General features: G+C 42.2%; 38 protein-coding genes and 16 pseudogenes (2 of these 54 cut by a window edge). 12 read left to right on the top strand and 42 right to left on the bottom strand.

Annotation, left to right across the window (positions count from 1 at the left end; translation table 11 throughout):
- Both AEX56_RS07935 and AEX56_RS07930 read left to right on the top strand, forming a co-directional pair.
- A protein-coding gene (locus AEX56_RS07935) for an ABC transporter substrate-binding protein/permease (RefSeq protein WP_049618632.1) crosses the window boundary here: on the top strand, positions 1–590 show its 3' end. The gene continues 979 nt to the left of window position 1, outside the view; the window shows 590 of its 1,569 coding nt (coding positions 980–1,569); the start codon falls outside the window, past its left edge; its stop codon occupies positions 588–590.
- The gene (locus tag AEX56_RS07930; RefSeq protein ID WP_049618631.1) at positions 583–1,323 is read left to right on the top strand and encodes an amino acid ABC transporter ATP-binding protein; all 741 of its coding nucleotides are present in this window, start codon (positions 583–585) and stop codon (positions 1,321–1,323) included. Before AEX56_RS07935 ends, AEX56_RS07930 begins: the two co-directional genes overlap by 8 nt.
- Positions 1,324–1,443: 120 nt before the next feature.
- On the opposite strand, the gene AEX56_RS07925 is transcribed toward AEX56_RS07930, so the two are convergent.
- From AEX56_RS07925 to AEX56_RS07900, 7 genes and pseudogenes are all read right to left on the bottom strand, one after another.
- Complete coding sequence (locus AEX56_RS07925) at positions 1,444–1,653, bottom strand: capsule biosynthesis transcriptional regulator (protein ID WP_049618630.1); 210 nt, start codon at positions 1,651–1,653, stop codon at positions 1,444–1,446.
- 180 nt (positions 1,654–1,833) lie between these two features.
- Positions 1,834–2,672 (bottom strand): annotated as a pseudogene (locus AEX56_RS07920) (SPFH domain-containing protein).
- A pseudogene (ilvA, locus tag AEX56_RS07915) lies at positions 2,648–3,857 on the bottom strand (threonine ammonia-lyase IlvA). The pseudogenes AEX56_RS07920 and ilvA overlap by 25 nt, the downstream one beginning before the upstream one ends.
- A gap of 153 nt (positions 3,858–4,010) precedes the next feature.
- Positions 4,011–5,033, bottom strand: coding sequence for a ketol-acid reductoisomerase (gene ilvC, locus AEX56_RS07910; protein WP_049618629.1), 1,023 nt, complete (start codon positions 5,031–5,033; stop codon positions 4,011–4,013).
- A gap of 65 nt (positions 5,034–5,098) precedes the next feature.
- Entirely contained in the window at positions 5,099–5,425 is a 327-nt protein-coding gene (gene ilvN, locus AEX56_RS09165) for an acetolactate synthase small subunit (RefSeq protein ID WP_236683039.1), read from the bottom strand.
- Positions 5,414–6,175: pseudogene (locus AEX56_RS07905) on the bottom strand (thiamine pyrophosphate-binding protein); the annotation flags it as partial. The pseudogene AEX56_RS07905 and the gene ilvN, both read right to left, overlap by 12 nt.
- Positions 6,176–6,794: 619 nt before the next feature.
- Complete coding sequence (locus AEX56_RS07900) at positions 6,795–7,424, bottom strand: GA-like domain-containing protein (RefSeq protein ID WP_049618628.1); 630 nt, start codon at positions 7,422–7,424, stop codon at positions 6,795–6,797.
- Between the two features lie 693 nt (positions 7,425–8,117).
- Between AEX56_RS07900 and AEX56_RS07895 the strand changes: the two are divergent.
- Positions 8,118–9,692, top strand: a pseudogene (locus AEX56_RS07895) (dihydroxy-acid dehydratase); the annotation flags it as partial.
- Between the two features lie 248 nt (positions 9,693–9,940).
- On the opposite strand, the gene AEX56_RS07890 reads toward AEX56_RS07895, so the two are convergent.
- The 6 genes and pseudogenes from AEX56_RS07890 to AEX56_RS07865 form a co-directional block, all read right to left on the bottom strand.
- On the bottom strand, positions 9,941–10,642 hold the full coding sequence (locus AEX56_RS07890) for an alcohol dehydrogenase catalytic domain-containing protein (RefSeq protein ID WP_236683036.1): 702 nt from the start codon (positions 10,640–10,642) through the stop codon (positions 9,941–9,943).
- Between the two features lie 170 nt (positions 10,643–10,812).
- On the bottom strand, positions 10,813–11,154 hold the full coding sequence (locus AEX56_RS07885; protein WP_049618627.1) for a metal-sulfur cluster assembly factor: 342 nt from the start codon (positions 11,152–11,154) through the stop codon (positions 10,813–10,815).
- A 113-nt stretch (positions 11,155–11,267) separates the two neighbouring features.
- Positions 11,268–11,390: a putative metal homeostasis protein gene (locus AEX56_RS08600; RefSeq protein WP_160315186.1), complete on the bottom strand. Its 123-nt coding sequence runs from the start codon at positions 11,388–11,390 to the stop codon at positions 11,268–11,270.
- Positions 11,391–11,502: 112 nt separating this feature from the next.
- Positions 11,503–12,048, bottom strand: a complete 546-nt coding sequence (locus tag AEX56_RS07880; RefSeq protein WP_053093958.1) for an NUDIX hydrolase — start codon at positions 12,046–12,048, stop codon at positions 11,503–11,505.
- A pseudogene (locus tag AEX56_RS08315) lies at positions 12,014–12,524 on the bottom strand (CapA family protein). The gene AEX56_RS07880 and the pseudogene AEX56_RS08315 overlap by 35 nt, the downstream one beginning before the upstream one ends.
- 342 nt (positions 12,525–12,866) lie before the next feature.
- Positions 12,867–13,802, bottom strand: a complete 936-nt coding sequence (locus AEX56_RS07865; protein WP_049618626.1) for a dihydroorotate oxidase — start codon at positions 13,800–13,802, stop codon at positions 12,867–12,869.
- 147 nt (positions 13,803–13,949) lie between these two features.
- On the opposite strand from AEX56_RS07865, the pseudogene AEX56_RS07860 reads away from it, so the two are divergent.
- A pseudogene (locus AEX56_RS07860) lies at positions 13,950–14,947 on the top strand (Glu/Leu/Phe/Val dehydrogenase dimerization domain-containing protein).
- A gap of 161 nt (positions 14,948–15,108) precedes the next feature.
- Here AEX56_RS07860 and AEX56_RS08595 read toward each other — a convergent pair.
- The 11 genes and pseudogenes from AEX56_RS08595 to AEX56_RS07805 form a co-directional block, all read right to left on the bottom strand.
- A complete protein-coding gene (locus AEX56_RS08595; RefSeq protein ID WP_160315185.1) occupies positions 15,109–15,249 on the bottom strand; it encodes a hypothetical protein in 141 nt (46 codons plus the stop codon).
- A gap of 179 nt (positions 15,250–15,428) precedes the next feature.
- Positions 15,429–15,941: a hypothetical protein gene (locus AEX56_RS07850; RefSeq protein ID WP_049618624.1), complete on the bottom strand. Its 513-nt coding sequence runs from the start codon at positions 15,939–15,941 to the stop codon at positions 15,429–15,431.
- 199 nt (positions 15,942–16,140) lie between these two features.
- Positions 16,141–16,755, bottom strand: a complete 615-nt coding sequence (locus AEX56_RS07845; protein WP_049618623.1) for a DUF4352 domain-containing protein — start codon at positions 16,753–16,755, stop codon at positions 16,141–16,143.
- A gap of 34 nt (positions 16,756–16,789) precedes the next feature.
- A pseudogene (locus AEX56_RS07840) lies at positions 16,790–17,530 on the bottom strand (mechanosensitive ion channel family protein); the annotation flags it as partial.
- 350 nt (positions 17,531–17,880) lie between these two features.
- On the bottom strand, positions 17,881–18,819 hold the full coding sequence (msrB, locus tag AEX56_RS07835; RefSeq protein WP_049618622.1) for a peptide-methionine (R)-S-oxide reductase MsrB: 939 nt from the start codon (positions 18,817–18,819) through the stop codon (positions 17,881–17,883).
- A gap of 54 nt (positions 18,820–18,873) precedes the next feature.
- Complete coding sequence (gene trxA / locus AEX56_RS07830) at positions 18,874–19,188, bottom strand: thioredoxin (RefSeq protein WP_049618621.1); 315 nt, start codon at positions 19,186–19,188, stop codon at positions 18,874–18,876.
- Positions 19,189–19,312: 124 nt separating this feature from the next.
- Positions 19,313–21,298 carry a KUP/HAK/KT family potassium transporter gene (locus tag AEX56_RS07825; RefSeq protein ID WP_049618620.1) on the bottom strand — a complete coding sequence of 662 codons (1,986 nt, stop codon included), beginning with the start codon at positions 21,296–21,298 and terminating at the stop codon, positions 19,313–19,315.
- A 489-nt stretch (positions 21,299–21,787) separates the two neighbouring features.
- Positions 21,788–24,121, bottom strand: coding sequence for an endonuclease MutS2 (locus tag AEX56_RS07820; RefSeq protein WP_049618619.1), 2,334 nt, complete (start codon positions 24,119–24,121; stop codon positions 21,788–21,790).
- A 61-nt stretch (positions 24,122–24,182) separates the two neighbouring features.
- Positions 24,183–24,734 (bottom strand): CvpA family protein, encoded by a 552-nt coding sequence (locus AEX56_RS07815; protein ID WP_049618618.1) that lies wholly within the window; start codon positions 24,732–24,734, stop codon positions 24,183–24,185.
- Entirely contained in the window at positions 24,731–25,042 is a 312-nt protein-coding gene (gene zapA / locus AEX56_RS07810) for a cell division protein ZapA (RefSeq protein WP_049618617.1), read from the bottom strand. The genes AEX56_RS07815 and zapA overlap by 4 nt, the downstream gene beginning before the upstream one ends.
- Positions 25,043–25,156: 114 nt before the next feature.
- A pseudogene (locus AEX56_RS07805) lies at positions 25,157–25,814 on the bottom strand (UTRA domain-containing protein).
- Positions 25,815–26,026: 212 nt separating this feature from the next.
- Between AEX56_RS07805 and treP the strand changes: the two are divergent.
- The 5 genes and pseudogenes from treP (at position 26,027) to recD2 (ending at position 33,957) form a co-directional block, all read left to right on the top strand.
- A pseudogene (gene treP, locus AEX56_RS07800) lies at positions 26,027–28,062 on the top strand (PTS system trehalose-specific EIIBC component).
- Positions 28,063–28,138: 76 nt separating this feature from the next.
- The gene (gene treC / locus AEX56_RS07795) at positions 28,139–29,785 is read left to right on the top strand and encodes an alpha,alpha-phosphotrehalase (RefSeq protein ID WP_049618653.1); all 1,647 of its coding nucleotides are present in this window, start codon (positions 28,139–28,141) and stop codon (positions 29,783–29,785) included.
- 61 nt (positions 29,786–29,846) lie between these two features.
- Positions 29,847–30,752 carry a ribonuclease HIII gene (gene rnhC, locus AEX56_RS07790; RefSeq protein WP_049618616.1) on the top strand — a complete coding sequence of 302 codons (906 nt, stop codon included), beginning with the start codon at positions 29,847–29,849 and terminating at the stop codon, positions 30,750–30,752.
- A gap of 7 nt (positions 30,753–30,759) precedes the next feature.
- The gene (gene lepB, locus AEX56_RS07785; protein ID WP_049618615.1) at positions 30,760–31,356 is read left to right on the top strand and encodes a signal peptidase I; all 597 of its coding nucleotides are present in this window, start codon (positions 30,760–30,762) and stop codon (positions 31,354–31,356) included.
- Between the two features lie 237 nt (positions 31,357–31,593).
- Entirely contained in the window at positions 31,594–33,957 is a 2,364-nt protein-coding gene (recD2, locus tag AEX56_RS07780) for an SF1B family DNA helicase RecD2 (RefSeq protein WP_049618614.1), read from the top strand.
- A 42-nt stretch (positions 33,958–33,999) separates the two neighbouring features.
- On the opposite strand, the pseudogene dinB reads toward recD2, so the two are convergent.
- Positions 34,000–35,060 (bottom strand): annotated as a pseudogene (gene dinB / locus AEX56_RS07775) (DNA polymerase IV).
- A 326-nt stretch (positions 35,061–35,386) separates the two neighbouring features.
- Between dinB and pflB the strand changes: the two are divergent.
- Positions 35,387–37,671 (top strand): annotated as a pseudogene (gene pflB, locus AEX56_RS07770) (formate C-acetyltransferase).
- Between the two features lie 68 nt (positions 37,672–37,739).
- Here pflB and AEX56_RS07765 read toward each other — a convergent pair.
- The 5 genes from AEX56_RS07765 to gla all read right to left on the bottom strand — a co-directional run bounded on the left by AEX56_RS07765 (position 37,740) and on the right by gla (position 43,102).
- Positions 37,740–38,960 carry an MFS transporter gene (locus tag AEX56_RS07765; protein ID WP_049618613.1) on the bottom strand — a complete coding sequence of 407 codons (1,221 nt, stop codon included), beginning with the start codon at positions 38,958–38,960 and terminating at the stop codon, positions 37,740–37,742.
- A gap of 492 nt (positions 38,961–39,452) precedes the next feature.
- Positions 39,453–40,274: a CHAP domain-containing protein gene (locus AEX56_RS07760; RefSeq protein ID WP_053093955.1), complete on the bottom strand. Its 822-nt coding sequence runs from the start codon at positions 40,272–40,274 to the stop codon at positions 39,453–39,455.
- Between the two features lie 163 nt (positions 40,275–40,437).
- A complete protein-coding gene (locus AEX56_RS07755) occupies positions 40,438–41,361 on the bottom strand; it encodes a serine hydrolase domain-containing protein (RefSeq protein WP_049618612.1) in 924 nt (307 codons plus the stop codon).
- Entirely contained in the window at positions 41,358–42,086 is a 729-nt protein-coding gene (locus tag AEX56_RS07750) for a CppA N-terminal domain-containing protein (RefSeq protein WP_049618611.1), read from the bottom strand. The genes AEX56_RS07755 and AEX56_RS07750 overlap by 4 nt, the downstream gene beginning before the upstream one ends.
- 164 nt (positions 42,087–42,250) lie before the next feature.
- Positions 42,251–43,102 (bottom strand): aquaglyceroporin Gla, encoded by an 852-nt coding sequence (gene gla / locus AEX56_RS07745; protein WP_049618610.1) that lies wholly within the window; start codon positions 43,100–43,102, stop codon positions 42,251–42,253.
- Positions 43,103–43,193: 91 nt separating this feature from the next.
- On the opposite strand from gla, the pseudogene AEX56_RS07740 reads away from it, so the two are divergent.
- Positions 43,194–45,297, top strand: a pseudogene (locus tag AEX56_RS07740) (Xaa-Pro dipeptidyl-peptidase).
- Between the two features lie 567 nt (positions 45,298–45,864).
- On the opposite strand, the gene AEX56_RS07735 reads toward AEX56_RS07740, so the two are convergent.
- From AEX56_RS07735 to AEX56_RS07715, 5 genes and pseudogenes are all read right to left on the bottom strand, one after another.
- Positions 45,865–46,278 carry a hypothetical protein gene (locus AEX56_RS07735; RefSeq protein WP_160315184.1) on the bottom strand — a complete coding sequence of 138 codons (414 nt, stop codon included), beginning with the start codon at positions 46,276–46,278 and terminating at the stop codon, positions 45,865–45,867.
- Between the two features lie 592 nt (positions 46,279–46,870).
- Positions 46,871–48,138, bottom strand: a pseudogene (locus AEX56_RS07730) (branched-chain amino acid transport system II carrier protein).
- 176 nt (positions 48,139–48,314) lie between these two features.
- Entirely contained in the window at positions 48,315–49,679 is a 1,365-nt protein-coding gene (locus tag AEX56_RS07725) for a pneumococcal-type histidine triad protein (RefSeq protein WP_330218262.1), read from the bottom strand.
- 231 nt (positions 49,680–49,910) lie between these two features.
- Positions 49,911–50,117 carry a hypothetical protein gene (locus tag AEX56_RS07720; RefSeq protein ID WP_049618607.1) on the bottom strand — a complete coding sequence of 69 codons (207 nt, stop codon included), beginning with the start codon at positions 50,115–50,117 and terminating at the stop codon, positions 49,911–49,913.
- A gap of 10 nt (positions 50,118–50,127) precedes the next feature.
- Positions 50,128–50,775, bottom strand: coding sequence for a helix-turn-helix domain-containing protein (locus AEX56_RS07715; protein WP_049618606.1), 648 nt, complete (start codon positions 50,773–50,775; stop codon positions 50,128–50,130).
- A gap of 237 nt (positions 50,776–51,012) precedes the next feature.
- Between AEX56_RS07715 and AEX56_RS07710 the strand changes: the two genes are divergently transcribed.
- Positions 51,013–51,675, top strand: a complete 663-nt coding sequence (locus AEX56_RS07710) for an alpha/beta fold hydrolase (protein ID WP_049618605.1) — start codon at positions 51,013–51,015, stop codon at positions 51,673–51,675.
- On the opposite strand, the pseudogene AEX56_RS07705 reads toward AEX56_RS07710, so the two are convergent.
- From AEX56_RS07705 to AEX56_RS09155, 7 genes and pseudogenes are all read right to left on the bottom strand, one after another.
- Positions 51,644–52,544: pseudogene (locus AEX56_RS07705) on the bottom strand (glutathione S-transferase family protein). The gene AEX56_RS07710 and the pseudogene AEX56_RS07705 sit on opposite strands and share 32 nt — an antisense overlap.
- Positions 52,545–52,954: 410 nt before the next feature.
- Positions 52,955–53,891 (bottom strand): annotated as a pseudogene (locus AEX56_RS07700) (transketolase family protein).
- 2 nt (positions 53,892–53,893) lie between these two features.
- Positions 53,894–54,726: pseudogene (locus AEX56_RS07695) on the bottom strand (transketolase).
- 12 nt (positions 54,727–54,738) lie between these two features.
- The gene (locus tag AEX56_RS07690; RefSeq protein ID WP_173554788.1) at positions 54,739–56,082 is read right to left on the bottom strand and encodes a PTS ascorbate transporter subunit IIC; all 1,344 of its coding nucleotides are present in this window, start codon (positions 56,080–56,082) and stop codon (positions 54,739–54,741) included.
- Positions 56,083–56,106: 24 nt separating this feature from the next.
- Positions 56,107–56,391, bottom strand: coding sequence for a PTS sugar transporter subunit IIB (locus AEX56_RS07685; RefSeq protein WP_049618604.1), 285 nt, complete (start codon positions 56,389–56,391; stop codon positions 56,107–56,109).
- Positions 56,392–57,600 carry a BglG family transcription antiterminator gene (locus AEX56_RS09160; protein WP_236683035.1) on the bottom strand — a complete coding sequence of 403 codons (1,209 nt, stop codon included), beginning with the start codon at positions 57,598–57,600 and terminating at the stop codon, positions 56,392–56,394. It abuts the gene before it with no gap.
- A protein-coding gene (locus tag AEX56_RS09155) for a hypothetical protein (protein ID WP_236683034.1) crosses the window boundary here: on the bottom strand, positions 57,530–57,671 show its end. 707 nt of this gene lie beyond the right edge of the window; only the last 142 of its 849 coding nucleotides appear in the window; its start codon lies off the right edge, out of view — the gene reads right to left on this strand; it ends in the stop codon at positions 57,530–57,532. The genes AEX56_RS09160 and AEX56_RS09155 overlap by 71 nt, the downstream gene beginning before the upstream one ends.

The raw sequence follows: 57,671 nt of genomic DNA, 5'->3' as shown, positions 1-57,671 counted from the left end.
CTAACAAATCAGTCGCTATTTTGCAAAAAATATTTGGTTGGTTCCTCAATGTCTACATCGAAGTCTTCCGTGGTACACCCATGATTGTACAATCTATGATCATTTATTATGGTACTGCACAAGCTTTTGGTATCAATATTGATCGTACTTTGGCGGCCATTTTCATCGTGTCTATTAATACTGGTGCCTATATGAGTGAAATTGTCCGTGGTGGTATATTCGCTGTAGATAAAGGACAATTCGAAGCCGCTACCGCTCTTGGATTTACCCATGGACAAACCATGCGAAAAATTGTCTTGCCACAGGTTGTCCGCAACATTCTTCCAGCTACTGGTAATGAATTTGTCATCAACATCAAAGATACTTCTGTATTGAATGTTATTTCCGTGGTTGAACTCTATTTCTCTGGAAATACCGTGGCAACTCAGACCTATCAATATTTCCAAACCTTTACAGTAATTGCTATCATTTACTTCATTTTAACCTTTACTGTCACGCGCATTCTTCGAGCGATCGAAAAACGTTTCGACTCCGATTACTACACAACCGGCGCAAATCAAATGCAAGTAGAGGAGGGCCCACATGTCTAATCCCATTTTAGAAATCAAGCATCTCAAAAAATCATTCGGACAAAACCAAGTCCTCAAGGATATTTCCCTTTCTGTAAATCCTGGTGAAGTGATTTCAATCATCGGATCATCAGGTTCCGGAAAATCGACCTTCCTTCGTTCCATTAATCTATTGGAAACTCCGACAGAAGGACAGATCCTTTTCCACGGTGAAAATGTTCTTGAGAAAAATTACGATGCAACGACCTACCGCGAAAAATTAGGAATGGTCTTCCAATCCTTTAATCTCTTTGACAATCTCAATGTCTTAGAAAACGCCATCGTCGCACAGACAACTGTCTTGAAACGCACGCGTTCAGAAGCCGAAATCATTGCCAAAGAGAACCTCAATCGCGTTGGAATGACGGAGCAATATTGGAGCGCTAAGCCTAAACAATTATCCGGTGGTCAAAAGCAACGGGTCGCCATTGCACGCGCGCTCTCCGTTAACCCAGAAGCCATGCTCTTTGATGAGCCAACTTCTGCCCTTGATCCAGAGATGGTCGGCGAAGTTCTAAAAACCATGCAGGTCCTGGCAAAATCTGGGCTGACCATGATCATCGTGACCCATGAAATGGAATTTGCTCGTGACGTTTCTGATCGTGTCATCTTCATGGATAAAGGTGTTATTGCCGAAGAAGGATCGCCAAAACAAATCTTTGAAGAACCTAAAGAAGAACGGACACGTGAATTCTTAAAACGCTTCTTGAAATAAGGAGTTCATAAAGTTTCTCAAATCTAGTTAGTTTTCCCAAACAAAAAATACCAGTCAATCACTTAATGGCTGGTATTTTTATATAAGAAAAAGCGAGGAAGACCTCGCTTAAACTCTTGATTAATTTTCAAACTTTTTATGGTTTTTATCGTAAAAATCAATCAATCCAAGAGCCGTTGCAAATGAAATGTTGTCGATTTTAGCGCGACCTTGTGCAAGGGCGATAATAGACATCTCACGGGCATTTGTTTCTTTGCTGATACGGTAGCCAGTGATTTTTTTATCACGGACCCAACCAACAACAGCGGCTACTTTTTCATAACTAGTCATTAGAAACCCCTTTCCTTTGTACTAATAGAGTACCATTATAGTACAACTTATACATTTCTGTCAAGGATTTTCTTGACATTCTTCAAAAAATAGTAGGAATCGACTGAAAATAATAACATTTTCTAATGTAATCTTATCTATTTTTTTCTATCAGTTCACTCAGAAAAAAGGGGGATGCTTTTATTTACTTGCTTTCAATGCAGAGAGCACCTGCGTACGAATATCATCTACTCCATTTGGTGTATTGGGCAAGAAAAGGGTTTGATTACCGTGACTAGCAAAAGTATTAAGAGTATCCAAATATTGGTTGGTCAATAAAATCGCCATAATCTGCTCTTCTGTCATGCCAACATTAGCTTCTTTCAGTTCAGCAATGGACTCTGCTAATCCATCAACGATAGCTTTACGTTGTTGGGCAATACCGACACCGTGAAGGCGATCTTTTTCAGCCTCCGCTTCGGCCGCTGTAACGATTTTGATTTTATCTGCTTCTGCCAATTCTTGTGCTGCCACGCGTTTACGTTGTGCCGCATTGATTTCATTCATGGATTGCTTCACTTCAGCATCAGGCTCAACTTTGGTAATCAAGGTTTTGACAATGATGTAGCCGTAAGTTGACATTTCCTCTGCCACTTGTTTTTGAACTTCAAGGGCAAAAGAGCGTCTTCAATATAGGACTTAATCTGCGCTTCTGGATGCATCAGTTTGTAATAAGCGTCAATGACATTTTGCTCATTCACACGATATTGAGTTGCAACATTCATGGTCACAAATACATTATCCTGTGTCTTAGTTTCAACGACGATTTCACTTTGCAAAAGACGAAGTTGAATACGCGCCGCAATCACATCAATGCCAAAAGGAATTTTGAAGTTAATCCCCGATGTTGAGGTGCGCTGGTATTTACCAAAACGTTCGATAATAGCTACAGTTTGTTGCTTCACCACATACAAACCTGAAATAATTAAAACAATGACCAAAACTAGTAAAATAACTAGAAAAACTGAAATTCCAAACATATTATTCTCCTTTGCTTGCATTTCATCAAGCGACTAAATGCTTCTAGACGACGGATAAATCGGCTAAAATCTTCTTTTTCTCCTAGCGTTATCCCGATTAGGACAGGTCCTGTTCCCTTATTTGATCGCTTGATATATTCAAAACGAGTAATATCATCATAAGGACCTAAGATATCATTTACAAATTCTCTTAGGGCATCAGGCCTTTGCGGGAAATTGACGACAAAATAGTGTTTAAGACCGGCATAAATTAATGACCGTTCTTCCATCTCCGGCATACGGTTGATATCGTTGTTCCCACCTGAAAGGATACAACAGATGGTTTTTCCTTTGATATCTTCTTTGATCACCTCCAGCGCAGCAATTGCCGCAGCACCTGCGGGCTCCGCTACAATTCCCTGCTTATAATAGAGGTCAATAACGGTTTCTGAGATCCAACCTTCATCTACACTGATAAGCTGATCTACATACTTGCGAGCAACCTCAAAAGTGCTAGCTCCGACCTGCTGTACGGCAATTCCATCTGCGAACTTATCGATCTGCTTCAGCTTGATCGGCCTTCCTGTATCAAAAGCAGCCTTCATAGACCTAGCACCACTGGCTTCAACGCCTATAATAGCAATTTCCGGAGTCTGGTCCTTCGAGTAGGTCGATACTCCCGCAATCAAACCACCTCCACCAACTGGTACTAAAATCTGATCAAAGTGAATTCCTGTCTGAGCTGCTTGCTCTAAAATCTCTACCGCTACCGTTCCTTGTCCCGCCTGAACGTTGGGATTATCAAAGGGATCGATGAAGGTTTTACCTTCTTGAACAGTATAATCTTGGGCTGCTTGTGCTGATTCATCAAAGGTATCACCTACTAATTTGATAGTCGCATAAGGACCACCAAAAAATTGAACTTGCCCGATTTTTTGCTTCCCTACAGGTATAAGCAACCCCTTGGGCATGATTTCCAGCAGATGCGCAAACAACTCCGCGCTCTTTTTCTTCCTGACTCAGCTGCGAAATGGCGCAGTAGGCACCCCGAATCTTAAAGGACCTGACACGTTGCTCATTTTCACGTTTGATGAAAATGCATGCTTGATATTTTTCTGATAAATAAGAATCATAATCCAGCGAAGTCTGGATGACGACATCTTTGAGGACAGCGTGTGCTGCTTGGATGGTTTTAGCCGAAATCATCATTCTCCTCTTTTCATCTGATTAATTTTTTATTATAACAAATTTTTGGAAAAAATCCAGTGTTTCTTGAAGCGATTTCAAAATATTTTCCATGAGATATTTCCAAATAGAAAACAGAATGAAGCCAGCTTGCACTAACTCCACTCTGACTTCTTATTGATAGATTTTAAAGGTCTCATCGTCGTTACGATTGACAAAGGGCATAGCTTTACGAAGCTCAGCTCCGACTTTTTCAATCTCCAAGCTCGCTGTTTCCTGACGGTAAGCTTCCATGCGTGGACGGCCAGATTTGTAATCGTTGATAAAGTCGTGGGCGAATTTCCCATTTTGAATATCTGCAAGTACCGCCTTCATATTTTCTTTGACTTGATCGGTAATCACGCGCGGACCGGATACATAGTCTCCAAATTCAGCCGTGTTTGAGATAGACTGACGCATTTTCTTGAAGCCACCTTCATAAATCAAATCTACAATGAGTTTCATTTCGTGAAGGACTTCAAAATAAGCCAATTCCGGAGCGTAGCCCGCTTCTGTCAAAACTTCAAAACCTGCTTCCATTAGGGCTGTCAATCCTCCGCAGAGAACGGCTTGTTCACCAAAGAGATCTTCTTCTGTTTCCTCCTTGAAACCGGTCTCTAAAAGACCCACTCGAGCTGATCCAATGCCCTTAGCCCAATCCATAGCAATATGTTTGGCTTGTCCAGTTGCATCTTGGTAGACTGCATAAAGTGCTGGTACACCAAAGCCTTCTTCAAATGTGCGACGTACCAAGTGCCTAGGTCCTTTCGGTGCACACATGAAGACATCTACGTCTACAGGCACTTTGATAAATTCAAAATGAATATTGAAGCCATGTGCAAAACCAAGAGCATTTCCGGCTTCTAGATTTGGAGCAATTTCTTGGGTGTAGAGATCTGATTGGATTTCATCTGGCGCCAAAACCATGATAACATCTGCTTGTTTGGTTGCTTCTGCGACTGCAAAAGTTTCGAAGCCATCTTCTTTTGCTTTGTCAAATGATTTACCGGCACGGACACCGATAATCACTTCATGACCGGTGTCACGCAAGTTTTGTGCGTGGGCATGACCTTGCGATCCATAACCGATTACAGCGATTCGTTTGCCTTCTAGGGCTGGAACGGTTATATCTGCTTCATATTGCATATTTACTGCCATAGGGTTCTCTTTTCTTTTAGAAAGCTAGTTGATTTTTTTAAGTCAAGGAAAGGGGTTGGGTTTTACTAGTCTCGGCTAAAGCCGGTTGCACCCGTGCGGGCAATATTTTTGATACCATAAGGCTGAATGACACGCAGGATAGCTTCAATCTTATCGCTATCTCCTGTCATCTGAATAGTAATCGAGTGAGGCGCAACATCTACCACACCGGCACGAAAAGGTTGGATAATGGCCAAAATCTCAGCGCGCTTATGGGCTGGAGCAGAGATTTTCACTAATAGTACTTCCCGTTCCAAATGCGGAATATCTGTGATGTCCCGTACATGCACGACATCAATCTGGCGATTGAGTTGCTTGGTGATTTGCTCGATCTCATCTATCTCAATCGGCATGGAACCCAGTCCAAGTAAGGTTGAAACGACCGGAATACGATAACACTCCGCAAAAGCAAGCAATTCCTCTTGTGCACCTGCGTAGTTGACACCCCCACCTGCGAGTATCAAAGGGGAGTTAGTTTCTGAGAGAGCCTGTAATAGTTTTTTGATCTGCAAACCATTTGGCTCAACAGTCGGCTGATAGCTTGGCAAATGAACTATCGGATCATAATAAAAATCTACTTCGCGTTCCTGTACATCCTTTGGAAGATCAATGACGACAGGGCCAGGACGACCAGTTGTAGCAATATGAACAGCTTCCGTAATCATTCGAGGAATATCTGCAGTGTCACGAATTTGGTAATTGTATTTCGTAACTGGCATAGTTGCACCAATAATATCCGCTTCCTGAAAGGCATCCTTACCAATGCCAGGTGTCGCTACCTGACCTGTAAACACCAGAAGAGGAACACTATCGCCCATGGCATCCGCAATACCGGTGATTGCATTGGTTGCCCCAGAACCACTCGTCACTAAGGCTACGCCAATTTTTCCACTTGATTTGGCAAAACCTTCTGCTTCATGGACTGAACCTTGTTCATGGCGGCCCAAAATATGGCGAATACCCTCAAAACGATAAATTTCGTCATAGAGTGGCAAGACAGCACCACCCGGATAGCCAAAAATCGTATCCACACCCAACTTTCGTAAGGTATCGAGTACCAAAAACGATCCGGTTTGTGCTTGATCTAAAGCAATTTTTTCCACAATATTCCTCCTTCCTCATCAGCAACTATGCATTCTGCTCAATGATTTTCTTTATATCATATCACAAAGAAAGGAAAAGCCAATGGAATATTCTGAAAATTCTACCATTTAATTTTCACTCAGCTATTATAGCCAAAAAAGATAATAAAAATGGTTACATAAAGAAAAGCTACCAAAAATAGAAGGTAGACTATACCTAGCAGAATTTTGGAATTGCGGGACAAATTGAGCTCCTTGTGATGACGAAGAAATCCAACGCCTAGGAACAAGACTCCCCCCCCATAAAACAATCACTAATAAACGAAACGGTAACATTATGATTCCTCCTTTTTCTCTTATTGTATAATTTTTCTAGAATAGGATATAAACAAAAGAGAGCGGGACAAAAATTGATCATTTCTTAGAGATTTGATTTTTCAGTACTTTTTCCATTTTCAGGTACTGACCTAAAACAGTCTAGTAGGCTGTTTTACTCCCGCCTACGCATAGTTGAACAGACATGAAAAAGCTGGTGTATGGCTATATTCCATGCCACTCAAGCACCGCGTCTTGTCATTGTCTTATCAATGAAATAAAAATAGGAGGCTAGGACTTCTGTCCCAGCCTCCATCATCTATCTTTAAGGCACATAGGTTTCTTGTGGAATTTCCACGTATACTCCTAACGATGCCGAAACTGCATCCAATCGTGCTTGAAAAGCCGATTTTTTAGCCTCATCTGTCAACTTATCTACTTCTACTTGGGCAGTAGCAATGACTTCTTGTGAAGGGGAGTATTCTGCTTGAACGACTAGATTTTCAATCGCTGTTTCTTGCTCTTTTAAGGCAATGGCTTGACTAACAGCATCTAATCGTGCTTGAAGGGCTACTTTTTGCTCAGCGTTAGCTAAACCATCAACAGCAACTTGGGCAGTAGCAAGAGTTTCAGCTGTTTGGCTCACTTCCGCTTCCGCAACGAACTTTTCTGCTTCCAAAGCTTGGTCCAGTTGCTTCATTTTTTCTTGAAGGTGGACACGATCGGATTCATTCTCTAACGTGTCAATTTTTTCTTGGGCTGCAACGATATCCTCTGCTGCTAAACTTTTTTCTGCTTTTGCAACAGCATGTTGAGCTGCTAAAATGGTGCTCTTCATTTGCGTGATGGCAGCTGCTTTCGTATGTCGATAATAAGTATAAGTCAACCCACCAACTGCTAGCAAAATCATAATCCCAAATAGCAGAGCAATATTGCCTTTTTCTACTTTTTTCATTCTATTCTCCTTGTTTTCGTTCTTATTTATTATATAAATACATACATATGATGTCAAGTCCTATCTATATGAGGAAAAATTTCTTACACTTAAATAAAATAGCTTATTTTCAACCTGATTTTAGAAACGTTCCTTATAAGTATAGGTATTTGCAACTATTTTCTAAAAAACTGCTGCTCTCTTTTCCATCTCCTTTGTATATCCTCCTTTAAATTTTATTTTATAATCTCCTAAAACATTCAACTAAGTTTGCAAAGACCTATGGTATAATGTGCTTATGAAACAGATAAAACCTTCTCTTATTTATTTTTTCTTCTTTCTTCTTTGTAGTATTGGTCTAGAGTATGAGCTCTCTGTCTTCTATGGTGCAAACCTCTCTAATCAGCAATATCTACTAACCTTTGAAGGGGCTAATCATCATCGCAACAGTCATTCTCTTCCATTTTATTTGGAATTCACCTTACGCGACTTGGCAGACACCTCTTTCTATCCACCTCGCTATTCTAGGAGCAGCGTTCTTACTCTTCTTCAGATATATTTTATTGGACAGCAAACAGTCTCTTTCCTAATAAGAAAGGGATTGTTTCTTTTTATACATAAATTTCAAACTTTTACAGAATATTCTGCATTTTTATGCTATAATAGCCCAAAATAAAATTTCTCCTTAGGAAAAGCGAGGGAAAGGATGTTTGTATGACAGACACTTCTAAGCAAGAATTTCGCCATCGTAGTAGAGTCTACGACAGTATGGTCAAATCTCCCAACCGTGCTATGCTTCGTGCAACAGGCATGACAGACAAAGATTTTGGAAAACCTTTCATCGGTGTCATTTCAACATGGGCTGAAAATACACCGTGCAACATGCACCTGCATGATTTTGGAAAATTAACTAAAAAGGGAATTAGCGATGCTGGCGGATGGCCAGGCCTGTACGGCACCATTACTGTTGCGGATGGAATTGCTATGGGGACAGACACCTGGAATGCGCTTTTCCCCGACATCACGTGATATCATTGCAGATTCTATTGAGGCAGCTATGGGTGGTCACAATGTGGATGTTTTTGTGGCAATCGGGGGCTGTGATAAGAATATGTCAGGTTCTATGATAGCTATCGCCAACATGGATATTCCTGCCATTTTTGCTTATGGAGGAACTATTGCACCTGGGAATCTCAAGGGAAAGAAAATTGATTTAGTATCCGTTTTTGAAGGGATTGGCAAGTGGAATCACGGCGATCTAACAGAAGAAGAAGTCCGCGAAATTGAATGCAATGCCTGCCCCAGATCTGGTGGCCGTGGAGGAATGTACACTGCCAATACTATGGCAACAGCCATCGAAGTCATCGGCATGAGCTTACCTGGATCCTCTTCACACCCAGCAGAGTCTCCTGAAAAAGTTGCCGATATCGAAGAGACTGGTCGAGCGGTTGTCCACATGCTGGAAATGGGTCTCAAACCATCTGATATCATGACCCGTGAAGCCTTTGAAGATACCATCACCGTGACCATGGCACTCGGCGGATCCACCAACGCCACCCTTCATCTCTTGGCAATGGCTCACGCTGCTAATGTGGATTTGACCTTGGAAGATTTTAATGATTTCCAAGAGCGAGTGCCTCACTTAGCAAACTTGAAACCATCTGGACAATATGTTTTCCAAGATTTGTACGAAGTTGGTGGCGTACCTGCTGTCATGAAATATCTCTTAGCAAATGGTTTTCTCCATGGCGACCGTATCACGTGTACAGGTAAAACGGTGGCTGAAAACTTAGCAGCATTTGATGATTTGACGCCTGGTCAAAAGGTTATCATGCCACTTGATAACCCAAAACGTGCGGATGGTCCATTGATCATCCTTAAAGGAAATTTGGCGCCAGATGGTGCTGTCGCTAAGGTTTCCGGTGTCAAAGTGCGCAACCATACTGGTCCAGCCAAGGTCTTTGATTAAGAAGAAGAAGTCCAAAAGGTGGTTCTGGTATGCCGGAAATGCTCTCGCTCTCATCTATGATAGTCGGAAAAGGGCAAGGTGATAAGGTTGCCCTTCTGACCGATAGTCGTTTCTCTGGCGGAACCTATGGCCTAGTTGTCGGGCACATTGCTCCTGAAGCTCAGGATGGTGGTCCCATTGCCTATCTTCATACAGGAGACCTGGTCACAGTTGATCAAGATACCAAAGAAATTACCATGCATGTTTCGGATGAAGAAGTAGAGAAGCGCAAACAAACAACTGTCATTCCACCACTTTATAGCCGTGGGGTTCTGAACAAACTGGTAAACAATAAGAGACAAAATCCCTGAGGAAAATGAATTCCCTAGGGATCTTTTTTATCCAATTTTAACAATCGTTCGCCCGAGATGACAGCCTTCTTTGATAGATTGCAGGGTCGTAGGCAGCTCTGCCAGAGAAATCTCTTGAACGTGCAATCTGTCTACAATCTGCCATTCAGTCGCAAATCGTTTCCAAATCGCGCAGCGTTTTTCATGAGAAATCTGAACCGAATCAACACCCAGAGCTTTTACACCGCGTCACCATTATAGGCAATCTGAAGTATGAGATGAGCTACAACATCACCCCCCACCGTATCTAAAACAAAGTCATATTGAGGCTTTAGGAGTAAAGGATTTTCTTTCAAAAAGACATCTTCTGGACGGATCATTTTCTGAGCCCCCAAACCAGTGACCAATTCTTTCTGGTAATCTTTCCGAATAAGAGCGGTGACCCTTTCATAGCCAGAAGCTGCTAAGATAGCTAAAGCAATCGAGCCCACACCTCCACTAGCTCCCGTAACAAGGATGCGAGGTGATTGTTCTGGCTTTAGCCCCACTTCTTCCAAAGCCGCTATCGATAGACCTGCTGTCAGACCTGCCGTCCCCAAAACCATGGCATCTTTCAGAGTCAAATCGTCTGGTAAAGGAACTACCCATTCATGAGGCACGCGCGCATACTGGGCAAAACCTCCTGTATGTGACATGCCCATCCCATAGCCTGTTACCAAAACTTCCTGACCTGGACTGAGAGTCGAGTCAGATGAAGATACGACGCGCCCCGCTAAATCAATACCTGGAATCATAGGATAGGAACGGATAACGCCCCCTTTTTTCTGAACAGCCAGCATATCCTTATAATTAACCGAACTGTAGACAACCTCAATAAGGGTATCGCCCTCACTCAAGTCTTCCAAACCAATCGTTTGAATCCGCTCTTGATTCTTCTTCATATTGATGATTTCTCCTTAATTTTTCCTCATTGTACCGAATTTATGAAGCGATTTCAAGTCAAAAAGAGTGTGGGACAATAGTTTGAGAACTCAACCACTATGCCGAAGCATTCTGTCCTTAAACCGAAACAAGAGGCGAGATTTTTGCCCCAGCCTCCTTCATTCATTTTCTAGCGGGAAGCAATACCAAGTGCAATTCTTCCATAACGACTAATACGGGTCATTTCCCACACGGGAGTCCAAACAATTTCAACACTGACAGAATCAATACCATCAATCTGCTGTAGCTTTTGCACCACTTCAAGGGGTAGAGTATCGGTACAACCAAAATTGGCATCTGTGAAGGTCATAGTCAGCCGACAGTGCTTGTTTTCATCGACTTCAATGGCGTAGACCAAACCTAAATGATAGATATCCAATTCAATTTCTGGATCAAAAATCGTTTCTAGAATCTCCACTAATCTCTCTGATAAGACGCGCGCACCATCGTTTAACTGAATATCCTCTCTCATAGCATTCACTTCCTCATGTTTTTTACTATTCTATCTTAATCTAAAAAATTTTTCAACGAAATGACGGAATTTTCTAAAAATTGACTTCAAAAGAAAAGCCGTTGGAAAACCAACTAGACTTGCTTTCTCTTCTGACGCTTATAGGCTTGAATAACCGCTAAAGCACGCTTACGCGTTTTGATGTTGGGACTTTTTAGTTTCCGATAAGCACTGGACAAATCCATTCTTTCTGCCATGACACACATCCAAATCTTAATGAAAACTAGTATATCTTAAATTAGTTAGCCAGTCAAGTATTTAATCAAAGAAAACTCACCTCTGCACGAAAGATACAAAAGTGAGTTTACATTAGTTACCTTCTTTCAGCGATTCAGTAAATCGATGCGTAAACTGAGCCGTCATACCCCAAATATTTTCTGGCAGGCATTCATAGAAAGGAATATTACGCTGATAGTGACTAAATTTGTAGTCCACTCCATTTTGGATACGTTCAAAAGGAAAATTAGAATCTTTCTCAATCACGGTATCCAAGCAATAGTAAGTTGGACCATTTTCTAGCAACTGCGAAAGGGGGACAGTAAATAGACGCTCTACCTCTTCATTTGGCACAATTGTAGTCCAGTCCTGAATGTGTAACTTCCCAACAAGGCAATGAATGATACGATCTGGATGTACGATATAATCAATCTCCCCAAGAATCTCAATGGTATCCTCTGAAATTTGCAACTCTTCTACCGTCTCGCGAATAGCTGCCTGTCGAAGAGTTGCAAATTCTTCTCTGCCAATAGCTGTAGGATTTCCGCTACGACGGTCATGTCTTCCAAGACATCTGGAAAAAAATTTGATTTGATGGTATTGATTACCAGATATAGCGACGACTTCGACATTCCGCACGTGCTAGCTCCGCCTTCATTTTTTCCTTATTCATGTCTGACAGATAGGCATCGTACTCTTCTTGGGTCAGATTCCCCTCCATACCATTAAAACCATAAGCATAGGCTAAAATAGCAATTTTAATCCCATGAATTTCTTTAATCAATAGCGGAGCAGTTGACCGATTGCCCTCTGGATAAACACCCACCGTTTCAATCCCTTGGTCTGTAAAATTTTTAGAAGTCGAAATCAATCCTGAAAGCTGAGAGTCCAAAATGTGATTGTGCGCTAAATCCACCACATCATAGCCCGCATCTTTGATCGCATTGACCACAGATGAAGGGGGCGTTAAAAAGTGGATAACCTGCCAACTGAAAATCTGGAGAAATGGTTCCTTCAAAATCTGCAATGGCTAAATCTGCCTGCTCAATCCAAGGCTTCACATAGGTAAAATTCTCCGCAAAATCGTAGGAACCATCCTCCTGCTGAGCACTCATGTAGACCGCATCGTGATAGAGAAGGTCTCCGTGCGCTATAATGCGCGCTGTCTGATTTCCCTTTTCATCAACTAGCTTTTCTTGAGTCTTCTTTGGCGATTCCGAGCCAGTACTCTCTCTGGCTGGACGGTCTCCCATCAACTTGGGCGAAAAGAATAAACCTAAACTCAAAATGAGTATGCCGAACAAGCAAATACCTAATAGGATTTCCTGTTTCTGACGCTGTTGTACCAATCGTTGTTTTCTTCTCATGATCTTCTCTTTTCTTCCAGTATCGGCTTTTTTCGTAAAAATAGCTAGCGCTTTCATCGACTATAGAGAAAAAGCAGGGACACCTGCTTTCTAATCAATATAGGATAATTTCCCACGAAAATCATCTAAACTTTCATAGCCTTTTTCTTCCATGATAGCCTCAAGCTCCTTAGTAATGCGCTCAAAAGCAGTAGGCCCTTCTTTTTGAAGAGTTGTACCAATTTGGACCATACTAGCACCACAGAGAATGTGTTCAAAAGCATCGCGCCCCGTCAGGACACCTCCAGTTCCGATAATCTGAATTTCTGGTTTTAAACGTTGGTAAAAGGCATGAACATTTGCCAGAGCAGTTGGCTTGATGTATTGACCACCAATACCACCAAAACCTTGTTTTGGTTTAATGACCACCGATTCATCTTCAATATAGAGACCATTTCCGATAGAGTTGACACAATTGACAAACTTAAGCGGGAATTGATTGAAAATGGCTGCTGCTTGATCAAAATGGACAATATCGAAATAAGGCGGTAATTTAATGCCCAGTGGTTTGGTAAAATAGCTAAATACTTCTTTCAAAATGGCCTCAGTCGTGTCAAAATCATAGGCAATTTGAGGTTTTCCCGGAACGTTTGGACAAGAGAGATTGAGCTCGCTTAAGCCTGCAAACTCACTTTCCTCAACCTGCTTTAAGATAGTATGAGTCTCCTCAGGAGACATCCCCACCAGGGATAGCACAAATGTACGGTTTGGTTCTGTTTTTTGCAAATCCAAAAGATAGTCTAGGTAGTAATCTACCCCCTCATTTGGCAAGCCCATAGAATTGATAGATCCAAGCGGGACATCTTTATAGCGCGGTTCAGGATTCCCAGAACGGTATTCTAGCGTTGCTGTCTTGGTCACAAAAGTTCCTGCTCGCGAATCCTTGACTTGGTCTAATTCATCTCTGGTCATGCACCAAACACCCGCCGCATTCATTAAGCAATTATCAAAAGAAAATCCACCCAAACTTGTCTTTGTCGATACCATGGTTGCCTCCAAATATTTTTTTCAATTATAACACCAATCATCATTTTCTAACCTTTAAAACCTAAAATTAAAAGAAAATGTTCGGAAAAATCTCTGTAAAGCTTCATTTTATTCTTTACTATAGAAACCATGCAAAAGAGGAAGATTATGACAACTGCAAAAGAATATATCCAAGCTTCGTTTGAAGCTATAAAAGCACGTAACCCGCACGAAACAGAATTCCTTCAAGCTGTTGAAGAATTGTTCAATACTCTGGAGCCTGTCTTTGAAGCTCACCCAGAATATATTACAGAAAACATTTTAGCGCGAATTGTCGAGCCAGAACTTCGATCCAAAAGGCAAAACGGATGCTGAAGTGATGCGCTTCTGCCAAAGCTTTATGACTGAGTTGCAAAAATACATCGGTCCTTCACTTGATGTCCCTGCGGGTGATATCGGTGTCGGCGGACGTGAAATTGGTTATATGTTTGGTCAGTACAAACCCGACCTGAAGCAACTGGTTACGGTTTGGTCTACTTCGCAAACGAAATCTTGAAAGCCAATGATAAGTCATTCCAAGATCAAACTGTCCTTATCTCTGGCTCTGGTAACGTGGCACAATTCGCTGTTCAAAAAGCAACTGCGACTTCGACCTCTTGGTAGATGTCAAAGAAAAGCGCCGTGCTCGTTTGACAGAATACGCTGCTGAAAAAGAAACAGCTCAATATTTTGAAGGTTCTGTATGGAATTACCAAGGTCATGTAGACATCGCTCTTCCATGTGCGACTCAAAATGAAATTGACGGAGAGAAAGCTGAACGTCTCGTGAAAAATGGTGCTTATCTAGTTGCTGAAGGTGCCAATATGCCGTCCAACTTGGATGCCATCAATGTTTACAAAGCTAACGATGTGCTTTACGGATTGGCTAAAGCTGCCAATGCTGGCGGTGTTGCCGTATCAGCTCTTGAAATGAGCCAAAACAGCCAGCGCTTGTCTTGGACATCTGAAGAAGTTGACAGCCGCCTCAAAGACATCATGGCCAATATCTTCGCCACTGCAAAAGAAACAGCCGAGAAATATGACCTCGGTAAAGACTACCTTGCAGGAGCTAATATCGCTGCCTTTGAAAAAATTGCTGGAGCAATGATTGCACAAGGGTTGGTATAAAATAGTAAATCCTCATGAAACGAGAGTTTGGTGTTCAGTACTTTTTCGTTTTCGGGCACTGAACTAAAATAATCTACTAGACTGTTTTACTCTCACCTCCACACAGTTGATAAGGAAGGTCGTTTGTCCTTGCAGCGTACGTACGGGTTGAGGACTTGCAATCAACCACCACCTTGAACATCTACGATACATAAAGGGAAATGAGGTAAATCTTTTCCCAACCTCTCCCAATTATTCCAAATCAAGATAGAATGGTTATCCCCTGTTGCAGGAAGTTGTGCTTTAGGAGTCACTGGATGCATCTTTGGTGCGTGCGATGTATTCGCTAAAGGTTGTACAATAGCAGCATTGTTAGAGGTTATTTCAATTACCCTTGCAAATACTTCGTCGTACACCCCTTGATGATAATCAAAATCTGCATTTATCCCAGTCTGCCAAACGATTGGCTGAAATTGTCCATTATTAAAGGTAAATCAATCAGTTACGAACTTCCCATTGACAGCTTTTGTACCACTTCCATATCTTGGCGACTTGCTTTCCAAGTACCGATAAGAGCTTCTGGCATAGCTTCTACCTTAGCTGTTGCAGGAGTCGCTTCTTCTTCCACATCTGTAGCTGAGGTTGAAATATCAACCATCTCTTCTGTACTTGCGGTACTGGTAGTTGTTGTAGAAGCAGTTGCCTCTGGTTCCTCACTCATAGCAATCACAGTACGGTTGTTTTCAGCTTCTGTACTTGCGGTGGTTACTGAAGGGCTACCATCTGTTGCTATTTCAGCACCGCTTGATTCGAGTGTACTAGACAGACTTGAATCCGTCACTTCTGCGCCAGTCACAGGTTCTGCTTGTGCGTCTTGAGAATTTGAGGAGACAGTAACTATTTCACTTGTCTCTGATCCAGCAACCACATCTTCTGCAGATACTAGAGTCTGCATGCCAGCAAGGATGATTCCTGCTAAGCAAAGTGTCATGGTGAATGTTTTTTGAAAGGCCATCTAGTCCTCCTCTCTTTCTTTTTGTTCTTCTAAGGTTATTTTACCACTTTGCAGAATGAATGCAAAGCGCTTTTGTAATCTTTTTGTAATATTTATTTCTAAAACAATTCGTTTTGTCATCTTTTTGTAACAAAATATTGCAAATCTGTTACAAAATTAAAAAAGCGAATAATCGCTCTTTAAGATTTAATATTTCATTTTAAATACTATCGCTAAAATATTGACTCCAGCTACCGTCCCCAAAAACAACCGTGTATCGATCACCCTGATCACCTGCAAAAATCAATTTCACATCAATAGATTGGCCAGGCTCGATTTTTTCTGAAATATTGACATCATAAGTTCGAAAATCCATACCTTGGTAGACTTCTTCAGAATTATAAAGAGAAAAATCATATTCATCAAAATAAAAATCTTGGTCAGATATATTTTCAACCTTAGCTTCTACAACCACAGCTTGACTAGACGAATCATCCACCAATTCAATGCTGTTATCCTTTTCTATAGATGTAACGGTTACCTCCAAGGTATCATCCATTTGCGCTGATTGCCCCAGCTCATATTGTGCATAGGTGGATAAATCCTCGCTATACCCTTTATCCAACTCGTCATACATACCAGATTCATCCATAGCCCCCCAGTAGTCTTTTGACTTGTTGAACCCTAAACTCACGAACAAAGAGAAACAAACAACACCTAAAATAATGGTCAGTACAAGACCTACAATACTGGTCCAAAAGAGTGGTTGCTTGTGCAGTGGTTTTTTCCGATAAAAAACTTGGCCGTCCTCTATAACAAAATCCTTTAATAACATACATAGACTCCTTCAGTTGAAAACTGTTTCTTAATTATTTAACAATACTATAGGGCACGGCTAGCAATTCAATTCCCTCTGCCTTCAAGGCTTCTTGGTAAAGACCATAGAAACGATGGTAGATTTCATATTGCCGCCCGTTCGAGACAGATAAATTGATGCGATAAGAAAATTGTCCATTGACTGTGGTTTGTGGACCTAAGATAGTGCAAGCCTTGATCATATCATAACGCGGGATTTCTCGTTCATTGACCTGCTCAATCACCTGCCGCACTGCTTCCAAATCAACACTAGCAGGTAGGGGTAAGTCAATCTGTGCACGCATGTCGCCACGAGAAAGATTGCTAACGACGAGCATATTTCGGTTAGGAATAAAATGCAATGTCCCGTCGTAGTCTCTTACTTGAGTTGTACGAATCCCGACGCTGACAACAATCCCTGTCACCGTGATAGAACCATTCGTCAAACGAACACTATCGCCTACGTCAAACTGACGTTCTAATAGGATGAAAAAGCCGTTGACTAAATCCGATAGAAAACCTTGCGCTCCTAATCCGACTGCTACACCAGCAATTCCAGCACCTGCTAAGAGACTGGATACGGGCAATCCCAAAATTGTCAAAATAGAATAGAGCAAAATAAAATAGAGTGTATAATTGAGGACATTCTCAATCAAGCGAGTCAGGGTTTTTTGACGAGGCAACTCATGTTTGGAAAGTTTCAGTGACGGCACTACTAGACGAATAACTGCTACATGAATTAGCTGTTTAGCGATGCTACATTAAACTTAGCTAGATAATCCCTGAAAAATTGCACCATAGACACATTCCTTTCTTTCATTGTCTTATTATAACACAAAGCAAGAATTTACTGGGAACGAGGAGCGAAAAAGAGAGCGAGGTAAACTTCGGTCATTTCGTGGCAATTCGATTTTTCAGCACTTTTTCATTTTCGAGTACCGACCTAAAACAGTCCACTAGACTGTTTTACTCCTATCTCCGCACAGTTGAGTAGGTAGGAGAAAGCTGTATCTATAGTTTCATGCCCCTCAACCCCTGCACCTTGTCATTAAAAACGAAATAAAATAAAAGGAGGTTAGGACTTTTGTCTTAACCTCTTCCTCCCTTATTTCAACAAATCCAAAAATAGTCCATAACCCGCTTCTTCCATTTGATCTCTTGGAACAAAGCGTAGGGCCGCGGAATTAATGCAATAACGAAGACCGCCTTTGTCGCGTGGTCCATCATCAAAAACGTGACCTAAATGAGCGTGACCTGCGCGACTACGTACTTCAATACGATTCATACCATGTGAAGAGTCTTGGTAATAACTGGCTACTTCCTTACTGATTGGCTTGGTGAAACTTGGCCAGCCACAGCCAGAGTCAAACTTATCCGTTGATAAGAAAAGTGGCTCACCCGTTGTAATATCGACATAGATCCCTGCCTCATCGCTCTCCCAAAATTCATTTTCAAAAGGACGCTCAGTAGCAGCTTCTTGGGTGACTTGGTACTGCAAATCCGTCAGGCGCTCCTTGAGTTCAGATTGGTCTGGTTTTTGGTAATCCTTAGCATCAATAACAGGTATTTTGGCCTGATTGACATCGATATGGCAGTAGCCTGTCGGATTTTTCTTCAGGTAATCCTGATGATAATCCTCCGCCAAAATATAATGCTTAAGGGGCTCGACTTCTACAGCCAGCGGACGATTGCCGACTTTAGCTTGTTCTTCTTCCATGACCACCTCAATGACTGGCAGATCCGCCTTATCCGTGTAATAAATCCCCGTACGGTACTGACGCCCTTTGTCAGGTCCTTGTTGGTTAACAGAAAGTGGATCAATCACTCGGAAATAATAAAGCAATATTTCCCGCAAGCTCAAAAGATTTTCATTATAGGCGATATAAACCGTCTCTGCATGGTCCGTTTGCTTAAGCAGTTGATAAGAAGTTGTTTCCACCTGACCATTGGCGTAGCCAACACTGGTCTTTTCAACGCCCTCAATCTGAGAAAAATATTCTTCTAATCCCCAAAAACAACCGCCAGCTAAGTAAATTTCTTTCATACATATCCTTTCGTTTATAGCAAAAAAGAGAGGATGTCCTCTCTCAATCTATCCTTAGCCAATTTCAGCCAGAATCGCTTTGATTTGGTCTTTTGAGTGGACGCCAGCGACTTGCTTCACGACTTGACCGTCTTTTTTGAAGAGAAGAGTTGGGATAGACATAATGCCGAAACCACGCGCAGTTTCTGGATTTTCATCAACATCCATTTTAAAAATGCGCAATTCATCTTCATCTACTTCTCCTGCTAATTGCTCCAAGATTGGTGCTTGCATGCGACAGGGACCACACCAAGTTGCCCAAAAATCAACGAGCACAACCCCTTCAGCTGTTTCTGTTTCAAAGTTTGCATCTGTAATTGCTTGAACCATAAGAATTCTCCATTTCTTTCATTTGTAGCCTTATTTTACAACAAAAAATAGATTATTTCTAATAATTGCTACGATAAAGCTATCCTAAAAAACCACTCCTATTTTTGCAGGAGTGGTATGTCGGTTATGACGGTATGTGGCGTTCATTGATTTGATACTGCTTAATGTCAGATAAAATCAGGGGAACCACTTCGGTTGTCACTTCTGAGAATTGAAGGCCAAACCAGCGAACAGGTGTCGCTGTGAAATGCTTAACCGCTGCCTTTGTTTGCAAAATAAAGCGTTCAATAGGTCGCATAGCCGCTGCGTTCATCAGGCGTTCTTCCAAAACAACATAACGGAAATCACCTACAATACTACCAGACGTAATCGTATAATCTTGGTGTTGCTTAGGCAGGCGACCTGTTTCCATCAAATCTTTGACAATTTTGCACATATAGCGTGGAACATCTTGACGCATGCGAAAGCCAAGATAGAGCTGTACTTGGACGATATAATCTGTATCAAACATTTCTACCGTATATTCAGACGTATAAGGTTCGTCCGTGACATTCTCTTTCACAAACCAGTAAACCTCTGCTCGCTTAGGCTTCTTGTCCAAGATAGAATAGAGGATAGAGCGGTCAACCATGTACCTATCCATCCGATTGGTCAAATAAACTACATTGGTATGATAAAATCCATAAGCAGGATCCGTGCGCAATTTACCCAATTGTCCTTTAAACTGACGAATATCTAAAGATTTGACATACTTCATTGTGATTTGATTGGATTTGAACCAGACAAACATGAGCCCAATAATCAGTGCTGCAATGATGACAACCACGTAGCCTCCATGCAAGAATTTAACCGTTGAAGCTATGAAGAAGATAGACTCAATAACTCCAAAGAATGCCATGAGAACGTAGGCAAACATTGGTTTGACACCAGATTGTAACAAGAAATAAGTTAGGAGAATACTAGTCATCAACATGGTAATGGTAATCGCTAAACCGTAAGCAGCCTCCATATGTGCTGACGTGCGGAAATAAAGAACAATACCGCAGGTAATGAAACAAAGCGTCCAGTTAATAACAGGAATATAAAGCTGACCAAGGGTATGCTCAGGATAGGTTACACGGAAAGTCGGGAAAATCTTGAGGCGCATAGCTTCAGATACCAAGGTAAAGGAGCCAGAGGTCAAAGCTTGTGAAGCGATAATGGCTGCTAGAGTCGCCAAAATCACTACAAAGACACTCAGAGAAGATGGCACACTAGCAAAGAAAGGATTGAGTTCACTACCGCTGTTCTTATGTTCCAAAATCCAAGCCCCTTGGCCAAGGTATGATAAAAGAATGCAAATTTTGACAAATGGCCAGCTGACATGAATATTGCCACGGCCGACATGCCCCATATCGGAATAAAGAGCCTCTGCACCTGTCGTCGCAAGGAAGACCGACCCAAGGATAAAAATGCCTTGTCGATTTTCAGGATTGAGCAAGAGCTGAATAGCGTAATGGGGACTTATAGCTTTGAAAACCGCTAGGTCTGTCAAACTATTGACCAAGCCGCTGATGCCCAAGAAAGAAAACCAAGTTAGCATAACGGGACCAAAAATTTTCCCAACAAGCCCCGTGCCAAATCGCTGAATACCAAAGAGGGCTGTTAAGATCAAAAGGGTCGTCAAAATAACGATATGCTGCTGCCCATAGTGGTGAGATAGAAGGGGGACACTCTTCAAACCTTCAATGGCACTGGTCACCGTAACTGCTGGCGTCAATGCTCCGTCCGACAGGAGTGTCGCTCCGCCAATTAGGGCTGGAATCAGGAGCCACTTACGCATTTTACGAACCAGAGTATAGAGGGAGAAGATGCCGCCCTCGTGATGGTTATCCGCTTTGAGCGCAATCCAGACATACTTAATGGTCGTAATCAGGGTCAGCGTCCAGATAATTAAAGAAATGGAACCTAAAATGAAATCTTCAGACACCTGACCAATGCCGCCCTGATTTTCCACCAGAGACTGCATGGTATAAAGAGGGCTAGTCCCAATATCTCCATAAACGATGCCTAAAGCGATGAGAAAACCAGCCGCGCTAGCTTTTTCAAACGAATGTTCCGACTTTTCCATGTCTATTTTGCCTCATATTTTTTGTTGATGATTCATTATAGCACAGTCAAATAAAAAGAAAAGTCCTATTTGAAAAAATAGGACCAGACTTGTACACCAGACGTAAAGTCGTACAAGAGAGTTGATGATAAAACCTTTTGAATGATCATTCAAGGGTAGGATGGAATTCCATTTATTTGGAAACACAGCACTGAAATAGTAACATTCGCAGTCTGAATGACTTATACGAAAATAAGATAACAGTATCGCAGAGTACATCCTGCTGATTTCTATACGCTTATTTTTTAACCAAATCAACCACATAGGTCAATTCCTGATAGACCTGCTCGATACGGTCCTCAAACACCTCTCAGTCCAGCTCTGCATTTTCCCTATCAAAATCATCAAAAAAGGGTGAAAAGAGATAGGATAAAGCCTTAGTATAAACCCAACCTTTGTGGTCTTTTTCGTGATCATAGGGGCGAATGTGCATTGTCTTTTTCTAGTCCTTTACTTAAATGTCACAATGGTAGCACCAGAACCGCCTGCATTTTGCGGTGCGTAGCCGAACTCTTTGACATTCTTATTGCGACGCAGGTACTTGGTCACGGATTCACGGATGACTCCTGTACCGATTCCGTGAATAATATCTACTTGAGCCATATTGTTGAGAAGAGCTTGGTCAATAAATTCGTCCAATTCTTTCATTGCCTCTTCGTAACGTTTCCCTCGGAGATCTAAGCGAGCTTTTGGTCCTTTTGCCTGATTACGCTTGACCACATGAATTTGTTTTTGCTGAGGTTGACTTTCTTTTTCTGCCTTGACGAGACCGAATTCTTCTCGCTTCAAGGTCATCTTGATGAGTCCAACTTGCGCTTCCCAGCGTCCATCTTTGAGTTGGTTGGTCAAGGTTCCACGCTGGCCATAAGCTGTGACAACAATGTCATCTCCGACTTTGGCAGCTCGTTCTTGCTTGGCTTTTTTGAGGACCTTATTCTTAGACAAATCGACCACATCGGGAGCTAATTTTTTGAGTTGACCTTTTGCTTCTATGATTTGATGAAGTTTCAATGTCGCCTGATCGTGCAGATGTTTCAGGATTTCTTCACTCTCTGCCAGCGCTACATCAACAATTTCTTGTGCTTCCAAACGTGCTTTATTGAGCTCATTTTCTTTTTCACGGTTAAATTCGTTATAGAGTTTTTTAAGCGCACGATTCATCTTGAGATTATCTTGCTCCACCTCACGAATATTGTCCAGACGACGGCGGCTTTCTACGGTTTGTTTTTCCAATTGATCAATGACACGATTGACATCGCTATCCGTATCAGTAAAGGACTGAGCAGCGGCAATGACAACATTGGACAAGCCTAAGCGACGAGCAATCTCAAAAGCATTGGAGCGACCAGGCACCCCCAGCATAAAGCGATAGGTCGGTCGCAAGCTATCCGTATCAAATTCCATGCTGGCATTTTCCAAAGCTGGCGTCTCAATCCCATAAGCCTTGAGCTCAGGATAGTGAGTAGTTGCCATGGTTTTGATGCCACGTAAGCGCAAATCATCCAAAATGGCCATGGCAAGCGAAGCCCCTTCTTGAGGATCCGTACCTGCTCCCAACTCATCAAAGAGTACTAAGGAATCCGCGTCAGCTTTTTCCAAAATCTCCACTGTATGAGTCATATGGCTAGAGAAAGTCGAGAGGCTCTGCTCAATAGACTGCTCATCGCTGATATCGGCAAAAATCTGGTTAAAAATAGCTACGCGACTACCTGAGTTGGCTAAAATAGGCAATCCAGACTGGGCCATGAGATGTGTCAAACCAAGCGTTTTCAGCATAATGGTCTTCCCACCTGTATTTGGACCCGTGATGACGATTGCCGTCAAGTCCTTCCCAAATCGCAAATCGTTGGCAACAGGATGCATCAAGAGCGGGTGACGCACATTGAGTAGGAGGATATCCTTGTCAGGCGACAGTATTGGTACCTCCGCATTATATTGACGAGCAAAGAGGTGCTTGGTGCGCACCAAATCTAGTCGTCCCAACACCCAAGCATTATTGCGGATTATGCTAGTGTGCGGACGCAACATATCAGATAATGCAGACAAAATCCGCACAATTTCATGGCGTTCTTCTGCACGCGCATTGGTCATATCCTCATTGAGAGCAACGACCGCACGTGGCTCTACATAGACCGTTGATCCGGACGCAGAAATATCATGCACCACACCTGCGATCCGATTGCGGTAGGTATTTTTGACAGGGAGAACATTTCGTCCATTCCGACTTGCCAATACTGTATCTGATAACATATCCGCCTTGGTTTTGAGCATATCCTGCATAATCTGACGCACTTGCTGCTCCGACTTTTGAATTTTTCGACGAATTTTCAGCAAGGATTCGCCAGCAAAATCTTCTACAAAACCTGCATCATTGATGGCCTGCAAAGATCCCTGTACCTGTGGAAAGGTCTCAATTTTTTCAAATAAAGTCGCCAGATGGGGTAGTTCTACATTTTCCAGATCCGCGTAGAAATCCGCCACATACTTGGACACTTCTAAAACCTTTTTGACAGATAATAATTCTGGGATATTGAGATCTGCCTCCAACTCCAAGCGGCGCATAGCTGGCGCAACATCTTCTGTCCTTGACAGGGAGAAATGAGGATAGTGAACAAACAAGTCCGCCATGTCCGTCACTTCATCAAATGCTTGCTGAATCCGCTCTGCTTGGTCCATAGGCTCTAAATCAAGGAGCTGCTGGCGTCCCTGCTCTGTCACCACAAAAGGCTCCAAGAGTTGCTTAACTTTCTTAAATTCTAGTGTTTCAATAATTTTTTGATTCATTTTTTTCTCATTCTGATAGAAAAAGGCTGCGAGCTAAGCCCCAGCCTCTATTTGTGTCTTCTTAGCCACCAACGACCTTAGTCACCCACCAGTTCTTCAACAAGCTGCTCATAATAGGTGTGTACTGGATAATCCCATTTGCCAACCAGGAATCATGCAAGGTATTTTGCACTGTCGCCAGAGGGATAGTCGCAACGACAGTCAAGACCATCTGGATAGAAATCAAGGTGACAATCACAGAAATGCCTCCACTGATCACATTCATCATAGTCGTATCTGGACTGACAAATTTGAGCAAGTGGACAAAAATCCCGATAAAGCGCATAATGGCATAAACCACCATATATATAGCAAGAAAGGCTAGGCCTGCATAGAAAATCTTATCTAGCTCAAAAAGGTATTTGCTATCAAAATAGTAGGTACTGGCTCCTTCTGTCGCTGTCGCAAAAGGGACCCATAGATAGAAAATCGATGCTAAGGATTTATAATTTCCCGCGGCAATTATCAAGGCTAATACACTTGAAAACCCATAAAAAGCCTGCAAAACCAAACCGCGACTATAGCCGATATAAAAACTCCACGCCAAAATAATCAATAATACTATGGAAATCATGGTTGCTCCTCGAGTTCATCTAAGTCTACCAAGGTCACATTTTTTTTAAGGACCTTTTCTCTGACACTAGCGAGTTCTGCCTCTGTCTTCTCGAAAGCTTGCTCACGCGTCAACTGCAAAGATAAGGCATTGATTGCAAGAAGCAAAGCTAAGGTCTCAGGGTCTGCTTTAGGTAATTTTTCCTTAATCGCTTGGTATTTTTCCTGTGCTACACGCTCGATTTCTTCCATAAAAAGGTTATCGTGTTCAGTCGTCAGCGTCAGCTGCTTATCCCCAAAGGTAAATTTGTATCGATTTAAATTTGCCATACTTCACCTATTTTCATTCAATCTTTAATAGAAAACAACCGTAGAAACAGCCACTCTCTCTTCATCCTTATATTATACCGTAAAAAACAGGATTTGACTATCGGTGAGAGACTTTTATAAGCCATGCTTGCGCCGTGCAAAATCCACAAATTTGAATTTATCCATTTTATGCTCACTTTCAGTGTATTGAAACTGGTGAGTATCCGCCAAATAGACGCGCGACTTGATGAGAACAAGGTAGTCATCCCTATTTTCCATCACCTTACGTTCCCATTCGCTCATCGCTTGAATGGTGATTTCCTTTCGCGCATAAGCGATATCTAAACCTAATTCTTTTTCCAAATATTCATAGATAGACTGCTCTGCTATTGCCTTTGTCATCTGTGGTACTACTTCACAGGATAGGTAGTCGATATCTAAGACCGAAATCTGTCCATCAATGGTCCGAGTCCGCATAATACGCCAGATATCTGTCCCTACCTCAAAGCCTGTTCGTGTCTGCATTTTTTGGTCTACAGTTAGCCGTTCCAAACTACGTACGTGCGTTTTGCTATCTAATGACAACCTGCTGAATGACCTGAGACCCACGACCTTGCACTTTCTGAATCAAACCTTGCTCCGTGAGTAATTGCAATGATTTCCGAACGGTATCACGACTGACGCTATAAATATGCTGCAACTCTTTTTCTGTCGGCAGTAAATCACCTGATTGATAGGTTTGATTGGCGATTTTTTCCTGTAAATCATTGAAAATTTCTTGATATTTTTTCATCTTTTCTTTCATTGGTCCGCCTTTTCACATACATGTCTCCATCATTATAACAAAATTTTAGTTTTTTAGATAAAAAGCCTTGCAAAGCATTTTGAAATCGGATACAATATGTTTAACTTATATTCATCCGTACAAATATATAAACATTTCAACTGAAACAATTTTACTATTAAAAAAGGAGAGTGCAGTACATTCGTATTGTAAAAGATGTTATGGGAAAATTTGAAAATCAGGCCAAAGTGTTGCTTGATGCAATCGGTGCAAAGAAAATATCGCAGCGGTTACCCACTGTGCAACTCGCATGCGTTTTGTCCTCAATGATAATAGCAAAGCAGATGTCAAACAAATCGAAGCTATCGATGCTGTAAAGGGAACTTTTACCAACGCTGGTCAATTCCAAGTCATCATCGGTAACGAGGTACCAATTTTTTACAATGATTTCAAGGCTGTTTCCGGCATCGAAGGTGTCTCCAAAGAAGCAGCAAAATCAATGGCTAAGAAAAACCAAAACCCTATCCAACGTGCCATGACCATGTTGGCAGAAATCTTCACGCCAATCTTGCCTGCCATCATCGTTGGTGGTCTGATTCTCGGTTTTCGTAATATTTTGGAAGGTGTACAAATGGAATGGCTTGGACGCAATATCGTTGATGGCGTCAAACAAGTCATGCCAGATGGAAGTCCTAAATACAATACTATCGTTGATGTATCTCAATTTTGGAGCGGTGTTAACCATTTCCTCTGGTTACCAGGTGAAGCTATCTTCCACTTCCTCCCAGTGGGAATTACTTGGTCGGTGACTCGTAAAATGGGCACGTCTCAAATCCTCGGTATCGTCCTTGGTATCTGTTTGGTTTCTCCACAACTTCTTAATGCTTATGCTGTAGCCTCTACTCCTGCTGCTGACATTGCAGCAAACTGGGTTTGGGACTTTGGTTTCTTCACAGTCAACCGTATTGGTTACCAAGCGCAAGTTATTCCTGTCCTCTTGGCCGGTCTTAGTTTAGCTTACTTGGAAATTTTCTGGCGCAAACGTATTCCAGAAGTAGTCTCCATGATTGTGGTGCCCTTCTTTTCCCTTATTCCAGCCCTTATTCTGGCACATACTATTCTTGGTCCATTTGGCTGGTGGTTAGGTCAGCTCTTGTCAACTGTTGTTCTTGCAGGTTTGACTGGTCCTCTTAAAGGGCTCTTCGGTGCAATCTTTGGTACCCTCTATGCACCATTCGTTATCACAGGTCTTCACCACATGACCAACGCCATCGATTCACAATTGGTTGCTGATGCTGGTGGTACTGGTCTTTGGCCAATGATTGCTCTTTCAAACATCGCACAAAGTTCTGCCGTACTGGCTTATTACTGGATGAACCGTAAAAATGAGCGTGAAGCTGAAATTTCACTTCCAGCTACTATTTCTGCCTACCTCGGTGTAACAGAACCTGCCCTCTTTGGTGTCAACGTTAAATATGTTTATCCATTCGTAGCGGGTATGATTGGTTCTGGTGTATCCGGTCTCTTGTCCACTACTTTCAACGTTACTGCTAACGCAATCGGTGTCGGAGGTCTACCGGGTATCTTGTCCATCCAAGGCAAATACATGCTCACATTTGCTTTTGTAATGCTTGTCGCTATCGTCGTCCCATTCATATTCACAGTGACTTTCCGTAAAATTGGCTTCTTGACCAAAACTGAAGATGAAGCAAAAGGTATCAATTTTGAGGCTACAGCACTTGCTCCAGAAACAGTCACTACAAAGACCGGTCAAGCAACTGAAACAACATCAATCATCGATTTTACAATCCTAAGCCCATTGACAGGCGAGGTAAAACCTCTCTCTGAAGCCGTGGATCCTGTATTTGCACAAGGTTTAATGGGGCAAGGTGTCCTCATCCAACCAACAGAAGGGCAATTGGTTTCTCCAGTTGATGGCGAAATCAGCGTCCTCTTCCCTACAAAACACGCAATCGGCATCATCTCTGACCAAGGTGCCGATATCCTCATCCACATTGGTATGGATACAGTTAGTCTGGGTGGAAATGGCTTCACAGCACATGTTTCACAAGGCGACAAGGTAAAAGCCGGTCAGCTATTGATGACCTTCGACTTAGAAACGATTGCTTCAGCCGGTCTTCCTTCAGAAACGCCAATGATTGTGACAAATCAAGACCAATTTGACATTGAAGTGCTGGCAGAACTTCCAAGCCACATCATACGCGGTGCAGAAGTCCTAAAAGTGAACCGTAACTAATCTATTTCATGGGCATTCAGGAGCTTGCAGCAGTTCCTGGATGCCATTTTCAGATCATCAAAAAGAAAGGCAACTTATGGCAATCGATAAGACAAAAGTCGTTTATCAAATCTATCCTAAATCCTACAAAGACACGACAGGTAATGGTGTCGGAGACCTCCGCGGTATCATCGAAAAAATTCCCTACCTCAAAGAGCTAGGCATCGATATGGTCTGGTTAAACCCATTTTATCCAAGTCCACAGCGTGACAATGGCTATGATGTAGCAGATTATACAGCTGTCCATCCTGACTTTGGTACCATGGCAGACTTTGAAGAAATGGTTCAAGTAGGACAGGAGCACGGCATTGAATTTATGCTAGATAGGGTCTTAAATCATTGCTCTACCGATCATGAATGGTTCCAAAAAAACCTAGCTGGCGATCCCTATTACCAAGATTTCTTTATCCTGCGAGATGAGCCGACTGACTGGATCTCCAAATTTGGTGGCGACGCTTGGGCACCTTTTGGTGATACTGGAAAGTACTATCTCCATCTCTTTGGTGTGACCCAAGCCGATCTCAATTGGCGCAATCCTAATGTCCGCGAAGCGCTCTTTAAAGTTGTCAATTTCTGGAAAAACAAAGGCGTCAAGGGCTTCCGTTTTGATGTTATTAACTTAATCGGTAAAGACCAAGTCTTGGAAAATTGTCCTGTAAATGATGGCAAGCCAGCTTACACAGATCGCCCCATTACACATGACTACCTCAAAATGATGAACAATACTAGTTTCGGACAAGATCCTTCTTTCATGGCAGTTGGTGAAATGTCTGCGACCACCATTGAAAACTGTATCCTCTATACTGCTCCTGAGCGTGAAGAGTTGTCCATGGCTTTCAATTTTCACCATCTCAAAGTCGATTACCAAGATGGACAAAAATGGACCATTATGGATTTTGATTTTGTGGCGCTCCGTAATCTTTTCCATTCTTGGGGAGAGGGCATGAGCGAGGGCAATGGTTGGAATGCTCTTTTTTACAATAACCGCGATCAGCCACGCGCCCTCAATCGCTTTGTAGATGTTCAACACTTTCGTGAAGAAGGGGCAACTATGCTGGCGGCTTCCATTCACCTTTCTCGCGGTACACCTTACATCTACATGGGCGAAGAAATTGGCATGATTGATCCAGAATACGATAGCATGGACGATTACGTGGATATCGAAAGTCTCAATGCTTACAAGATTATGCTGGAAGAAGGCAAATCACCTGAAGAAGCTTTTGCTATTATAAAAGCTAAATCGCGTGACAATTCCCGTACGCCAATGCAATGGGATGATAGCCAACATGCAGGTTTCACGACAGGAACTCTCTGGCTCAAAGTAAGTAAGTCTTACAAAAAAATCAACGTAGAATCAGAAAAAAATGGGCGTATTTTCCCCTTCTACCAACAATTGATTGGCTTGCGTAAGGAGCTTCCAATCATCGCAGAAGGCGACTATAGGGCAGCTTATAGGGATAGCGAGCAAGTCTACGCCTTTGAACGTAAATGGAATGGCCAAAAACTTCTGGTTCTCAATAATTTCTACGCTGAGCCAGTAACATTGAGTCTACCAGCCGACTACGCCAACGCTCACGCTCTTATCAGTAACTATGACTACACGCAAGAAATCACTCTTCAAGCCTACCAGACCATTGCACTCTTAGTTGATAAGAAGATAGAAGACAGAAAAGAAAGATTGTAAAAGTCTTTCTTTTTCTCATCTCAAAAAAGGAAAATCTCCCCTTTTATGCTACAATATTAAAATGAATACAATCGTTCTTCAAACAAATGAAGCATTAAAAAAACAGCTTCACCAAGCTTATCAAACCTATCAAGAACCTTCAAAGAACCAGTATATCATCGCTTTTTATAAGAAAACTGGCCTCAGCGTTTCTGTCTATACTTCTGGAAAAGTGGTTTTTCAGGGACCAATAGCAGAGCAGGAAGCCGCACGTTTTGGTTACCAAGCAAGTGCGGATTCTGGCAGTTCGTCATCTTCTAGCACCCCTACTGGCCAGAATTTCCCGCTTATAGGGACGGATGAAGTCGGAAACGGGTCTTATTTTGGAGGATTGGCGGTCGTAGCATCCTTTGTCGCACCTGCCGACCACGCTTTTCTCAAGTCTTTAGGCGTTGATGATTCTAAAAAAATGACAGATCAAAAAATCTGCCAAATCGCTCCGCTCTTAAAAGAGAAAATCCCTCATCAAGCTCTGCTATTGTCTCCGAAAAAATACAATGAGGTCATCGAGCAAGGCTACAATGCGGTTTCTGTCAAAGTGGCGCTCCATAATCAGGCGATTTTTCTACTCTTACAGAAAGATCTGACACCGCAAAAGATTGTCATTGACGCCTTTACGAGTCCTCACAATTATCAAAAATACTTGAAAAACGAGAGAAATCAGGTCACACAAGCGGTGACATTGGAAGAAAAAGCCGAAGGAAAATACCTTGCTGTTGCCGTTTCTTCCATTATCGCACGCGCTATGTTTCTAGAAAATCTTGCCCAGCTCAGCCAGCAAATCGGCTACACCTTGCCATCTGGCGCTGGTGCAAAATCCGATCAAATTGCTAGCCAAATTCTCAAAACAAGGGGGATGGCAGGATTGAATTTGACCGCCAAACTTCACTTTGCCAATACTAAAAAAGCACAAGCACTCTTAAAATGAGGTACACATGAAAAACTTTTTAAAAGAATGGGGAGTCTTTTCCCTTATTATTATCGCTTTTATCCTATCTCGTTGGCTCATCTGGAGCCCCGTTACTGTTGATGGACATTCTATGGACCCGACATTACAAGATTCAGAACGTCTACTCATGGTCAAAACCGCTTCCATTGAGCGGTTCGATATCGTCGTTGCTAGCGAACTAGATGAGCACGGCAAAGAAAAACTCATTGTCAAGCGGGTCATCGGCATGCCTGGTGATACTATTCGTTACGAAAATGATGTGCTCTATATCAATGATGAACAGGTTGACGAGCCGTATTTGAAGGAATCCCTAGCAGCTTTTTCTAAGGACAAACTTCAATCTGCCTATTCCTTTAACAAATCCTTCCAGATTTTAGCGCAGAATGCCGGTAACTTTACACTAGATGCTAACGGCAGTCCTAACTTCACTGTTCAAGTGCCTAAAGATCAATATTATCTCATTGGAGATGATCGCTTAGTTTCCCAAGATAGCCGTGTTGTAGGCTCCTTTTCTAAAGACAGCCTTGAAGGCGAAATCGTCTTTCGTCTGTGGCCACTGGATCGCATCGGCAATATTAAATAGCATTCAAAACCATGGGAACGGAACAAAAATCGGTAAATTAGCATAAAATACCAATTTTGATCTTGTCCGTCCACCTCCGCACAGTTGATGAGGGAGATTGCTATCCTTTGCGCTGCAAGGGATAAGAACTTTCAATCAATCATTGCGTCAAACTGCTATTACTCAAAAAGCGAAACAAGGCAGGACTTTCATCCCAGCCTTTTCTCTATCTCCCTAGAAAGTGAAGCCTCTATTTCTATGTCAAAAGTCTATTTTTCGGGCACTGTAGACCGAGTTATTTTTGAAAATCCTAGTAATTTTTATAAGATTTTACTCTTAGAGATTGATGATACCGATAGCGACCACGATGACTACGAAGTCATTGTGACAGGGACAATGGCTGATATCATCGAAGGGGAAGCTTATCGCTTCGTGGGCAATTTAGTGACTCATCCCAAGTATGGTCAACAGCTCCAAGTAATGCGCTACGAACGAGAAAAGCCCACTTCTGCAGGTCTCATCAAGTATTTTTCCAGCGATCATTTCAAAGGAATCGGGCGCAAAACAGCAGAGAAGATTGTAGAACTCTATGGCGACAACACCATTGACCAAATCTTGGCTGAACCGGAAAAACTGACTTCCATCACGGGTCTCTCCGCTAAAAATCGTCAAGCTTTTCTGGACACACTTCGCCTGAATTATGGAACTGAAGTCATTCTAGCTAAGTTAGCTGCCTACGGTATTCCAAATAAATTAGCCTTTCAAATTCAAGACCAGTACAAAGAAAAAACGCTGGATATCATCGAAGAAAATCCTTATCAACTGGTGGAAGATGTGCAAGGAATGGGCTTTACCATTGCAGATACCATCGCTGAAAATCTGGGAATCCAAGCGACATCCCCAAAACGTTTTCGTGCAGGATTGCTTTATAGTCTGATCAACGCTTCCATCGAATCGGGCGATACCTATGTCGAAGCGCGTGATTTACTGGAACACAGCCTCACCATCTTAGAAGAAGCCCGTCCCATTGAGCTTGATCCCGCCGCGGTTGCTCAAGAATTAACTAGTCTCATCGCAGATGGAAAAGTCCAGCAAATCGGCACCAAGATCTTTGACAATAGTCTCTTTTTCGCAGAAGAGGGAATCTATAAACATCTAAGCCGAATGATGGACAAATCAGTCTCTGTTACCTTTGAGATTGAAAAGATTAAACAGGTAATAGCAGAGCTGGAAATGGAATCTGGACTGTCCTATGATGGTATCCAAAAAGCAGCTATTGTCGAGGCTATTAATTCGCCCATTTTCTTACTGACTGGTGGACCAGGAACGGGAAAAACGACCATCATAAATGGTATTATAGCGGTTTACGCTATGCTCCACGGTATCAATCTGACCAAGGTCAAGGGAGGAGAGTGTCCCGTTTTACTAGCAGCTCCAACTGGACGCGCCGCCAGAAGGATGAATGAATTGACAGGTCTTCCCAGCGCTACCATCCATCGTCATCTAGGACTAACTGAAGGATCGACCGAATCCTATCGTGATGATTATTTGGATGCCGAATTCATCATCGTAGATGAATTCTCCATGGTAGACACCTGGCTAGCCAATCAGCTCTTCAACCACATTTCCACTAATACCAAACTCTTGATTGTGGGAGATGCAGAGCAATTACCATCTGTCAGCCCAGGACAAGTCTTAGCAGATTTACTGAGGATTCCTAGCCTTCCAAGCAAAACCTTGGAGAACATTTACCGTCAATCGCAAGATTCAACCATTGTGCATTTGGCAAGCGATATCCATAAGGGCAGCCTTCCGGCTGATTTTTGTGACAAAAAAGCTGACCGCTCCTATTTTGAAGTCACTAGCGAACAGATTCCCGCCGGCGTGGAGCGCATTGTCAGCGCAGCCATTAAGTCAGGAATCCCAGCACAGGAAGTGCAAATTCTGGCACCTATGTACCGTGGGAGCGCTGGCATTGATCAGCTGAATCTGATGGCGCAAAATCTGCTCAATCCTCTGGTGGATGGACAGATAGAGTTCCGTGCCAACGACCAAGTTTTTCGCCAAGGTGACCGTGTCATTCACTTAGTCAACGATGCCGAAAGCAACGTCTTCAACGGCGACTTAGGCTACATCACCGACCTCCTCCCCGCCAAATATACGGACTCCAAACAGGATGAAATTACCATTAATTTTGACGGAAATGAGATTTCCTATCCACGCAACGAATGGTACAAAATCACACTTGCCTACGCTATGTCTATTCATAAATCCCAAGGAAGCGAATTCCAAGTGGTTATTCTGCCCATCACGACCAGCAGCCACCGCATGCTCCAGCGCAACTTGGTTTACACTGCCATCACACGCGCCAAAAGTAAGCTCATTCTGCTAGGACAAGTTCGTGCTTTTGATTACGCCGTCAAAAATACAGGTCCCAGTCGGAAAACCTATCTAGTGGAACGGTTCATTCCTGAGAAAATGGAAATGACTCCAAATCAAGTCCAGTCAGAAAACCGGACGCAAACGCCAGAAGGGTCTTACATTCTAACCCCACAAAATTACCAAACCATTGATCCTATGATTGGACTGACGGAAGAGGATATCACAGCATTCTTCAAATGACATAAAAAGAGCTCATGGTGCATGAAGCTCTTTTATATTTGCTTAAAAATTCGTCACAGTCATCCCCAGCAGACGAATCCCTTTTGGCAGCTCTGCTATTTGCTTAAAAATGCCATGCGCTACACGCTCCAGTTCCTCTGCTGGATCTGTCTTATGATCCAAAGTTAACCGTTTGGTTAAGGTAGTGAAATCACCACATCGAATCTTTAGTACGACTGTTTTACCTTTTTTGCTATGTTTCACTAGACTTTCGCTGACACGCTTAGCCAGACTGGACAATTCTTTCTTAGCATCTTCCTCCGTGTAAAGCAATTTCCCATAAGTACGCTCCTTACCAATAGACTTACGAATACGATTGGCCTTGACAGGAGAATTGGAAATGCCACGTGCCTTGCGATAGAGATCATAACCAAATCTTCCAAACCGATCAATCAATTCCATCTCAGAAATCTCTAGCAATTCCTTTCCAGTATAAACACCCAATTCATGTAGCTTTTCCACTGTTTTCTTGCCAACACCATGGAACTTTTCAATCGGCATAGCAGACAAGATAGTCACCGCCTCATCTGGCAAAATAACGGTCAAACCATGCGGCTTTTCCATATCCGAGGCAATTTTAGCCAAAAATTTATTATAGGAGACACCTGCCGATGCTGTCAGGCGGAGTTCATTCCAAATATCATGTTGAATGAGTTTGGCAATTTTAATAGCGGAGCTAATGCCCAATTTATTTTCCGTCACATCCAGATAAGCCTCATCAATGGACATAGACTCCACCAAGTCCGTATAACGCTTGAAAATCTCTCGAACTTGCAAGCCAATCGCTTGGTATTTTTCATAATTTCCTGAGATAAAAATCCCCTGCGGGCACCGCTCATAGGCCTCTTTGGAAGACATGGCTGAATGCACTCCAAAGGCACGTGCCTCATAAGAACAGGTTGACACCACACCACGACCACCTGATTGCCGCGGGTCTCGGCCGATGATGACTGGTTGCCTCGCAAAGCAGGATTGTCCCGCACCTCAATGGCAGCAAAAAAAGCATCCATATCCATATGAATGATCTTGCGCGATGTATCATTGATGAGAAGGAAAATGAGCATATAGCCTCCCAAAAACTAGAAAATTCTTCCTTATTTTCTTGACAATTTCTATATATTTTTGAGCACAGATTCTACTTTTCTTATTATAGCATCTTTCCTATTTCCCGTCTTTTATCTTTTACGATTCCAATGATATAGACATTCCGCAAGTTTATAATATTTCTAATTTTTCTGTCTATTCTCATTTTGTTAAAACAATCACTTGAAAACATTCTGTAAATCCTTTCATTTATTTTCAAGCGATTTTACCTTGTGCTAATACTTCACAAGTGCTATAATAGGAGCATAAAAGTACGATAGTGCTTAAATTATAAAGGAGAACCCTCATGTCAACAAAAGTTAAAACTAAAAACGTGACGGAAGACATCTTTGCCCAAGCCTGGGAAGGCTTTGCAGGTACTGACTGGCAAGAAAAAGCTAGTGTATCTCGTTTTGTACAAGCAAACTACACACCATATAATGGTGACGAAAGCTTCCTTGCTGGTGCAACAGAGCGTTCACTCAAAATTAAAAAAATCGTAGAGAAAACAAAAGCTTCTTTCCTGCTGGTTATATCTCTAAAGAAGACGAATTAATTTTTGGTCTTCAAAACGATGAACTCTTTAAATTGAGCTTCATGCCAAAAGGTGGTATCCGTATGGCGGAAACTACTTTGACTGAAAATGGCTACACACCAGACCCAGCCCTTCATGAAATCTACACAAAACACGTAACAACTGTTAATGACGGTATCTTCCGTGCTTACACACCAAACGTTCGTCGTGCTCGCCATGCCCACACAGTAACTGGTCTTCCAGATGCATACTCACGTGGACGTATCATTGGTGTCTACGCACGTCTTGCTCTTTACGGTGCAGACTACTTGATGGAAGAAAAAGTTGCAGACTGGAATTCTATAACAGACACCACTGAAGAAACTATCCGTCTTCGTGAAGAAATCAACCTTCAATACCAAGCATTGCAACAGGTTGTTCGCCTTGGTGACCTTTACGGCCTTGATGTTCGTAAACCAGCTATGAACGTGAAAGAAGCGATCCAATGGACAAACATCGCCTTCATGGCCGTATGTCGTGTCATCAACGGTGCCGCTACTTCACTTGGTCGTGTGCCAATCGTCCTTGATATTTACGCAGAACGGGACTTGGCTCGCGGTACATTTACAGAATCAGAAATCCAAGAATTCGTAGATGATTTCGTTATGAAACTTCGTACAGTGAAATTCGCTCGTACAAAAGCTTACGATGCCCTCTACTCAGGTGACCCAACCTTCATCACAACTTCTATGGCAGGTATGGGTGCTGACGGTCGTCACCGTGTTACAAAAATGGACTACCGTTTCTTGAATACTCTTGACAACATCGGTAACTCACCAGAACCAAACTTGACAGTTCTTTGGACAGATCAATTGCCAGACAGCTTCCGTAAATATTGTATGAAGATGAGCCACAAACACTCGTCTATCCAATACGAAGGTGTAACAACAATGGCTAAAGATGGTTACGGCGAAATGAGCTGTATCTCATGTTGTGTGTCTCCACTTGACCCAGAAAACGAAGAAGGCCGCCACAACATCCAGTACTTCGGTGCTCGTGTTAACGTCTTGAAAGCTCTTCTTACTGGTATCAACGGTGGTTACGACGATGTTCATAAAGACTACAAAGTATTTGACATCGAACCTGTAACATCAGAAATACTTGATTTCGAAGAAGTCAAAGCTAACTTTGAAAAATCTCTTGACTGGTTAACAGACACTTATGTAGATGCTTTGAACATCATCCACTACATGACCGACAAGTACAACTACGAAGCAGTTCAAATGGCCTTCTTGCCTACAAAACACCGCGCTAACATGGGATTCGGTATCTGTGGTTTCGCAAATACAGTCGATACATTGTCAGCTATCAAGTACGCAACTGTTAAGACTCTCCGTGACGAAAACGGTTATGTTTACGACTACGAAACAACTGGCGACTACCCACGTTGGGGTGAAGATGACCCACATTCAAACGAATTGGCAGAATGGTTGATTGAAGCTTACACAACTCGTCTTCGTAGCCACAAACTCTACAAAGACGCTGAAGCGACTGTTTCACTTCTTACAATTACTTCAAACGTTGCCTACTCTAAACAAACTGGTCACTCACCAGTTCACCGTGGTGTATTCCTCAATGAAGACGGTTCTACAAACTTGTCACAATTGGAATTCTTCTCACCAGGTGCCAACCCATCAAATAAAGCTCGTGGTGGTTGGTTGCAAAACTTGAACTCATTGTCAAGTCTTGACTTCTCTTATGCTGCCGATGGTATCTCATTGACAACTCAAGTATCACCAAAAGCTCTTGGTAAAACATTTGACGAGCAAGTGACAAACTTGGTAACAGTCCTTGATGGTTACTTCGAAGGTGGAGGCCAACACGTTAACTTGAACGTTATGGACTTGAACGACGTTTATGAGAAAATCATGGCCGGTGAAGATGTCATCGTTCGTATCTCTGGATACTGTGTAAACACTAAATACCTCACACCAGAACAAAAAACTGAATTGACACAACGTGTCTTCCACGAAGTTCTTTCAATGGATGATGCTGCTGAAGCAATCTCAGGTAACTAATACATGAAAACCTTGCCTCGCGGCAAGGTTTTTTTGATATAAAAATGCTCTCCATGGGAGAGCTTATTTTATTGAAACTGATGATAATTTTCTGTTTTAAGATTTTTAATGGAAAGCATGGCTACAAAGCTGATCAAGTAAAGGCTGGAGAGGAAAATCATAACCGTTGCGACGTTTGAAGCATCTAAAATCATGCCAATGATGACCGATGAAAAACCTCCCACAGCGCGCCCTACATTTAAGATGACATTATTTGCCGTGGAGCGGATATGATGCGGATAAAGACGAGTAATCATAGCACCGTAACCTGCAAACATGCCGTTTACAAAGAACCCAACGACCATTCCACCAAAAATCATGGTCATTTGAGAGTTGGCAAATTGGAATAGATAGACACAGACTGCAGATGCCAGAAGGAAAGCACTATACACTGGACGCGGTCCGAATGAATCCAAGATTTGTCCGAAGACCAACATCCCGATACACATGCCTAGAATAGTCGTCACCATCCAAAGTGATGAATCTTTGACGCTGATATTGAGACTGGTCTGAATAATAGTGGGCAGCCAATTCACCATCCCAAAATATCCTGCGATCTGTACCGTTGTCATCACCATGAGAGCCAAGGTCTGAGCTGTCAAAGTAGGAGTTTTAAAAAGTTGACCAACATGAGCGATTTGAGTATCTTCCACATCTTGTCCTTGACCGTGATCCATGATTTGGTCCTCTTTAATGAAAAATTGCATCCAAAGCACTAACAGGAGAGGAGTCAAACCAAATAGGAATAGACCTTTCCACCCCAGACTCGGCGCCAACCAGCCTGCTAACAAGGCAGAGCTGATGGAACCAATCTGTCCCGCAATTCCATTGAGCGAGGAAACGCGTCCCATTTTCTCCTTGGGCACAATGCCTGCCATGATGGCAATGGCAACACCGTATTCCCCACCGACACCGATCCCTGCAATGAAGCGCATCAAGTATAGATAAGGCAAACTAGTCGTAAAGTAAATGAGTCCTGTTGCTACTGCAAATACGATGATGGTCCATTTGAAGACTTTAAATTTATTGTAGCGGTCAGCCAAGAGTCCGAAGACTAGTCCACCCAGAAGCATGCCCAGATTGGTGATAGTGGCAATCCATCCTGCCTGCACTCCTGAAATACCCAGCTCTGCTATGATACTTGCCATAGAAAACGAGAGAAACATGACGTTCAAATCGTCGGTCCCTGATGCAACGATGGCAGACGCCAATGCACGCTGATTATTCTTATCGAGTGTCAAACCCAACATAGTATTCTCCTTTTTAATGCTAACTCACTGGCTAGCTTTATTAAATTGAGAAAAGCCCAAACAAAAACGAGAAATCCTAGATTTCCCGTCCTTAAAAGTGCATGATAATAGCATGAAAAAGCCAGAAGCCTCTTCACCTCTTGATTCACTTTTATGTCTCACGGGACACAGTTAAAGCTATTAACAATTTTTACCAGTCTACTAAGAATTACAAGCTCTGTCAAGAAAATGTTGAAAAGATAGTCAGAAAAAATCAATAAATCTTCCTAAATAACGATTTTGGTCTTGTCTTCACTTTCTTCGTTTTATGCATTCGATCTAACAAGGTCTGTCCTCAGACCTTGTTACTCCCACGTATGCACAGTGGATTAGAAAGGACGCTCCTCTTTGCGGTGCAAGAGGTAAAAACTTTCAAGCAAGCATTACTTCGAACTGCTAGGGCTCAAAAAGTGAAAAGAGGCAGGACTTTTGCCCCAACCTCTTCCGAATATTTTAATATTCTGGTGGATAAATATAAGTTACTAGACTTGTTGTATTCAGCGGATTAATCCAGCCACGATGGTTATCAATCCATTGGCGGCCGTTAATATTGGCTTCTAAGACTTGTATTTGGGTACTACTCATGACGTCTGTCACATAGGCAACATGACCATAAGCTCCATCATCCCAAACTGCAATGGCTCCAACCATCGCTTCTGTGCCAACGGAGAATCCTTCACGCGCCGCATGACGACCCCAATCCGCAGCATTGCCCCACCAATCGCCTGCCCAGCCAGTTAATTTTTGAACAGCCCACGTACATTGACCGATTGGATAGTTAATGCCTGGTTCATAATCAAAATCTTCCAGATAGTAGGATGAGGTGCTTGTTTCAGTAGCTGTTGGTGCTGTTGCTTGCGCAGCTACTTGCAAAACTTGATCTGGCACGATGTAATCGTAAATACTCATACCATTATTAGCAGCTAATTGATTTAAATCCATCCCATGTGCTGCTGCAATAGTGGAAAACGAATCCCCATTTTGAACAGTATAAGAAGATGTTGCCGCCTGCGGAGTACTTTCTACAACAGGTGCTGCCAGCATTGTTGACACTCCTGGAAGAGTCAATACTTGACCTGGTAAAATAAGATCATAAATTCCCATGCCATTTGTTGCTGCCAATTCATAAGCATCAATACCGTAGCTTTGTGCGATAGAATAAAAAGAATCGCCGTCCTGAATCGTGTAGCTATCTGCCTGAACCAGTTGTCCCGCAAAAAATCCTCCACTTACAAGTAGAGTCAGTGCCGTTGCTTTTCCTAAAAATTGTTTCATGTATACTTCTCCAAAATGTGATATATACATGTTAACAAATCTATGTATCAAAAAAATAATACCCAGATTAAAAACACATGTGTTTTGTTACAAATTTGTCTCGTTTCAGGAAGTTTTATGTCAATTTCCTTTCATACATTTTGAAAACTATGGCCATTGGACATTATAAATTTTTCTTGATTATATCCCGCAATTCCCGTCTTTTGGCAATCCAGAGAGACCGATTGTCATAAAGATAGGTTCGATTGGTCAAGAAGATAGCTGCTTTTTGAGCTTTGCGGTTTACCATGATAAAAGGCCCTGTATAACCCGTATGGTCCAGCCAGTCTTCATCGTCAATATTCCAAACAATGGAGCGTGGCTTTGATGAACTAATATTGCTGGTTAAATTTTCCGTAAAAGCATCAGTTAGGTAGTGAGTGAGAAAGAGCTCCAGATCATGAATAGTGGAAAAGAGTCCTGCAGAGCCACAATGAGGTCCGAGAACCTTTGCCTTAGGATCATGAACTTGTCCATCCGAAATCCCCTTAATCGTTGGGACAGCACCGGGCACAGGGCCAAAAGAAGTTTCTGCCATCTGCCATGGCTGAAAAATCTCTTCCTCTAACACCTGATCCAAGTCCTTACCAAACAGATACTCTACCAAAAATCCCAGCAAAATCAAGTTGATATCCGTATATTGAAATCCCTTATCATCGGTCACGGTAATTCGCTCAATAGCTACTTTTAACTCCGCCTGCGTCAACTGGTCACGATTGGGAATAAAAGGATCAATGCCCGATGTGTGTGTTACCAAGTCACGGATAGTGACGGTTTCGTCTTGAAAAGCAGGATAATAAGACTGAAAAGTTTTATCCAAATCTAAGCGCCCTGACTGAAGGAGGAAAATAAGCACAGTTCCTACGCCAACAACTTTAGAGACAGATGCTAAATCGTAGACCAAGCCAGGCTTTGTTATCTCTTCTTCGGTCACGTGTCCAAGAGTATATTCCGTCCATTTCCCATCAGAAAAAAGAGCCAAACTGGCTCCTAAATAGAGATTTTCTTGAATTTGTTCTTGAATTTTATCAATAATAGCTTGGATCATTTTTCAAACCATAATTCAATCTTGCTTGGATCCATCGCTTGAATAAAGCGACCCTTTTTATCTTTAAAAAATGGCTGAGCGAGCTTGCTTTCGAGTTCTGCCCAATTAAAATCACCTGCCACAGAAAAGCGAATGCTATCCAAATCCCAAGTGCTGTCTGGTGCTACTAGCAAATCAGGACCTTGCGCCTCGACAAAAGACAAGTCTGGCTGTTCTGGTAAAACTTGACTGTAAAAAGTCTGGCTCGCCTCCATATCAGGAGTATTGATGGCAATATCCTCAATCGTAAAGCGTGATAATCCACGTCCATCTGCTAGCTTTTCAAAGGCGACAGGCGGTAGAATTTCCTGCAATTCACAGACGTTTTCTTCACCATGTAGCAAGAAACGATCTCCTTCTGGTGAAATAGCTTCAAAAGCGTAGCCGTTTTTCCCCTTATAAAGTTTGGTAAACAGACTACCAGTTGCTAGAAGGTGCTCAATCTCCTTACTATCGGCTTTGATGACGATACGATTGAGTTTTTTGGGCCTTTTGACAGCACGCGTGCGCATGCTTGGGGACTCTATCAAGACTAGCTTGATGATCTTGTCACCATGGGCAGAAAATTCGCCAAAAGCAGCGTCTTCAAGACGGATTTTCATCCCCAATGTTTCTTCCAAAAAGACTTGAGTGATGTTTCGGTTGTTGACCCGCAAAGCAGGCACAATCGTTTGTGTTTTTAACATAGTTTTCTCCTTGAGTGCGTACCTCTCTATTGTAAAGGAAAAAGAGAGGTTTGACAAGAATTTGTGTGCTATTCGATTGATAAAAAAGGAGCCGAGACAAAAGTCCTAGCTCCTTTTTTTGTTTCATTTTAACGACAAGACCGGTTTTTGTCCCGCTCTCACGATTAGCCATAAATCACTTTATAAAGTGCTACTGCTGCAATACCCGCCGCGATTGGAGCAACAACAGGCACCCAAGCATACCACCATTTTGAATCAGCTTTTGCTGAACCAAGCACAGAAGCTGGCAAGGTTGCATGGAGGATACGAGGTCCGAGGTCACGAGCTGGGTTGAGAGCTGGTCCAGTTGGGCCACCAACTGCTGCTACAAGTGCCATCACAAGGAATCCAAGACCCAAGTGAGCCACATTCAAACCAGGTGTTAAGTAATTACTAATTTGATGACGAGCAGCTACATCAGATAGATTTGCACCTTGAGATTCTAAGTACTGTACTACTTCTGCTCCGAAGTAGTGTTTGGTCATAGCCAAAGCACCAAAGAATAGGACAAACGATCCAAAGAATTCATTGAGGAAACCATTGATCAATGAAGCTTTACGACTTTCTTTTGTGCCATCATCCAAGGCTGAAATAGTTGAGAAACTACCCAATACGTGGTTGCTATTTTCAGTTTTCAAGAAATATGGGCGATAAACACCAACAACAACCGCTTGACCTGCAATAGCACCCAAAACTTGCGCTGCAATATAACCTGGTACCAAAGCCCAGTCAAAATAACCAGAAATAGCTAAACCAAGCGTGAAAGCTGGATTGATGTGGTTACCAGAGACATTTCCAAACATCATAGCTGGCATCATAACTGCCAAACCATAACCAATGGCTATGAGAATCCAACCTGAGTTGTTTCCTTTGGTCCCTTTTAGGTCAACGTTGGCTACTGTACCATTCCCGATAATGATGAGAAGAGCTGTTGCCAAAAATTCTGTAATATATTTTACATTTACTGCTACATCCATTTGTCATTTCCTCCAAATATTTTAGACAAAAACTATTTTATCAACTATAATAGAGAATGTAAATAGAGAATTTATAGAAAAGGATAAATAAATGCGTTTTAATCAATTTTCTTATATCAAAAAAGACCTGAAAACAATGCTAACAGAACTGACTGAGCTAGGATTTGAGCTCCATCTAGAAAAAACTGATAAGGAAAACGTGGAAAGCTTTGTCCGTAAGATTTTCTTTCTAACAGCAGACACAGATTTTGCTTTATCTAATCTTCTTGCAGATCCTGAGACAGATTTATTGAGCTTTTTCCAATCTGATCGTGACTTGACAGCTCCAGTCTTCTACCAAATAGCGTTTCAGCTATTGGGCTTTGTGCCTGGTATGGATTACACAGTGGTGGAAAATTTCCGCACGGAGACGGCTTTTCCAATTGTATTTGGTCCAGTCATTGAAAACCTCTATCAGCTCCTCAACACGCGCACTAAAGATGGCAATTCCTTAATCGACCAGCTAGTGGCGGATGATTTTATTCCCGAGGATAATGCCTATCATTTCTTCAATGGTAAAGCCTTGGCGACTTTTTCAACCAAAGATCTCATTCGCGAAGTGGTCTATGTGGAAACGCCCGTGGACACAGCTGGAAATGGGCAAACAGATATTGTCAAGGTATCGATTTTACGTCCACATTTTGATATGCTGCTCTTCATAAAATGGAAGGTGGCTTGATTAAAAAAGAAGCTGGAATCATTTCTGTAGCGGATCATGAAGTAGAAAAGCTACCTGGCGATATGCGCGATTTACCAATTGGTTCCGCCAGCGAAAAATTGGGGCATATCGGCTCCTACTCACTCAATGATTATTTCCTTTCGCGCGGATTTGCTAGCATCCATGTCTCAGGGGTAGGAACGCTTGGTTCCACCGGTTACATGACCTCTGGCGATTATCTGGTAAGGTCGCAACGACTGGTCTTTCTTATCTCGGTACCATGTCCAATGCCCTTGCAACAACTGGCGTGGATGGTTTAGAAGTAGTCATTGCCGAAGCGGGGATCTCTTCTTGGTATGATTACTACCGTGAGAATGGACTCGTAACAAGTCCCGGAGGCTATCCTGGTGAGGATTTGGATAGTTTGACCGCACTAACTTACTCTCGTAGCTTGCAGGCTGGAGATTTCTTGCGTCAGCGTGCCATCTACCAAGCTGGCTTTGATGCAGAAGGGCGTTCTCTGGACCGTGCAAGCGGCGATTACAATCAGTATTGGCATGATCGCAACTACCTGCTCCATGCTAAAAAGGTCAAGTGCGAGGTAGTCTTCACACATGGTTCACAGGACTGGAATGTAAAACCAATCCATGTTTATCATACGTTCCATGCTCTGCCATCATCCATCAACAAACATCTCTTCTTCCACAACGGTGCCCATGTCTATATGAACAACTGGCAGTCCATTGATTTCCGTGAGGCTATGAATGCCCTCCTCAGTCAAAAACTATTGGGCCATGAAAACGGCTATACACTTCCAACCATCGTTTGGCAAGACAATAGTTCAGATCAAAGCTGGACAACTTTGGAGACCTTTGGTAGTCAGGATAAGCTCACTTTGCCCCTTGGTTCAGAGGAAACAACAATTGACAACCATTATACCAAAGAGGATTTCGTGCGTTATGGCAAATCCTATTCGACTTTCCATGCAGATCTGCATGCGGACAAGGCTAATCAAGTAACCATTGACATTCCCATTGAAGAAGACTTTCTTTTAAATGGTCGCGCCAGCCTCCACCTTCGTGTTAAATCAAGCGTAGACAAGGGACTGATTTCCGCCCAGCTGTTAGACTTTGGTAGCAAGAAACGGTTGCTACCGATTCCAACGCTCAAATCACGTCTCAGTCTGGATAACGGTCGCTACCATGCTCAAGAAAATCTAACAGAATTGCCATTCATGGACACACCTCATCGTGTTGTCACAAAAGGGCATCTCAACCTGCAAAATCGCACAGATTTACTGACAATCGAAGATGTTCCTGCAGATACTTGGCTAGACTTGGATTGGGAATTACAACCAACTATTTACCAATTCGAAAAAGGAGATACTTTGCGTCTCATCCTTTATACAACTGACTTTGAAACAACCATCCGTGACAAGAAAAAATCCAGCTCTTGCTTATGCAAGGGCTGGGTGCTCTTTATAATGGATAAGTGCTAATGTCTTTTCTGATACGGTTAACGACAGGTTGGAGACTTTTTGGTATTTCAGCTGCTGCCAAGCTTTCAGGTAGATTGCACCACTTATATCGGCTGACAGATTATTCTACAGATGCATACCCAATTTAAGGAACCAAACCTTGGAAAATGACTTTTCATAAAAAATGGCAAGATAAACTATTTTGGTAACTACACACTCCGTTATATAAACTACAATATATTGGCATTAACGATAATCTCAAAATGAAGACTTCTAAAACGGACAATATTTTTTGTTATTTCAATAATTCAAAATCAAATAACTTCTCGAAAAGTTCATCTACATTAATCAAACCAGTTTGCTTCTTTGGATAAAATAGTATCTATCTCTTTTAAATTCAGCCTAGAGTTTAACAAAATTATCCCCAAATAATACTTCATGTATAATAAATCAAGTTTATCTTTTTTCAATATCTAGCAAAGTTTTCTCTAAAGCATCAATAAGTGTTCTCGTATCTCCACTAGTTTGTCCATTTAAATATGTTTGCCATTTATTTTCTGGATCTATTACGCTAAGTAATAACGAAAGTTAGGCACCAGTCTCGTATGGAAGTCGGTCTCTTAAAAAACCTTCTGAAAGTTTTTTATTCCTATAAAAAGGGACTACATCTGAGAAAGGAACATCTTTCACATTGTCAAAACACATGGGACCATAGTCGTACCCAACAGATTGTGAAGCTAGGATTCCCATAAATGTAGCTGTTCCTTCAACTGTTTCCATCATGTGTTCTTTGATTACATAATTAGGATTTATCTCTTCTCTTTTGTTAGCAATATCGAGAATTTGTCTTGATATTTCAATTAGAACTTCTCTATTTGGCGCTTTCTTGTTTATTTCTTCTCTTGCCTTATCAAAAAGATTTAACTGCTGGTCCAGTAAATTCAAATCCTCCGATGTGAGTTCACCATAGAAACGCTCTCCACCACTCCAAGATGTTTGCATATAATAATGAAAAGATTCATGAAAAAGATAATTTACTAAATACTCTGAAGAATACTGTTTCGTAAAATTGTTGGCATCAAATTTTAAATAGTAAATATCGTTCCCCACAAACCTGGATAAAACCTTGAAATTCGGTAAGTCTCCAATCCATACACATCATCTATATTTCTCATTAAAGTTGCAAATGGTGAATGGATAGGTTTCTTCGGATTGATTAAATAAGAATACTGGGAATCTTTACTAATAAGTAATATAGGATGTTCGGATAATTTAAAATCTTTCCAAAAAAATCCATTACCATTTTCTCCATCCTCAGAAAAAACTTGATTTAATTCCCATAATGCCCTTCTATCCCATTTAGAAAGACTATCTGCACCTGTATTTAAATGATTCTATTTTCAATTTTCACAGAACATCACCTATATCCTTTTTTATTTAAATCTAAGTATACTTGTTTTATTATTATCCTATACACTTTGGCATGAAACAAAAAATAGACAAAATAGGATAGATAGGAGCAAGGAGAATATTGTTAGGTTGAGATAAACTCATATATACCTTCTAATATGGAAACAATAAAAAAACAGCCCTTTTAGACTGTTTCTTTAGATGATTCATTCGTTTTTCCCAATACCACATGCATTACCATCCCAATGATGAAGCCGAGAATAGCCAATGGAATCCAACTCATGGAGTAGGCTCCTAGAGGCACGATTTTAGTAAAGAAATGGGTAATTGCACTTGGAAGTTGGAAGAATCCTGTCATGGTAGAAAGCGTTGCTAGTGCATCATAGAGCCCTGCTACAAAAGTAAATCCAATCGTCCATTGATAGACGCGACGATCACCTTTGAAGAGATTTTTAGCTAGAGATAAGAATACGATGACAACGGTCAATGGATAAAGAAGGTAGAGAACCGGCAGAGACCATTTGATAATTTCAGATAGCCCTCCGAAGTAAAAAGTGGTCGCAACAAGTGTAAAGATGGTTGCCCAAGCTGTGTGCGATACTTTTGGTAGGATTTGGTGGAAATACTCAGCACAGGCTGTAATCAAACCAGTCGCTGTAGTAACACAAGCCAGGAAAATCACCAATGCCAGCACTGCTCGTCCAATAGCACCTAAGTAGAAATAGGACGCTTGACTAAGCACATGACCGCCATCAATCGCTGTGCCATTTAATTGGAAAACACCATCCGAAAAAGTAAAGAGAGACTGAGAAGTCGCACCGATTCGTGCTAAAAAAACGTAGACCAAGGCCAACAGAACTGCCGCAATAACACCTGCACGAACCGTCACACCTGCTACTTCCTTACTAGTCTTAGCGCCGAAAACCTTAGCAGACTGGATAACTACGATGGAAAAAGTTAGAGAAGCTAAAGCATCCATGGTACCATAACCTTGAATCAAGCCAGCAACGAAAGGAAGATCCTTGTAAGAATCACTAACCGCTGAGCTTGCATTTGCAGGCATTCCCAAATCTCCTACAGGATGCAAGAAGGAAGCTACCACCAGAATCGTCAATACTAAGAGCAAGGTCGGTGTCAGGTATTTTCCAATACGATCTGCCATCTTACTTGGACGAATCGCCAGCCAGTAAGAAATTCCAAAGAATACGAAGTTGCACCTGTCCGCGGAATAGCGAAAAATGGACCGATAGACAAGTACAAAGCGATTGAAAATAACAGAGCATAGCCTTTTGAAACAGGACGTGCAATGCTCTCCGCATCCTTTGCTCCTGTATAGGCAATCGCAATAACTCCTCCTAAAAGCGCTGGGAAAATCAGATTACCTGCTCCAAAAAAGAGGGCAAATAACATGAGACCTATCGTCAAATAGACACTCCATTTTGATGATTTCATTTTCTTCTCCTATAATAATGATATTTATTTATTGTAACAAACTTGTTAAAGTACTTCAACGCTTTTTAGATATGTATTCCTTGCTAAAAAACTCTCCCTAATATTACTAGAGAGAGCTATTTAGGAGGGACACTTTTGGGTGCGTAATTGTTTAAGAAGTCAAAAAGAGAGTCCATTTACATTGCGAGTTTGGCTTTTAAAGCCTGACTTGCTTCAGAAATCGTTGCCACAGTATCGCTTGTTCCGGCCTCACGTAGACCATTGAAACGTGTAAAGAGAGCATCTACTTCCGCTTCTAGAGCAGATTTCTCATCTAAATCACCCATTTTATCTACTTGCGCCATTAATGCCCAGAGTTCTTCGTAGAGGGCCTTAGCTTCTGGTGTTTCCGTCGCATCCACATTGATAATATCTGGTCTATCAGCCGTTTTTGAAACTTCTTCTGTATCTCCATTATCATCTACAACCTCCTCATCTGCAGAAACAGCTGGTTGACTTGGCCCCACACCATGTGGAAGGTCCTCTCCTTCATGTGAAGAGACATGGCCATGATCACTATCATCGCCCCAGCCGTCCTTCTTAGGACGCGCTTCTGGGTGTTGCACATAATATTTAATGGTTGCAAACAATTGCTCTAAGGTATAGCCTGCTGGTGCCTCATAAAGACCTTGGTCAAACCATTCCATCTTGATATTGTGGTAGTGATCAGTGTGCGGAATCACGAAGATATGACCGTCCTTGATTTCTACGGTTTGATCCATATTCCATGGCATTTTTTCTAGGGGAATCAAGAGAGCTGGAGCCACATTTTGATAAACTTGCTTAGCGGGAATTTTCACAGCTGTGTTTGCTTCAGAAGTTGGATGAACCAGCTCTTTTTCGATAGCATCCAAAGCCTTTTGATAATCCTTTTGGATAGCGGACAGACTTTCCTTACTGCGTTTGTGTTGCACCTCGGTAATACGCGAATCTAAGTCAAGAATTTTATTTTCCAGACTGGGTTGCGTTTTTTCGTTAACAATCTTTTCTACCTTTGCCCACAAACCTTGAATGGCATTGTAAAGTTCGTCCATCGAAAGCGCAGAATCTGCTGGCTTTTCTTGCTCTTTGAGCCATTCTGCTACTTGGTCCAGCTCATATTGTTCCAATTCATTGAAAGGTACGTAGTGCATGTGACTCTTGCCGTCTACCGTATGCGTCGCGGTGATACCGTCCTCATCCACTGAGTAAATCGAATCCTTAGTGAACGTATAATGATCGCTAGTGGTATAAGGCTTGCCATCCAATCCTTTCTTGATTGCTGGGAAACTTTGCCCTTGGAAATGTAGAATAATCTCCTTCGGTTTTGGAGCAACTAGAGTTGGTTGCTTTGGTTGAACCACCGATTTCACTGGAGTTGGGGTTGGGGTTGGCGCACTTGGTTTTCGGTCACCCGTCAATGGGATTATTCGTGAAATTTTTTCTTCTAGTGGGGACATTTTGTCGTAAGGAACCACAACACCCATTGGTACACGACGTGTAATCTGAGCCGGATCAAACACTAAACCATTGCGCAAAAAAGAGTTCGGGATAAAAAGTAGTCCCAAACTCTTCTTTAAGATAATTTTTTTGAAAGTGTACAGTATTTGAGGAGGAAAACCATCACATTTATTCGAAATGACCACTCTTGCCCACTCTCTTTTATACATTCTCTTTTAAGAAGTTAATTTTCGCTTGAACATCATCCACCGCTTTCCCAAAGCGGCAGTTCCAACCCGTTTTGAGAATATGGATTACTTTTTCATAGGCTTTAATAGCACCAGCCTTATTCCCCCATAGGCTTTTTCCCAGATAGGAATGACCTCCTCGTAACAGCCATGGGCGGATAAGGGATTGGCAACTGAAAAGAGGAGACGCCAATCCGCTGCGTGCTTTTCTGCAAAAGCCAGATAGTCGGATTTGACAGCAGTGAAGCCTTCTTCTTTCTCACGAATAAGCAATTCATAATAATCATGGATGGGATCCGGTTTTGCTTGCTTTCTCTAGCCATGTTTTTGCTTCCTCCACGCGCCAATCATCCAGCAAATTATCCAATAAATAGAGGTAAATTGCCGTTTGACGAGGATCTTGTTCTAAGGTCGTGATATAGTAATCAATCAATTCTGTGTGATTTCTTTGGTTCCAATCAAAGAGATAACCCTTTGAAGCTCGGGAGATTATACTCAGACTAGATTTATCATTTGGCTTATCTAGCAATACTTTTTTAGAAATGGCATTGGCCTTATCCATAAAATCCTCACCACATCGAAAATAGAGATAGGCTAGCAACTCTGACTTGCGTAGAGTCTGATCTGGTTGTGTCAAATCCTGTAAAAATCGCTCATAATTAGCGATTTCCTGAAGAGGCAGGGATTGTCCGCTATCTAGCCGACTTTCAATTTTATCAAGGTATTTCTCAGTGGTGTAATCAAATAGCTCGTCAATGCTGACTCCAAAGGCAGTAGCAATATCTGGCAGCAAGGTAATTTCTGGCTGGGTAGCATTTGTTTCCCATTTTGAAATAGCTTGATTTGACAAGCCTAGCTTATTGGCTAGTTGCTGTTGGTTGAGTCCTGCTTCTCTTCGTAATACTTTAATTTTTTCACCAATCGTTTGCATAGTAACCTCCTATTGTTTATTTATCTTGAGCTCTTGATAGTTTTAGTATAATCCTTAAAATACCAACTATCAATGGGAAAATAGTTGGATTTTATCTCTTTTTAGTTGGAAAAAATTTTATGCTATAATGACAGTAAATAGAAAAAAGGGGATAGACATGACAAAGATTATCTTTCTAAGTGGTTTGGGTTCCAATCGCTATCATGCCATGGATTTGAAAGATAGGCTCGTCTAGACATGACCATCTTGGAGCTTCCGGGGCACGGAGATGAAATCGATAAAGATATTGCAGACCTGAAGCACTTCCTCTCTTGGTTCGAGGACAAAATAGCAGAGCTGGATGCCATCATCATCATCGCACATTCTATGGGGGCTAATCTAGCACCTTATTTAGCGACTCATTGTCACAAAATTCAGCAATTGATTTTACTAGATGGTGGCTATTTTGACTTGGATAGCTTGGTGTCACTGGAAGATGAAACGGCTGGAACGGAACACTATCTGGAGAGTGGGGTTTTTGAGAATGTAGAAATGGTATTGTCAGCTGAAAAAGAAAACAGTCCTTATTGGTCTCAACATTTGGAAAAGGCTGTCCAAATTTCCTTTCAAGAAATAGAAGGTCTCTACCGACTCAAACTCAACCGCTCTGCTATTTTCCATCTACTAAAACTCCAACGACAAACGCAGGGCTGGCTAGACAAGGTAGGGGTCCCGACGCTCCTAATCCCGCAGCGCTTGGAGGCACCTCAATGGAAGCTGACCATGCTTGAAAAAATACCTAAACAGATTACGGTTGACAAAAAGTTACAGCTGGGTCATTCTCCGCACACAGAAAAACCCGAGCAGGTCGCTCAGGTTATCAAAGAATTTATAGCGTCCAATCCAAAATCGGTCCGCTAGGTACGATGCCGTTTGGATTGATGGTCTTATGGCTACCATAGTAATGACGTTTGATATGATCAAAGTTGACCGTGTCTGCGATTCCAGGTAAATTGTATATCCGCTTGGTGTAGTTACAGAGATTTGGATAGTCGGTCAATCGTTTGAGATTGCACTTGAAATGACCGTAGTAAACTGAGTCAAAGCGCACTAGAGTGGCAAAGCCGCTCTTCAAGAGTATCCAGTGCTTCAAAAAGTTTGGTAACTTCTTCTTCGTAGACCTCTTGTTTGGTTGCAAAACCTGCCTTGTAAACACCATTGTTAATGCGATCGTAGACATAGCTGTTCAGCTCATCAATTTCAGCAACTAATTCCTCAGGAGCATAGTCTCCTTTTTTTGCGCCAATTTGGTCAAAAGCTGTGTTGAGCATGCGGATGATTTCAGAAGATTCGTTGCTGACAATGGTATCTTTAACCTTATCATAGAGTACAGGCACTGTCACACGCCCTGTGTAGGTCGGATCCACATGCGTATAAACTTGATAAAGGTAATCTGCATTCAAAACTGGGTCGGCGATGACACCATCACCTTCCGCAAATGTCCATCCATTTTCCAGCATGAGTGGATTCACAACAGACACAGAAATCATGTCCTCTAGTCCCTTCAAAGCACGTAATATCAAGGTACGGCTTGCCCATGGACAGGCTAAGGATACATAAAGATGATAGCGTCCTGCTTCTGCTTTAAAACCACCCTCGCCAGTTGGACCAGATGAACCATCTGCTGTAATCCAGTTGCGAAATTGCGGTGTTGTCCTCTCAAATCGTCCCCCAGACTTCTTGGTGTCATACCATTTATCTACCCATTTTCCATCTACTAACAGTCCCATGATTGCCTCCTTTGACTTTCTTGCTTCTATTTTATCACTAATTAGGTATAAAGCCCACTGTCCGCTCTGCCATCAAGAAAAAAATCGACTAGAAGCTTAGTCGATCCCCTCTCTTCTTCCATAAATAGGAAATCAAAAGATGCATACCAAAGATGGAGATGACTAGTAAAAAGAGCAGAACAAAATAAGGCACAAACTTGCGCAAGCCATGTTTTTGCACTGCATCTCCAAAACCGAAACAATCAAAAAAATTCATAGTAATCACCAGTTCATCCTTTCTAACAGGCAACTAGTGCCTGTTATTTGATCTTATCATACTGCAAGCGTTTTCTTTTTGCAAGTGACTTCACAAAAAAGTGTGGAAGATAAAAGGTAAAATGAGACTGGGACAACAACCCAGCCTCAAGAATCTATTTTTGTATTTTTTCTTCCATTTTTTTGACAATAGCTTGCGCAGTTAAGCCATAAACTTCCATCAGGTAGGCTTGTTGTCCCACTTGACCGAAGGATTCGTCCACACTGATACGGTGAACAGGTGTATTTCCGTCCTCAGCTAAAAGTTCGCAGATGGCACTGCCGATACCACCGATACGATTGTGGTTTTCCGCAGTAAAGACAGCTCTCCCAACGATTAAATCTTTAAGGCTAGCATCAATTGGCTTGACACGGAAAAGATCAATAACCTGCACCCTGCACCGATAGCCCTTTTTCAGCCAAAGTGTCCGCAGCTAACAAAGCCTGCTCCACCATGATACCGCTAGCGATAATGGTTGCATCCTGACCCTCACGAAGCACACAATAGCCCTTGCTAAAATCCTCTCCACACTCATAAATGGCGCACGTTGGCGCCTTACGAATGGTTCGAATGTAATTAAATCCAGTAGAATCAAGCGTTTGGTCTAAAACTGTACGAAATTGGATGTCGTCACCCACTTCATAAACCGTTGCCTTAGGAATCAAGCGCATCAACCCTAATTCTTCAAAAGGCATGTGAGTCCCGCCGTTCATCTCAGCCGTTACATCTGCATCTGAGCCAACAACGGTCGCGTTGAGCTGAGCATAATTTAGCGAAAGAAAGACTTGGTCATAGACACGACGGCTAGCAAAGGGACCAAAGGTATGAACGTAAGGCTTATAGCCCATGAGTGAGAGACCTGCCGCTACTCCAATCATTTCCTGTTCCATAATACCAACATTGATATATCGATCTCCGATGGTAGCCTTCAGATTATTGGTGGACATAGAGCTAGACAAATCCGCTTCGACCGCTGCGATTTTAGAATTTTCCTGACCAACTTCCGCTAAAAACTCGCTGTAAACTCGGCGCATTTCTTTTGGTTGTCTCATCCTTACACCTCCTCTTTTTGTGGCACTAAAACTTTGACACTGCCTTCTAGGCGCGCACGTAGCTCATCATCCAAACGCAAATGGTGATTACTTACCATTTCTTCCAAGAAATCTACTCCTTGACCTTTTGTGGTATCAAGGACGATACATTTTGGACGAGGTGAAGAAGATTCTTGAATGGCACGAATCGCCGCAATAATGGCTGCAATATCCGCACCATTGACCCGCACCGCTTCCCAGCCAAAGGCTGTAAATTTCTCTACAAAATCAAAAGTTTGGCAGATTTCAGCAGTGGTCCATCCAATTGTTTTTTATTGTCATCCACAAAGACAATCAAATGAGACAATTCATGGTGGGCAGCAAATTGAGCCGCTTCCCAACGTTGACCTTCGTTTAATTCACCATCACCAACCAAGGTATAGGTAAAGTACGGAGCTCCTTCAATTTTCTTAGCGTAGGCAACACCCGTTGCCACACTGATTCCCTGACCGAGAGAACCGGTTGTCGTATCCACGCCAGGTGTCAAATTACGGTCTGGGTGTGATGTCAAGTGTGTGCCATTACGATTGAGTGACCAAAGAAAATCATGGTCAAAAAAGCCTTTCAAATACAGGGTACTATAGAGTGCTGGACCTGCATGACCTTTTGATAGAATGAAGTGATCGCGCTCTTTAGACGAGAAATTCTGGACAGCGATATCCAGAATTTCCTCATATAGAGCTGCCAAAACTTCAACAATTGATAAACTACCACCATAGTACCTAAAACCAAGTTGGTTGAGCGTTTCTAAAGTGTTGCGACGAATATCCGCCGCAAATGTGTGAGTTCTGGACAGTTTTTTGTCATATTAAGCCTCTTTCTTATCTTTCTTTACAAAATTAAGTACAATCATACCTGCTAAGACTGCAAAGATACCGATAGAAACCGCAAGTACACCACCGTTATTGGCCAAGGTTCCAAGGAAGATACCAGACAAACCAAAGTCTGCGTCTGAGAAGGTTGAACCTGCAAAACCAAGATCTCCCAAGACTGGCATCAAGAAGACTGGCAAGAAGCTAATGAGGACACCTTGCATGAAAGCACCGACAACAGAACCACGGATACCACCTGAAGCATTACCAATAACACCAGCAGTCGCACCACAGAAGAAGTGAGGTACCACACCCGGCAAGATGACAACGCCACCTGTCATAATCATGATCAACATGCTGACAAGACCACCGATAAAGCTAGAAATGAAACCAATCAATACCGCATTTGGTGCGTATGGGTAAACCACTGGACAGTCCAAGGCTGGTTTTGAATTTGGTACCAATTTTTCAGAAATTCCTTTGAAGGCAGGAACGATTTCCGCCAAGATGAGACGCACACCTGCAAGGATAATGAAGACACCTGCTGCAAATGTACCACCCAATTGAAGGGCATAAACAATACTGTTCACACCATTGCTGAGGTTTTCTTCAATCCAAGTCCCACCCGCAAATATCGCTACAATGATATAAATAACAGACATAGAAATGGCAATACTCACAGTTGAATCTCGTAAGAAAGCCAAACCTTTAGGGAATTTGATATCTTCAGTTGATTTTGATTTGTCGCCAACAAGTCCACCGATGAACCCACTCAACCAGTAACCAAGTGAGCTAAAGTGACCAAGAGCAACTTTGTCATTCCCAGTCAGCTGCACCATGTATTTTTGGACAAATGCTGGCGCGAGGGACATGATGATCCCAAGAGCCAAACCACCCATGACAATCAAGCCAACAGATGTAAAACCTGCCACTGTCATGATGACGGCAATCATACAGGCCATGTAAAGAGTGTGGTGCCCTGTCAAGAAAATGTATTTAAAACGAGTAAAGCGAGCAATCAAGATGTTAAAAATCATCCCAAAAAGCATAATAAGGGAAGTTGCTGTCCCAAATTTATCAAGTGCCAAAGCCACGATGGCTTCATTATTGGGCACAACACCTTGCAAGTTGAAAGCATGCTCAAACATGGTACCAAATGGATTTAAAGATGTTTGTAAAATGGTTGCACCACCACTCACAACAAGGAAACCAACAAAGGTTTTAATCCCACCTTTAAACAGTTCAGAGGTACTTTTTTTCTGAAGAGCCAGACCCAAAATAGCAATCAGCGCCACCAAGATAGCGGGTGTACTCACCACATCGATTAAAAAATCCAACATAATCTCTTCTCCTTATTTTTCAGGCTAAATCAAGCCTTTTTCCTGACAAATAGCTGTGACCAATTCGCGTAATTCATCCATGTCAATGATGCTGTTCAAAATGCGAACATCACCTAGGTGACCGGCTGAGTCTGCTAAGTCACGTCCTACAATCCATACATCGGCTGCACTTGGACTTGCACTACCAAGATCATAGTGTTCCACTTCGACATCTGTCACACCTAAATCTTTCAAAATGGATTCAATGTTCATTTGAACCATAAAACTAGAACCCAAACCTGAACCACATGCTGTACCAATACGTAACATTTATTTTTCCTCCTCTAGTAAGTCTGCGATGTCATCAAAGTTTTCTGATGTCCCCAAGCGTTCAATATTATCTGCATCTCGCAAGATGGCTGTCAGATGCGACAGAGCTCGCAAGTGCGTTTGATTATCCACCGCCGCAATACAAATAAACAAGCGAATTTCATGCGCTGGGTCATCCAAGAGATAAACTGGCTCTTCCAATCGCAACATAGACATGCCAATCCGATTGACACCATCTTCTGGTCGCGCGTGTGGAATTGCAACCCCCTTTCCTAAATCAATAAATGGTCCATATTCAGTCACCTTGGTCACCATAGCATCAATGTAGGATGCTTCGATACTTCCATCGGCTAGGAGTGGCTGAGCTGCACAAGCAATGGCCTCCTGCCACGTCATTTTGTCTTTTTGATACTGATACGTATCACGTGTAATCAATTCGCCTAACATAGGACTTCTACCCTTTCTTTCATAAGATTTTTCATTTAAAAATTGCGCCAATTCATACTTTAAAGTTTGTTCTTTGTGAACCGTCGCATGCTTGCCAATCAAGCTCATGAGTTGTTCAATCTCAATCGGCACAGATCCAGCATTCCCGAAGTCTTCATTGACCAAGTGAAACAGGTCTCGTTTCTGACGATTGTTCATCAATGTGGGTACTAAGTAAAATGGCAGTTTCGTATCCAACTTAATGGTTGCGAAAATCATATCATACTGACTTTGATCAATGGTTTGAAAATCTGTGACAAAATGCGTGTCCGCGAATTCAATATGCGGAAAGAGCTGTTTGAGATTTTCCTTGACAATCAATGACGAGCTAACACCATTGGGACAGACTACCAGTGCCCTATAGCGGAAAGTCCGCTCTGTTGCCGCCTCCAAGTAGCCACCGAAATGGATCACAAAATAAGAAACTTCACTGTCTGGAATGGGAAATCCCAATTCGCTCTCAAGTGGAGCCAAAGCTTTTTGCACCAACTGGAACAAGTCCTTATGCTCTTCCTTGATCACATCCGTATAAGTATTAACGCTGACCAAATGTGACTTAAGACGATAGTAAGCGGGAATCAGATGACGTTCCAGTCCCTGAATCAATTCACTGCGGTCCTCAAAAGAAATGAGAGACAAACGTTCCATTTCCTCAACAATGGCTACCGTCAGTTGATGAAAAAATTGATTTTTCTGATCTCGTGAACCCAGGAATGGTACCATCCTGCTGACTCAAGGTCTTCCACAGTTGAGTCACCATTTGATCAATGGGTTCTGCCACTTGATTAGTCACG

The organism is Streptococcus sp. X13SY08 (genome assembly GCF_001182825.2).
In the GTDB taxonomy this organism is placed as follows: Bacteria; Bacillota; Bacilli; order Lactobacillales; family Streptococcaceae; genus Streptococcus.
The sequence above is the reverse complement of the archived record's forward strand: the minus strand, read 5'-3'. Positions and strand labels throughout refer to the sequence as shown.

Excerpts from the sequence above, each read along its gene's own strand:
- AEX56_RS07930 (WP_049618631.1), top strand. The coding sequence starts at position 583 with ATGTCTAATCCCATTTTAGAAATCAAGCATCTCAAAAAATCATTCGGA.
- AEX56_RS07925 (WP_049618630.1), bottom strand. The coding sequence starts at position 1,653 with ATGACTAGTTATGAAAAAGTAGCCGCTGTTGTTGGTTGGGTCCGTGAT.
- ilvC (WP_049618629.1), bottom strand. The coding sequence starts at position 5,033 with ATGGCAGTAAATATGCAATATGAAGCAGATATAACCGTTCCAGCCCTA.
- ilvN (WP_236683039.1), bottom strand. The coding sequence starts at position 5,425 with ATGCCGATTGAGATAGATGAGATCGAGCAAATCACCAAGCAACTCAAT.
- AEX56_RS07900 (WP_049618628.1), bottom strand. The coding sequence starts at position 7,424 with ATGAAAAAAGTAGAAAAAGGCAATATTGCTCTGCTATTTGGGATTATG.
- AEX56_RS07890 (WP_236683036.1), bottom strand. The coding sequence starts at position 10,642 with ATGAAGAAGAATCAAGAGCGGATTCAAACGATTGGTTTGGAAGACTTG.
- AEX56_RS07885 (WP_049618627.1), bottom strand. The coding sequence starts at position 11,154 with ATGAGAGAGGATATTCAGTTAAACGATGGTGCGCGCGTCTTATCAGAG.
- AEX56_RS08600 (WP_160315186.1), bottom strand. The coding sequence starts at position 11,390 with ATGGCAGAAAGAATGGATTTGTCCAGTGCTTATCGGAAACTAAAAAGT.
- AEX56_RS07865 (WP_049618626.1), bottom strand. The coding sequence starts at position 13,802 with ATGGTATCGACAAAGACAAGTTTGGGTGGATTTTCTTTTGATAATTGC.
- AEX56_RS08595 (WP_160315185.1), bottom strand. The coding sequence starts at position 15,249 with ATGCATCCAGTGACTCCTAAAGCACAACTTCCTGCAACAGGGGATAAC.
- AEX56_RS07850 (WP_049618624.1), bottom strand. The coding sequence starts at position 15,941 with ATGGCCTTTCAAAAAACATTCACCATGACACTTTGCTTAGCAGGAATC.
- AEX56_RS07845 (WP_049618623.1), bottom strand. The coding sequence starts at position 16,755 with ATGTTATTAAAGGATTTTGTTATAGAGGACGGCCAAGTTTTTTATCGG.
- msrB (WP_049618622.1), bottom strand. The coding sequence starts at position 18,819 with ATGAAAGAAATTTACTTAGCTGGCGGTTGTTTTTGGGGATTAGAAGAA.
- trxA (WP_049618621.1), bottom strand. The coding sequence starts at position 19,188 with ATGGTTCAAGCAATTACAGATGCAAACTTTGAAACAGAAACAGCTGAA.
- AEX56_RS07825 (WP_049618620.1), bottom strand. The coding sequence starts at position 21,298 with ATGGAAAAGTCGGAACATTCGTTTGAAAAAGCTAGCGCGGCTGGTTTT.
- AEX56_RS07820 (WP_049618619.1), bottom strand. The coding sequence starts at position 24,121 with ATGAATCAAAAAATTATTGAAACACTAGAATTTAAGAAAGTTAAGCAA.
- AEX56_RS07815 (WP_049618618.1), bottom strand. The coding sequence starts at position 24,734 with ATGATTTCCATAGTATTATTGATTATTTTGGCGTGGAGTTTTTATATC.
- zapA (WP_049618617.1), bottom strand. The coding sequence starts at position 25,042 with ATGGCAAATTTAAATCGATACAAATTTACCTTTGGGGATAAGCAGCTG.
- treC (WP_049618653.1), top strand. The coding sequence starts at position 28,139 with ATGGCAATCGATAAGACAAAAGTCGTTTATCAAATCTATCCTAAATCC.
- rnhC (WP_049618616.1), top strand. The coding sequence starts at position 29,847 with ATGAATACAATCGTTCTTCAAACAAATGAAGCATTAAAAAAACAGCTT.
- lepB (WP_049618615.1), top strand. The coding sequence starts at position 30,760 with ATGAAAAACTTTTTAAAAGAATGGGGAGTCTTTTCCCTTATTATTATC.
- recD2 (WP_049618614.1), top strand. The coding sequence starts at position 31,594 with ATGTCAAAAGTCTATTTTTCGGGCACTGTAGACCGAGTTATTTTTGAA.
- AEX56_RS07765 (WP_049618613.1), bottom strand. The coding sequence starts at position 38,960 with ATGTTGGGTTTGACACTCGATAAGAATAATCAGCGTGCATTGGCGTCT.
- AEX56_RS07760 (WP_053093955.1), bottom strand. The coding sequence starts at position 40,274 with ATGAAACAATTTTTAGGAAAAGCAACGGCACTGACTCTACTTGTAAGT.
- AEX56_RS07755 (WP_049618612.1), bottom strand. The coding sequence starts at position 41,361 with ATGATCCAAGCTATTATTGATAAAATTCAAGAACAAATTCAAGAAAAT.
- AEX56_RS07750 (WP_049618611.1), bottom strand. The coding sequence starts at position 42,086 with ATGTTAAAAACACAAACGATTGTGCCTGCTTTGCGGGTCAACAACCGA.
- gla (WP_049618610.1), bottom strand. The coding sequence starts at position 43,102 with ATGGATGTAGCAGTAAATGTAAAATATATTACAGAATTTTTGGCAACA.
- AEX56_RS07735 (WP_160315184.1), bottom strand. The coding sequence starts at position 46,278 with ATGCAAACATCTTGGAGTGGTGGAGAGCGTTTCTATGGTGAACTCACA.
- AEX56_RS07715 (WP_049618606.1), bottom strand. The coding sequence starts at position 50,775 with ATGCAAACGATTGGTGAAAAAATTAAAGTATTACGAAGAGAAGCAGGA.
- AEX56_RS07710 (WP_049618605.1), top strand. The coding sequence starts at position 51,013 with ATGACCATCTTGGAGCTTCCGGGGCACGGAGATGAAATCGATAAAGAT.
- AEX56_RS07690 (WP_173554788.1), bottom strand. The coding sequence starts at position 56,082 with ATGTTGGATTTTTTAATCGATGTGGTGAGTACACCCGCTATCTTGGTG.
- AEX56_RS07685 (WP_049618604.1), bottom strand. The coding sequence starts at position 56,391 with ATGTTACGTATTGGTACAGCATGTGGTTCAGGTTTGGGTTCTAGTTTT.
- AEX56_RS09160 (WP_236683035.1), bottom strand. The coding sequence starts at position 57,600 with ATGGTACCATTCCTGGGTTCACGAGATCAGAAAAATCAATTTTTTCAT.